Genomic DNA, 57,671 nt, shown 5'->3' on the forward strand with positions numbered 1-57,671 from the left:
AGCCCCCTTTTTGCTTACTGAGTCAACGCCAGGGCGTCAGTTACTCAGCGGCAGCTACCGGAGCTTCTTCAACGAACTGCTCGGTACCGCCAGCAACGTGGTTGCGACCACGGATTACAGCGTCAGCCATCGAACCCATGTACAGCTGGATAGCGCGGATTGCGTCATCGTTGCCTGGGATGATGTAGTCAACGCCTTCCGGGCTGCTGTTGGTATCGACTACGCCGATAACCGGGATGCCCAGCTTGTTGGCTTCGGTGATCGCGATGCGCTCGTGATCAACGTCGATAACGAACAGTGCGTCAGGCAGACCGCCCATGTCCTTGATACCACCCAGGGAACGATCGAGCTTTTCCAGGTCACGGGAGCGCATCAGCGCTTCTTTCTTGGTCAGCTTGGCGAAAGTACCGTCTTCGGCTTGCACTTCAAGGTCACGCAGACGCTTGATGGAAGCACGGATGGTTTTGAAGTTGGTCAGCATGCCGCCCAACCAGCGGTGATCGACGTACGGCGAACCGCAACGTGCTGCTTCTTCAGCAACGATCTTGCCAGCGGAACGCTTGGTGCCGACGAACAGGATCTTGTTTTTGCCCTGGGCCAGACGCTCTACGAAAGTCAGAGCTTCGTTGAACATTGGCAGGGTTTTTTCAAGGTTGATAATGTGAATCTTGTTACGCGCGCCGAAAATGTATTTACCCATTTTCGGGTTCCAGTAACGGGTCTGGTGACCGAAGTGCACACCGGCCTTCAGCATATCGCGCATGTTGACTTGGGACATGATAGTTCCTTAATAAGTCGGGTTTGGCCTCCACGTATCCCAATGACCAACCAGCGGCATCAAGGCCTCCGGCACCCAGGTCATCGTGTCGACACGTGTGTGGATTTAAGCTTTTCGGGGTATCCCCGGAAAGCGGCGCATTTTATACCACAGCAAGGGCGAAAACGAAACCCGCAATCACACCTGACCGCAGCGATCTGTGCGCAAGCCGTTGAATAGAGCGGATTTACCCCCACCCTATAGATAGAAGCGATCGTCAGGGGCTCATGGTTTACCGCCCGCGTCTGTTAGAATCGCGTTTTTTGTGGCTTGTGCGAATTCAGCAACCTTTTGTCGCACGCCCGTAAACCGTATTGATTTCAGCGCGTCGCGCTAGAGAGAGCCTGTATGACCGTTAGTTTGAAAACCGCCGAAGACATCGCCGGCATGCGCATCGCCGGCAAACTGGCCGCCGACGTGCTGGAAATGATTGCAGAGCACGTAAAGCCGGGCGTCACCACCGAAGAGCTGAACCAGATCTGCCACGACTATATCGTCAATGTGCAAAAGGCCATCCCTGCGCCGCTGAACTACAAAGGCTTCCCCAAGTCGATCTGCACCTCGGTCAACCATGTGGTGTGCCACGGCATTCCCGGTGACAAGCCGTTGAAGGACGGCGACACCCTGAACATAGACGTCACCGTGATCAAGGACCGCTACTTCGGCGACACCAGCCGCATGTTCCACGTCGGCAACGTGCCGGTCTGGGCCGAGCGCCTGTCCCAGGTGACCCAGGAATGCATGTACAAGGCCATCGAAATCGTCAAGCCAGGCTGCCGCCTGGGTGACATCGGTGAAGTGATCCAGAAGCACGCCGAAAAGAACGGCTTCTCGGTGGTGCGCGAATTCTGCGGCCACGGCATCGGCACCGTGTTCCACGAAGAACCACAGATCCTGCACTACGGCCGCGCCGGCACCGGCATGGAACTCAAGGCAGGCATGACCTTTACCATCGAGCCGATGATCAACCAAGGCAAGGCCGATACCAAGGTGCTGGGCGACGGCTGGACCGCTATCACCAAGGACCGCAAGCTCTCGGCCCAGTGGGAACACACGCTGCTGGTCACCGAAACCGGCTACGAGATCTTCACGTTGCGCGCAGACGACACCATTCCTCGCGTTTCGGCGTGAGGGTTGCTTCGGTTTTCCAGCTTCAACCGTGTGACTGACTCAATAGATAGATAGGAAAGCCGACCGATGCCCCAGGTGGATCCCGAACTCTTCGACCGTGGCCAGTTCCAGGCCGAGCTGGCATTGAAGGCGAGCCCCATCGCCGCCTTCAAGAAAGCCATCCGCCAGGCACGCGAGGTGCTCGACGCGCGTTTTCGCAGTGGTCGGGACATCAGACGACTGATCGAGGACCGCGCCTGGTTCGTCGATAACATCCTGCAGAAAGCCTGGGAACAGTTCAGCTGGAGTGCAGACGCCGATATCGCCCTGGTGGCGGTCGGCGGCTACGGTCGCGGCGAACTGCACCCCTACTCCGACATCGACCTGTTGATCCTGCTGGACAGCGCCGACCACGAAACCTTTCGCGATTCCATCGAGCGTTTTCTGACATTGCTGTGGGACATCGGCCTGGAAGTCGGCCAGAGCGTGCGCTCGGTGGATGAATGCGCCGAAGAGGCCCGTGCCGACTTGACGGTGGTCACCAACCTGATGGAAAGCCGCACCATCTGCGGCCCCGAGCGCCTGCGCCAGCGCATGCTCGAAGTCACCAGCACCGCACACATGTGGCCGAGCAAGGACTTTTTCCTGGCCAAGCGCGCCGAACAGAAGGCGCGGCACCACAAGTACAACGACACCGAATACAACCTGGAACCCAACGTCAAAGGGTCCCCGGGCGGGCTGCGGGATATCCAGACGATTTTGTGGGTGGCGCGCCGCCAATACGGCACGCTGAACCTGCGCGCCCTGGCTGGCGAAGGCTTCCTGGTGGAGAGCGAAAACACCCTGCTGGCCTCGTCCCAGGAGTTCCTGTGGAAGGTGCGCTACGCCCTGCACATGCTCGCCGGGCGCTCCGAGGACCGCCTGCTGTTCGATCACCAACGCTCCATCGCCACCCTGCTGGGCTTTGAGGGCGAAGACGCGAAGACCAGCATCGAAAGCTTCATGCAACAGTACTACCGGGTGGTCATGAGCATCGCTCAGCTCAGCGACTTGATCATCCAGCACTTCGAGGAGGTGATCCTGGCCCCCGAAGACGAAGCGCCGCCGCAGCCGATCAATGCGCGCTTCCAACTGCATGACGGTTATATCGAAGCACGCAACGACAACGTGTTCCGCCGCACCCCGTTCGCCATGCTGGAAATCTTTGTGCTGATGGCCCAGCAGCCGGACATCAAAGGCGTGCGCGCCGATACCATCCGCTTGCTGCGGGAAAACCGTCACCTGATCGACGACGAATTTCGCAACGACATCCGCAATACCAGCCTGTTTATCGAACTGTTCAAGTGCCGCATCGGCATCCACCGCAACCTGCGGCGCATGAACCGCTACGGCATTCTCGGGCGCTACCTGCCGGAGTTCGGCTTTATCGTCGGGCAAATGCAGCACGACCTGTTCCACATCTACACCGTCGATGCCCACACCCTGAACCTGATCAAGCACCTGCGTAAGTTGCAGTACACCCAGGTATCAGAGAAATTCCCGCTGGCCAGTAAGCTAATGGCCAAGCTGCCCAAGCCCGAGCTGATCTACTTGGCGGGCCTGTATCACGATATCGGCAAGGGTCGCCATGGCGATCACTCGGAAATCGGTGCAGTGGACGCCGAAGCCTTCTGCCAGCGCCACCAACTGCCCCTCTGGGACAGCCGCCTGATCGTCTGGCTGGTGCAAAACCATCTGGTGATGTCGACAACCGCCCAGCGCAAGGACTTGTCCGACCCGCAGGTGATCCACGACTTTGCCGGCAAAGTCGGCGATGAAACCCGTCTCGACTATCTTTATGTGCTGACCGTCTCCGACATCAACGCCACCAACCCCACGTTATGGAACTCCTGGCGCGCCAGCCTGTTGCGTCAGCTGTACACCGAGACCAAGCGCGCCCTGCGCCGCGGCTTGGAAAACCCGGTGGACCGCGAAGAGCAGATCCGTCGCACCCAAAGTGCGGCCCTGGATATTCTGGTACGCGGTGGTAACGACCCGGACGACGTCGAACAGCTCTGGTCGCAACTGGGCGACGATTATTTCCTGCGCCACACCGCCGGCGACGTGGCCTGGCACAGCGATGCGATCCTGCAGCAGCCGGCCGACGGTGGCCCGCTGGTATTGATCAAGGAAACCACCCAGCGCGAATTCGAAGGCGGCACGCAGATCTTCATCTACGCGCCGGACCAGCACGACTTCTTCGCCGTGACCGTGGCCGCCATGGACCAGCTCAACCTGAACATCCATGACGCCCGGGTCATCACCTCCAGCAGCCAGTTCACCCTCGACACCTACATCGTGCTCGACACCGACGGCGACTCTATTGGCGATAACCCGGCGCGGGTGAAAAAGATCCGCGAAGGCCTCACCGAAGCCCTGCGCAACCCGGACGATTACCCAACCATCATCCAACGCCGGGTACCACGCCAGCTAAAGCATTTTGCCTTTGCGCCCCAGGTGACCATTTCCAACGACGCGCAGCGACCGGTGACGGTGCTGGAACTCAGCGCGCCGGATCGCCCGGGCCTGCTGGCGCGCATCGGCGGGATTTTCCTGGAGTTCGACCTGTCGTTGCAGAATGCCAAGATTGCGACCCTCGGCGAACGGGTGGAAGACGTGTTCTTCATCACCGACGCTGATAACCAGCCGCTGTCCGACCCTGAGCTGTGTCGCCGCCTGCAGGATGCGATCGTGGAACAATTGAGCGTGACCCAGGAACCCGGCGTTGAGCTGACCCGACTGACTATTTGAATTCTTAACTTTGTGAACACGAGTCATGTGGGAGCTGGCTTGCCTGCGATGCAGACACCTCGGTCCGTCAGGTCGACCGCAGTGATGCCATCGCAGGCAAGCCAGCTCCCACAGGGGCCGCGCTCACCGTGATAGAGGCTTATATGAACAACGCCCTTAACCAGTTGCAGCCCTACCCCTTCGAGAAACTGCGCGCCCTGCTCGGCAGCGTGACGCCGAACCCGGACAAACGCCCGATTGCACTGTCCATCGGCGAACCCAAGCACAAGTCCCCGACCTTTGTCGCCGAGGCGCTGAGCAACAACCTCGACCAGATGGCGGTGTATCCCACCACGCTTGGCACCCCTGCCCTGCGTGAAGCCATCGGCGCCTGGTGCGAACGCCGCTTCAATGTGCCCAAGGGCTGGTTGGACCCGGCGCGTAACATCCTGCCGGTCAACGGCACCCGTGAAGCCCTGTTCGCCTTCACCCAGACCGTGGTCAACCGTGGCGACGATGCGCTGGTGGTCAGTCCCAACCCGTTTTACCAAATCTACGAAGGCGCCGCGTTCCTGGCCGGGGCCAAGCCGCATTACCTGCCGTGCCTGGATAGCAATGGCTTCAACCCGGACTTCGACGCCGTCTCCCCCGACATCTGGAAACGTTGCCAAATCCTGTTCCTGTGCTCCCCAGGCAACCCGACCGGCGCGCTGATTCCCGTCGACACACTGAAAAAACTCATCGCCCTGGCCGACGAATACGACTTCGTGATCGCCGCCGACGAATGCTACAGCGAACTCTACTTCGACGAACAAACCCCACCGCCCGGCCTGCTCAGCGCCTGCGTCGAACTGGGGCGCCGGGATTTCAAACGCTGTGTGGTGTTCCATAGCCTGTCCAAGCGCTCCAACCTGCCAGGCCTGCGCTCAGGTTTCGTGGCCGGCGACGCCGACATCCTCAAGGCCTTTTTGCTGTACCGCACCTACCATGGTTGCGCGATGCCGGTGCAGACCCAGCTAGCCAGTATCGCTGCCTGGCAGGACGAGGCCCATGTACTGGCCAACCGTGACCTGTACCGCGAGAAGTTCGATGCGGTGCTGGCGATCCTCAAACCGGTGCTGGATGTACAAAGCCCGGACGGTGGGTTCTACCTGTGGCCGAATGTGAATGGCGACGACGCCGCCTTCTGCCGCGATTTGTTCGTGGAAGAACACGTGACCGTGGTGCCGGGCTCGTACCTGTCACGGGAAGTGGATGGCTTCAATCCGGGTGCCGGCCGTGTGCGCCTGGCACTGGTTGCGCCGTTGGCCGAATGTGTGGAAGCGGCTGAGCGGATTCGCGCTTTTATTCAGCGTCGCGGCTAAAGGCTCGCGGGTCACTTCATGTGACCCAAATTTGCCTCGCTCATATCCAATTCCGCCAACACCTCCCTCAATACGTCATCACCAATCTGGTGGTGACGGCTCAAGCTGTACAACTCCAGCCGTTGCGCACGCAGAGCCTTGAGCCGCAGCTTGCGTTCAAGCAGGTCCATCTGGTGCGCCAGCGCCTGGGCTTCAGCCGAATCGTTGAAGACTTCCAACTGATGGCGATATTCCGACATCAGCCGGGCCTTGAGTTCGGTAGCCAATGCCGCCTGGGCGGCGTCCGGCGTTTCGGCGTCGGCAGGCTCTTCGGCCTCAAGGGCATGGATTGCAGCCACGGCGGTCTTTTTCCAGGCCTCGCGCACTTCGTTGTGGCGTTTTTCATCCGGGCTTTTTTCGACGCCGCGTAACAGCAGCGGCAGCGCGATGCACGCAGCGACCAGCGATAACAGGATCACACCGGCCGCGATGAAAATCAGCAAGTCACGCTCCGGAAAGTCCTGCCCTGGCGCCAGCAGCAGGGGCACCGACATGACACCTGCCAACGTCACCGCACCGCGGACACCGCCGACGGTCAGCAACCAGCAGGAGCGCGCCGTCGGCACCAGGGTCAGCGCGCTTTTGCCACGCAGCCTGCGCAGCAACCCCGACAGCCGCCAGATGCTCTGCACCCAGATAAACCGCAGCACCACCAGCACCAGAAAGATCGCCACCACGTCCAGGCAGCGGTACAACAGGGTCGGCCACAGGGTGGTTTCGTGGCTGACCACAGCCTTGATGATGTCCGGCAGTTGCAAGCCCAGCAGCAGGAAGATCAAGCCATTGAAGGCAAACTCCAGCAGCGACCAGACGCTGCGGTTGAGCAAACGCGTACTGGTCTGGCGCGGCAGCAGGTCGAGCCAGCTCTGCATCATGCCCGCCGCCACCGCCGACAAAATGCCCGAAGCGCCCAGGCGCTCAGCCAACACGTAGGCAGCAAAGGGCAACAACAGCATGAACACCACATGGGTCGCGGGGTCATCCCAGCCCCGTGCAATCATCCACGCGCGCAGACGGCCGACCAGCCAGCTCAACGCTACCCCGACCGCCAAGCCGCCCACGGCGACCAATACAAAGGTCAGGCTGGCATCCGCCAGGGAAAACACCCCGGTCAACGCCGCCGCCAGGGCAAACTTGAAGGTCACCAGGCCTGACGCGTCATTCATCAGCGCCTCGCCTTGAAGCATGTGCATCAGCGGTTTAGGCAAGCGATTCTGAGAAATGGCCGACACCGCCACGGCATCCGTCGGGGATAAAACCGCCGCAAGGGCAAAGGCCACCGGCAAGGGGATCGAGGGCAGCAACCAATGAATGAAGTAGCCGGCGCCGACCACGGTAAACAGCACCAGGCCCACCGCCAATGTCAGAATCGGGCCACGTAGGCGCCACAGTTCGCGCTTGGGCATGCGCCAGCCATCGGAAAACAACAGCGGCGGCAGGAACAGAAACAGGAACAGCTCCGGGTCCAACGCCACATGCAGCCCCAATGTGGGCCAGGCCAGCAAGGCGCCGGCGGCAATCTGTACCAAGGGCAACGGTAGCGGGATGATGCGTCCGACCAGACGCGAAAAGCTGACCAGCATCAGCAGGATAAGAACAGTGTAGGCGGTTTGCATAACGCGGATTTCCCGGACAATCGACTTGCAACGACACATCAGGCAACAACTGGCCGTTGAAGTGCCATATTACCCCGCTATGTTACTCGCCTATGCCGCGCACCGGCTTTTGCACAAAAGTCGCAGGATGCTGACGGGCGGCGCCGAAACCGGCTGGTCGTGGCATAATCCGTGATCTTTCATTTTTCATTGGTCCAAAGGGGGGCAATTCCTTGACCGCTTCAAGCAAAACCCTGCACCTTTTCGGCATCAAAGCCTGCGACACCATGAAAAAGGCGCGCACCTGGCTCGATGAGCACGCGCTGAGCTACGAGTTCCATGACTACAAAACGGCCGGTATCGACCGTGAACACTTGACCCAATGGTGCAACGAGCACGGTTGGCAGGTGGTTTTGAACCGTGCGGGCACCACCTTTCGCAAACTCGAAGACGAACGCAAAGCCGATCTCGATCAGTCGAAAGCCATTGAACTGATGCTCGCACAACCCTCGATGATCAAGCGCCCGGTGCTTGATCTCGGTGACAGAACCCTGATTGGCTTCAAGCCAGATAGTTATTCGGCGGCCCTCAAGTAGGCCAGCCTTCCATTTTTGTAGAGGTAACAGCATGTCCAATTCCCTGTTCAGCCTGGGCTTCGGCGTCGGCACTCAGAACCGCCAAGGTGCTTGGCTGGAAGTGTTTTACGCACAACCGTTGCTCAACCCGTCAGCCGAGATCGTTGCCGCCATTGCGCCGATCCTGGGTTACACCGAGGGCAACCAGGCGATCACGTTCACCATCAGCCAAGCGCTGCAACTGGCAGATGCACTCAAGAACGTCGACGCCACCCAAGCCGCGCTGCTGAATCGCCTGGCTGAAAGCCACACCCCACTGGTTGCCACACTGCTGGCCGAAGACGCCGCGCTGACCTCCACGCCAGAGGCCTACCTCAAGCTGCACTTGCTGTCCCATCGCCTGGTCAAGCCTCACGGCCTGAACCTGGCAGGCGTGTTCCCGCAGTTGCCGAACGTGGCCTGGACCAGCCAGGGCGCCATCGACATCGCCGAACTCGCCGAGCGCCAGCTCGAAGCGCGTCTGCGTGGCGAGCTGCTGGAAGTGTTCTCGGTGGACAAGTTCCCGAAAATGACCGACTACGTGGTACCGGCCGGCGTACGCATCGCTGACGCTGCGCGTATCCGCCTGGGCGCCTACGTGGGCGAAGGCACTACCGTGATGCACGAAGGCTTCGTCAACTTCAACGCCGGCACCGAAGGCCCGGGCATGATCGAAGGCCGTGTATCGGCAGGCGTGTTCGTCGGCAAGGGTTCGGACCTGGGCGGCGGCTGCTCTACCATGGGCACCCTGTCGGGCGGCGGCAATATCGTGATCAAGGTAGGCGAAGACTGCCTGATCGGCGCCAACGCCGGCACCGGTATCCCGTTGGGCGACCGCAACACCGTGGAGTCGGGCCTGTACATCACCGCCGGCACCAAGGTTGCGGTGCTTGACGAGCAGAACCAGTTGGTCAAGGTGGTCAAGGCGCGCGAGTTGGCCGGTCAACCGGATCTGCTGTTCCGTCGCAATTCCGAGACCGGTGCCGTGGAGTGCAAAACCCACAAATCGGCCATCGAACTGAACGAAGCGCTGCACGCTCACAACTAAGCAGCCACTCGATGCCACTAGCGGGCCGCACCTTCGGGTGCGGTTCGCTTATACGAGTCTTGATCACCATGCTTGTGCCCTCCCCCTGGCGCGCCGATTTCCCGGCCATCGCCACCCTGCAAAGGCAAGACCAGACCTATCTGGACAGCGCCGCCACCGCGCAAAAACCCCAGGCCCTGCTGGATGCCATCAGCCATTACTACGCCAATGGCGCAGCCAATGTGCACCGCGCCCAGCATTTGCCGGGAGCCCATGCGACCCAAGCCTTTGAGGACAGTCGCAGCAAGGTCGCGCAGTGGTTGAATGCAGGCGACAGCGGGCAGGTCGTGTTCACCCACGGCGCAACCTCTGCGCTGAACCTCTTGGCCTATGGCCTTGAGCACCTATTCAATGCGGGCGATGAGATAGCCATCAGCGCCCTGGAACACCACGCCAACCTGTTGCCCTGGCAACAATTGGCCAAACGGCGTGCGCTGACGCTGGTGGTATTGCCCCTGGACGATGACGGTGTGATCGACCTGCAAGCCGCCGCATCATTGATCGGCCCGCGCACGCGCCTGCTGGCGGTGAGCCAGTTGTCCAACGTGCTGGGCACCTGGCAGCCGCTGGAAGCGCTACTGACGCTGGCCCAGGCAAACGCTGCCCTGACTGTTGTGGATGGCGCCCAAGGCATCGTGCATGGTCGCCACGACGTACAGGCCCTGGGCTGCGATTTCTACGTATTTTCCAGCCACAAGCTCTACGGCCCGGACGGCGTCGGCGTGCTGTTCGGTCGCAACGCTGCCCTGCATCACCTGCGCCACTGGCAGTTTGGCGGCGAGATGGTGCAGCAGGCAGATTATCAAGGCGCCAGCTTCCGCCCAGCCCCACTGGGGTTCGAAGCCGGCACGCCGCCCATTGCCGGCGTGATCGGCCTGGGTGCCGCCCTGGATTACCTGAGCTCACTGGATCAGCACGCCGTGACTGCCCATGAAGCGGCACTGCACGACTACCTGCTGCGCGGGCTGAAAGCTCGCAATGGCGTACGCGTCCTGGGGTCACCTCACGTGGCGTTGGTCAGCTTCGTGGTGGACGGCGTACATAATGCTGACCTCGCCCATCTCCTGACCGAACAAGGTATTGCCGTGCGCGCCGGGCATCATTGTGCAATGCCGCTGCTCAAGGCCATGCACTTACCCGGCGCCATTCGAGTGTCCCTGGCGCTGTACAACGATTCCGATGACCTGGAGCGCTTCTTTGAAGCGTTGGACCAGGCGCTGGATATGTTGCGATGAGCTTGCCAGTGGACGCGATGGCTGCGCTGCAGGCATTCCAGGCTGTCGGCGGTTGGGAGCAGCGCGCGCGGATGCTGATGCAATGGGGCGAGCGACTGCCCGCGTTGGCGGATGATGAAAAGGTCGACGCCAACCTGGTGCAAGGCTGTGAAAGCCTGGTGTGGTTGGTGGGGCGTTTGCAGGACGGCCATTGGCAGTTTGCTGCCAGCAGCGAGGCGCGAATGATTCGCGGGTTGGTGGCGCTGTTGCTGGCGCGGGTCAATGGGTTGTCGGCTGATGAACTGCAAGCGGTGGATTTGCCGGGTTGGTTTGCACAACTGGGTCTGTCCCGGCAGCTGTCACCATCGCGCACCAACGGCTTGAATGCAGTCCTGCAACGTATGCGCGAACTAAGCCATACACACAACTGAATGTGGGAGGGGGCTTGCTCCCGCTGGCGGCGTATCAGCCACCAGATCTATCAATCTGACACTCCAACTTGATAGCAACCGACGGTAACCACGATGCGAAGCGAGCCGCTCTTGATCTTGATCTTGATCTTAGGCGCCCCGTTAAACCACGCTGGCCGTAATTCGACAGGGATTTGGGGGGTAAACCGGCAGGGATGCCGGTTTAGCCGCCCCGCGCCATGGATGGCGCGTGGCGGCGGCCCCCCAAATCCATGGCGGATTACGGGCACACCGAGCCTGAGCGAGGTGCCGAGTGGTGGGGCAAGAGCGTTTTGCTTACTTTTGCGCTGTTCAAAAGTGAGCCGCCGTAAGGGCGGAACCCATAGCAGCCGTTACCCAAATAACGGATATGTACTCGGTCTGATCCAACATCCTGGTCGGCCCTGAGGCCGCCATCGGGAGCAAGCCCCCTCCCACATCTTGAACGGTGTAAAGCTCTGAGACTCAGAGGGGCTTGACCCGCTCCGAAGGTCTGCGCACCCCAGCCACAATCTTGTCCACCGCCTTGGTCGCCGCCACCATCCCGAAGGTAGCCGTCACCATCATCACCGCGCCAAACCCGCCCGCGCAGTCCAACTTTACGCCGTCGCCAACAAAACTCTTCTGCAAACAGATGCTGCCGTCCGGCTTCGGATAGCGCAGTTGCTCGGTGGAAAACACGCACGGCACGCTGTAATGACGGGTGACGGTGCGCGAGAAACCGTAGTCGCGGCGCAGGGTGGAGCGCACCTTCGAGGCCAGCGGGTCATTGAAGGTGCGGTTCAGGTCGCACACCTGGATCAACGTCGGGTCAATCTGCCCGCCAGCGCCGCCGGTGGTGATGATCTGGATCTTGCGGCGCTTGCACCAGGCAATCAGCGCCGCCTTGGCGTTGACGGCGTCGATGCAGTCGATCACGCAGTCGATGTTCGGGGTGATGTACTCCGCCATGGTGTCGCGGGTGACGAAATCCGCCACGGCATGCACGGTGCAATCCGGGTTGATGCCGCGAAGGCGCTCGGCCATCACTTCGACCTTGGGCTTGCCCACGGTGCTGTCCAGGGCGTGCAACTGGCGGTTGCTGTTACTCACGCAGACATCGTCCAGGTCAAACAGCGAAATCTCGCCCACCCCGCAACGGGCGATCGCTTCCGCCGCCCAGGAGCCCACGCCGCCGACGCCGACAATCGCCACATGGGCCGCTTTCAAGCGTTCCAGCCCTTCGATGCCGTACAAGCGGGCGACGCCTGCAAACCGCGGATCTTCTGTACTCATGATCATTACCCCAAAAACCGGCGCGCATTATGGACTACAGCGCGACAAGTTCGAAGCTTCCAGCTACAAGTAAAGAACTTAGGTGGACTTTCGCAGACTAACGTCCGGCTTTTCTCTGTCTGCTATACGCTCAGGGAAAGGCCGGTGTAGGATGCGCGCCGTTCGGCGTAGGCCGACACCTCTTTTCGTTCCGCACCTTTTGGAACCCGACATAACCATGGCATCGCGTAAATTTGGACTCAACCTGGTGATCGTGCTGGCCATCGCCGCGCTGTTCACCGGTTTCTGGGCGCTGATCAACCGCCCGGTCACCGCTCCCAACTGGCCTGAACAGATCTCCGGGTTTTCCTACTCGCCGTTCCAGCAAGGCCAGTACCCGCAGAAGAATCAGTTTCCGACTGAAGAGCAGATGCGTCAGGACCTTGCGATCATGAGCAAGCTGACGGACAACATCCGTACCTACTCGGTCGATGGCTCCCTGGGCGAAATCCCCAAGCTGGCCGAAGAGTTCGGACTGCGCGTGACCCTGGGGATCTGGATCAGCCCGGACCTTGAACGCAACGAGCGTGAAATCCAGCGTGCCATCGAGATCGCCAATAACTCGCGCAGTGTCGTGCGCGTGGTGGTCGGCAACGAAGCCTTGTTCCGTGACGAAATCACCCCTGAAGCGCTGATTGTGTTGCTGGACCGCGTGCGCGCTGCCGTGAAAGTGCCGGTGACCACTTCCGAGCAATGGCACATCTGGGAAAAGAACCCGCAACTGGCCAAGCACGTCGACCTGATCGCCGCGCACATCCTGCCGTTCTGGGAGTACATCCCGATGGACAAGGCCGGCCAGTACGTACTCGACCGTGCCAAGGATCTGAAGAAAGCCTTCCCGAAAAAGCCGCTGCTGCTGTCGGAAGTTGGCTGGCCGAGTAACGGCCGTATGCGCGGTGGTAATGAATCGTCGCCGGCTGACCAGGCCATTTACCTGCGCACGCTGGTAAACAAGCTTAACCGCCAGGGTTACAACTACTTCGTGATCGAGGCCTTCGATCAGCCGTGGAAAGTCAGTGACGAAGGCTCGGCAGGTGCTTACTGGGGCGTGTTCAACGCCGCGCGCCAGCAGAAATTCAATTTTGAAGGCCCGGTCGTTGCTATCCCGCAATGGCGGGTGCTGGCCATCGGCTCGGTGGTGCTTGCACTGCTGTCCCTGACCCTGTTGATGATCGACGGCTCGGCGCTGCGCCAGCGGGGCCGGACCTTCCTGACCTTTATTGCGTTTCTGTGCGGGTCGGTGCTGGTATGGATCGGCTACGACTACAGCCAGCAATACAGCACCTGGTTCAGCCTGATAGTCGGCGTGTTGCTGGCCCTCGGTGCTCTTGGCGTATTTATCGTGTTGCTGACCGAAGCCCACGAACTGGCGGAAGCGGTATGGACCCACAAGCGCCGGCGTGAATTCCTGCCGGTAGAAGGCGATTCGGACTACCGTCCGAAAGTGTCGATCCACGTGCCGTGCTACAACGAGCCACCGGAGATGGTCAAACAGACCCTCGACGCCCTGGCTGCCCTCGACTATCCGGACTACGAAGTCCTGATCATCGACAACAACACCAAGGACCCGGCGGTATGGGAACCGGTGCGCGACTACTGCGAAACCCTGGGCCCGCGCTTCAAGTTTTTCCACGTCGCACCCCTGGCTGGTTTCAAGGGGGGCGCGTTGAATTATCTGATCCCGCACACCGCCAAGGATGCCGAAGTGATCGCGGTGATCGACTCGGACTACTGCGTGTCACCCAACTGGCTCAAGCACATGGTGCCGCACTTCGCCGATCCGAAAATCGCCGTGGTGCAGTCGCCCCAGGATTACCGCGACCAGAACGAAAGCACCTTCAAGAAGCTCTGCTACGCCGAATACAAAGGCTTCTTCCATATCGGCATGGTTACCCGCAACGACCGTGACGCGATCATCCAGCACGGCACCATGACCATGACCCGTCGCTCGGTGCTTGAGGAACTGGGCTGGGCCGACTGGTGCATCTGTGAAGACGCCGAACTGGGCCTGCGCGTGTTCGAGAAAGGCTTGTCGGCAGCGTACTACCACGACAGCTACGGCAAGGGCCTGATGCCGGATACCTTTATCGACTTCAAGAAACAGCGTTTCCGCTGGGCCTATGGCGCGATCCAGATTATCAAGCGTCACACCGCCAGCCTGATACGTGGCAAAGACACCGAATTGACTCGCGGCCAGCGCTACCACTTCCTCGCGGGCTGGTTGCCGTGGGTAGCGGATGGCATGAACATCTTCTTTACCGTCGGCGCACTGTTGTGGTCGGCGGCGATGATCATCGTGCCGACACGGGTCGACCCGCCGTTGCTGATCTTCGCAATCCCGCCGTTGGCGTTGTTCGTGTTCAAGGTCGGCAAGATCATCTTCCTCTACCGTCGTGCCGTAGGGGTGAACTTGAAAGATGCGTTCTGCGCGGCCCTGGCCGGGTTGGCGTTGTCCCATACCATCGCCAAGGCGGTGTTGTATGGCTTCTTCACCACCAGCATTCCGTTCTTTCGCACGCCGAAAAACGCGGATAACCATGGCTTCTGGGTAGCGATCTCTGAAGCCCGCGAAGAAATGTTCATCATGCTGCTGCTGTGGGGCGCTGCGCTGGGGATCTACCTGGTGCAGGGCCTGCCAAGCAATGACATTCGCTTCTGGGTCGTGATGTTGCTGGTGCAGTCGCTGCCCTACGTGGCTGCGCTGATCATGGCGTTTCTGTCGTCGCTGCCGAAACCGGCGCCGAAGGCTGAGCCTGCCACGGCGGTGTAAAAACTTGCGCAATGCACTAAACGGCGGCCTCTGGCCGCCGTTTTGCTATAAGATAACGGCCCTTTTGTGAGACTTGGCCTGGCCCAATTCTATGTGGGAGCTGGCTTGCCTGCGATGCAGACGCCGCGGTCTGACAGGCACACCGCAGTGATGCTATCGCAGGCAAGCCAGCTCCCACATTGGAATTGCGTTGCTCCAGGCTCGATATTTCCACATTCGTCCTGCGCCCATCACACGCTTTCCGGAGTTTCCCCATGACGGCCCATGCCGACCTTTCGCCGACCCTTCAACTTGCCATCGACCTGATCCGTCGCCCCTCGGTCACGCCGATCGATGCCGATTGCCAGAAGCTGATGATGCAGCGCCTGGGCGACGCCGGTTTTGCGCTTGAACCGATGCGTATCGAAGACGTAGACAATTTCTGGGCCACCCACGGCAAGCACGAAGGCCCGGTGCTGTGCTTCGCCGGCCATACCGACGTGGTGCCGACCGGCCCGGTGCAGGCCTGGCAGAACGACCCCTTCGACGCCTTGATCGATGAAAACGGCATGCTTTGCGGCCGTGGCGCGGCAGACATGAAAGGCAGCCTGGCGGCGATGCTGGTGGCGGCGGAACGCTTTGTCACCGACTACCCGGACCACAAGGGTTCGGTCGCCTTCCTGATCACCAGCGACGAAGAAGGCCCGGCGCATCACGGCACCAAGGCCGTAATCGAACGCCTGGCTGCACGCAAGGAACGCCTGGACTGGTGTATCGTCGGCGAACCGTCGAGCACCACCCTGGTGGGCGATGTGGTCAAGAACGGCCGTCGCGGCTCCCTCGGCGCCACCTTGACCGTACGCGGCGTACAGGGCCACGTGGCTTACCCGCACCTGGCGAAGAACCCGATCCACCTGGCTGCGGCGGCCCTGGCCGAGTTGGCTGCCGAGCATTGGGATGACGGCAACGCCTTCTTCCCGCCGACCAGCTTCCAGATTTCCAACCTCAATTCCGGTACCGGCGCCACCAACGTGATCCCCGGCGACCTGACGGCGGTGTTCAACTTCCGCTTCTCGACCGAGTCCACCGTCGAGGGCCTGCAACAGCGGGTCGCGGCCATCCTGGATAAACATGGCCTGGACTGGCATGTGGATTGGGCGCTGTCGGGCCTGCCGTTCCTCACCGAGCCGGGCGCGCTGCTGGATGCGGTATCTGCCAGTATCAAGGCGATCACCGGGCGTGAGACCAAGGCGTCCACCAGTGGTGGTACTTCCGATGGGCGCTTTATCGCCACGCTGGGCACCCAGGTGGTCGAGCTGGGCCCGGTCAACGCGACCATCCACCAGGTCAACGAACGCATCCTGGCCAGCGACCTCGATGTGCTGACCGAAATCTATTACCAGACCCTGATCAAGTTGCTCGCCTGATGCTTGCCTGCCCCATTTGCAACGCACCGCTCAGCGCGGTGGACAATGGCGTAGCGTGCCCGGTCGGGCACCGTTTCGACCGTGCGCGCCAGGGCTACCTGAACCTGTTGCCGGTGCAGCACAAGAACAGCCGCGACCCGGGCGACAACCTGGCCATGGTCGAGGCACGCCGCGACTTCCTCAACGCCGGGCACTATGCCCCGGTGGCCAAGCGCCTGGCCGCACTGGCCGCCGAGCGCGCACCACAGCGCTGGGTCGACATTGGGTGTGGCGAGGGTTACTACACCGCGCAAATTGCCGAGGCGCTGCCCGACGCCGATGGCTATGCCCTGGATATATCCAAGGAGGCGGTCAAGCGCGCGTGCAAGCGCAACCCGGCGCTGACCTGGTTGATCGCCAGCATGGCCCGAGTACCCTTGGCCGATGCCAGCTGCCAGTTCCTCGCGAGCGTGTTCAGCCCGTTGGACTGGCAAGAAGCCAAGCGCCTGCTCAGCCCCGGCAGCGGCTTGATGAAGGTCGGCCCGACCAGCGGCCACTTGATGGAACTGCGCGAGCGCCTGTACGACGAAGTGCGCGAATACACCGACGATAAACACTTGGCCCTGGTGCCGGAGGGCATGAGCCTGGCGCACAGTGAAACCCTTGAGTTCACCCTGAGCCTGGCCGAGCCTGCCGACCGCGCCAACCTGCTGGCCATGACGCCTCATGGCTGGCGAGCCAGTGCCGAGCGCCGCGCCGAAGTGATCGAGGCGGCCGAGCCGCTGCAGGTCACGGTGTCGATGCGCTACGATTATTTCGTGCTTCAATAGCTGACTTTACAAATACCCGCGAATGGATTTTCGAATCCCGCAACGAGGAACATCCATGCGCCAACCCGATATCGAGATTTACCTGAAAGACGCCGACGTCGATCACAAGGCCATCGCCGCCTGGCTGGGCGCCGCCCTGGGCCCTTGCTCCGACTGGGTCCAGAGAGGCCAGACCTACAAGTGCAAAGCCGGCAGCGTGCCAGTTACCTGGCTACCCAAGGCTGTAGGCAAATGGAACAGCCTGTACCTGGAAAGCGACCAGACCCCGTGGGACGACGACATCGCCTGCGCCCGCGCCGCGTTTGCCGCATTGAATGTTGAAGTGCGCTGCGCACCGGGGACGTGGGTTGAGGAAGAAGGCGAGGAAAGTGCCGATACCTGGATTCGCATCAGCGCAGATGGTGAAGAGCAGATAACCTGGAAAACAGCCTGACAGTGGATTGCTAACCCAATCAATGTGGGAGCTGGCTTGCCTGCGATGCAGACACCTTGGTCTATCAGTCAGACCACAGTGATGCTATCGCAGGCAAGCCAGCTCCCACAGTTGATTGGGTTATCAAAACAAAGTTGTCACAGGCCGACCACATCCTCGGCCTGCAAGCCCTTCTCGCCCGTGACCACGGCGTATTCCACCTGCTGGCCTTCGGCCAACGAGCGGTGGCCTTCACCGCGAATGGCGCGGTAGTGCACAAACACGTCCTTGCCGTCTTCACGCTGGATAAAGCCGTAGCCCTTTGCATCGTTGAACCACTTCACATTGCCGGTTTCGCGCGTTGCCATCTGTTCACTCCCACTGGTTTTTTATTGTTGAGTCGCACGTATTGAACTGCCGAGTATAAGACAGGCTCAAAAACCATCAACTCAAGTTTACATCGCTGCTTTTTTGCCGATTTTCGGTGAATACGGCACACTACCTGCCCGAGCATCTGCTCGGTTTTTTCCACTTGAAGCAGTTCGCCTATGACCCGCTCCCCGTTCCGCCGTCTGGTGTTTGGCACCTTGCGCCGACTGTTGTACCTCTGGGTTCGCTCGGAGACGATCAACCAGTCGTCCCTCACCCTTAACCTGGACCGCAGCCGGCCGGTTTTCTACGTCCTGCAATCACCCTCCCTCACCGAGTTGGCGGTGGTCGATGCCGAGTGCACCAAGGCCGGCCTGCCGCGCCCGGTGCTGCCGGTATCGGTAGGCCCATTGATGGAGCCCGCGGCGTTCTTCTATCTCACGCCGGACCCGGATTGGCTCGGCCGTCAGGACAAGCGCGGTGCACCGCCCACCCTGACTCGCCTGGTCAATACCCTGACCGAGCACGCCGAAGAGAATGCACAAATCATTCCCGTCAGCGTGTTCTGGGGCCAGTCTCCTGCAAGCGAGTCCAGCCCGTGGAAACTGCTGTTTGCCGACAGTTGGGCGGTGACCGGGCGTCTGCGCCGGTTGCTGAGCATCCTGATCCTGGGGCGCAAGACCCGCGTGCAATTCTCCGCGCCAATCAACCTGCGTGAATTGATCGAGCACAATAAAGGCCACGAACGCACCGTGCGCATGGCCCAGCGCATCCTGCGCGTGCACTTTCGTAACCTGAAGACGGCAGTGATCGGTCCCGACCTGTCCCACCGCCGTAACCTGGTGAAGGGGCTGGTGAATATGCCGCTGGTGCGCCAGGCCATTGTTGATGAAGCCGAACGAGAAAAAATCTCTGCGGAAAAAGCCAAGGCCCTGGCGCTGCGCTACGGCAACGAGATTGCCTCGGACTACACCTACACCGCGATCCGTTTTCTGGAAGTGGTGCTGAGCTGGTTCTGGAACAAGATCTACGACGGTATCAAGGTCAATAACATCGAAGGCGTGCAGAAGGTTGCCCAAGGCTACGAGGTGATCTATGTGCCTTGCCACCGCAGCCACATCGACTACCTGCTGCTGTCGTACCTGCTGTTCAAGAACGGCCTGACCCCGCCGCACATCGCGGCCGGTATCAACCTCAACATGCCAGTGATCGGCAGCCTGCTGCGCCGTGGCGGTGCGTTTTTCATGCGCCGCACCTTCAAGGGCAACCCGCTGTACACCTCGGTGTTCAACGAATACCTGCACACCCTGTTCACCAAGGGGTTCCCGGTGGAGTACTTCGTCGAAGGCGGCCGCTCGCGCACGGGGCGCATGCTGCAACCGAAAACCGGGATGCTGGCGATTACCCTGCGCAGCTTCCTGCGCTCCTCGCGTATGCCGATCGTGTTCGTGCCGGTGTATATCGGCTATGAACGCGTGCTCGAAGGCCGCACCTACCTCGGCGAATTGCGTGGCGCGAGCAAGAAGAAAGAGTCGATCTTCGATATTTTCAAAGTGGTCGGCGCCCTCAAGCAGCGTTTCGGCCAGGTCGCGGTCAACTTCGGTGAGCCGATCAAGCTGGCGGAATTTCTCGACGCCGAGCAACCGGACTGGCGCGCCCAGGAACTGGGCCCGAACTACAAGCCGGCGTGGCTCAACGAAACCACCAATCGCCTTGGCGAGCAGGTGGCGCGGCACTTGAACGAAGCCGCGGCGATCAACCCGGTGAACCTGGTGGCCCTGGCCCTGCTGTCGACCACACGCCTGGCCCTGGATGAACAAGCCATGGCGCGCCAGCTCGACCTGTACCTGGCGCTGCTGCGTCGCGTGCCCTACTCGCCCCACACGACCTTGCCGGAGGGCGATGGCCTGGCGCTGATCAAGCACGTCAAGGACATGAAGCTGCTGTCGGAACAAAGCGACGCCTTGGGCAAGATTGTCTACCTGGACGAGCAGAACGCCGTCCTGATGACCTACTACCGCAACAACGTGCTGCATATCTTCGCCCTGCCGGCGTTGCTGGCGAGCTTCTTCCAGAGCAGCTCGCGGATGAGCCGCGAACAGATCCTGCGCTACACCCGCGCGCTCTACCCGTATCTGCAATCGGAGCTGTTTATCCGCTGGTCGCTGGAAGAGTTGGACACCGTGGTCGACCAGTGGCTGGACGCGTTTGTCGAACAAGGCCTGCTGCGCTTCGAAAACGCCGTGTACCTGCGCCCGGCGCCGAGTTCGCGACAATTTGTGCTGTTGACGCTGTTGTCCAAGAGCATCGCCCAGACCCTGCAACGGTTCTACATGGCGATATCGCTGTTGCTCAACAGCGGCCAGAACAGCATCAGCGCCGAAGAACTGGAAGACCTGTGCACGATCATGGCCCAGCGCCTATCAATCCTGCACGGTCTCAACGCCCCGGAGTTCTTCGACAAGAGTCTTTTCCGACATTTTATTCAGACGTTGCTGGAGCAAGATGTGCTGCGTCGCGATGAAGCCGGCAAGCTGGGCTATCACGACCTGCTCGGCGAACTGGCCGAAGGCGCCGCCAAACGCGTGCTGCCGGCCGATATTCGCCTGTCGATCCGCCAGGTGGCCTTGCACCGCGTAGACGGCGCAGCCGAAGCGCTGGCGCAAGCAGAAGCAGTCACACCTGAACAAAGCCGTTAGATTGACTGAGGCGCCGTGCGGATTCCGGCGCCGTTGAAAAGGAGCTGCACCATGAAAAAGATCATTCTCCTGGGCCTGACCGCCCTGCTCGGAGCCTGCCACTCAATGACCCCAACCCCGAAAGCCAGCCTCGACGGCGAAGTGTTCTATCTGCAACGTATTGCCCTGCCGCCTGCTGCCACCTTGAGCGTCAGCCTGCAAGATGTGTCCCTCATGGACGCCCCGGCCGTGACCCTCGCCGAACAGAAAGGCCCGGTCAAAGGCCAGGTGCCTCTGCCGTTTCACTTGAGCTATGACCCGGCCCAGGTCAAGCCAGGCCATACTTACTCGGTCAGCGCTCGCATCGAACTGGAGGGCAAGCTACTGTTCATCACTACAGAGCGGCACGCCGTGCAACTCAATGGCCAGGATCCACAGCCGCTGCGCCTGCGGGTTGATGCGGTCGCACACTGATCAATTCACGTCATAAGGAAGCGCCCATGCTCCGCAAATCTCTTCGCCTCACCGCCCTGTGTGCCGGCTTGCTGTTCGGTGCCAACGCCATGGCCCTCGACCTTGGCAGCCTGTCCCAGGGCGACGCCAGCGGCGGCCTGAAGGATGCCTTGACCCAAGGTGCGCAGATTGCCGTCAAACAACTGGGCAAACCCGGTGGTTTCAGCAACAACCCGGAAGTAAAAATCGGCCTGCCAGGCAAGCTCGGCAAAGTCGCCGACAAACTGAAAATGTTCGGCATGGGTGACCAGGTCACGCAGCTGGAAACCAGCATGAACGCAGCGGCTGAAACCGCCGTGACCCAGGCCCAGCCGATTCTGGTCAACGCCGTGAAAAACATGAGCGTGACCGACGCCAAGGGCATTCTCAGCGGTGGTCAGGACTCTGCCACCCAATACCTGAACAAAAGCAGCCGAGAGGAAATCCGCGCCAAGTTCCTGCCCATCGTCAAGGCCGCTACCGACAAGGTCGGCGTGGCTCAGCAGTACAACGCCCTGGCCGGCAAGGCCGCGGCCTTCGGCGCCGTGGATGCCAAGAGCGCCAACGTCGAAAACTACGTGACCGAGCAAGCGCTGGATGGTTTGTTCAAGATGATTGCGCAGCAGGAAGAGACGATTCGCAAGAATCCGGCGGCGGCTGCCACCAGTTTGGCAAAGAAGGTGTTTGGAGCGCTGTAACCCCGCACTACGACCCTACTGCGCCAAGGCCGCTGGTAACGGGCCTTGGCGCAGTTGTTTCAGGCCAAGCCTGTCACGGGTTTAACGAAACAGCGGATACAAAGGTCTGCTGGGTGATTGATACCCGTGGACCGGTTGTTGATGCAGGTATGGCGGGTTGTGATACCTGGTGGGTTGGGCATAGCTAAAATGCGGGCGGTGGTAATGACCTGAACTTCCATGATGAGGTCTATAGGACTGGGTGATAGCGAAATCATTGCGTGGCGCATGATTACCCAGCAAGGCCCCGAGAAAAGCCTCTTTGAAAGCCGCAATTACATTAAAGAACGACATGTAAAACTCCATGAACTCAATGAAAAGGCCTGGCCGCCACATGGCAGTGCCAAGTCCTCTGCCTGTCCGTCAGGCATTGCCTGAGTGGAGTTACAAGGGCAAGCGTTCCATCTGAGCGACTGCGTGTTTGCATCGGTATGTAAATACTGCCCGGTGGGTATCAGGGGATGGCCAGGCACCGGCCTGGCAGAGAAACCCAAAAAAAACACATGTACGGGAAACAGCAAACACCTCGCTACGCTGCCTCCTTCCTGACTCTGAACCACGCCGCGTACAACGCCGGCAAAAACAACAGCGTCAACGCCGTCGCCACAATCAACCCGCCCATGATCGCCACAGCCATGGGCCCGAAAAACACGCTGCGCGACAGTGGGATCATCGCCAGCACCGCCGCCAGGGCCGTCAGCACAATCGGACGAAAGCGTCGCACGGTCGCTTCGATAATCGCCTGCCACGGCGCCAGCCCGGCCTTGATGTCCTGCTCGATCTGGTCCACCAGAATGACCGAGTTACGCATGATCATTCCCGACAACGCGATCGTGCCGAGCATGGCGACGAAGCCAAAGGGTTGGCGGAATACCAGCAGGAACAAGGTCACACCGATCAGGCCCAGGGGGGCAGTCAGAAAAACCATCGCCGTGCGTGAGAAACTGCGCAATTGCAACATCAGCAAAGTCAGCACCACCACGATGAACAGCGGCACGCCGGCCTTCACCGAGTTTTGCCCGCGAGCAGAGTCTTCGACGGTGCCACCCACTTCCAACAGGTAACCGTCCGGCAGTTCGGCACGCACACCTGTGAGCGTCGGCAGGATCTGCTGCACCAAGGTCGCCGGTTGTTCCTTGCCGTAGATATCGGCACGCACGGTCACGGTGGGCAGGCGGTTGCGGTGCCAGATGATGCCTTCTTCGAAACCGTATTCGAGGGTGGCGATCTGCGACAGCGCCACGCTTTTACCATTGTCGGTGGGTACGGCAAGGCTCGGCAGCAGCGATAACTCGGTGCGTTCGTGGACGGTACCGCGCAGGAGGATCTCGATCAATTCGTTGTCCTCCCGGTATTGGCTGACGCTGGAACCGGTCAGGGAACTCTGCAGGAATTTCGACAGGTTGGCAGTACTCACGCCAAGGGCGCGCGCCCGGTCCTGGTCGATATTCAGATACACGATTTTGCTCGGTTCTTCCCAGTCCAGATGCACGTTAACCACGTGGGTGTTTTCGCGCACCTTGGCCGCCACTTTGCGGGCCAGGGCGCGGACCTCTTCGATGTGTTCGCCGGTCACGCGAAACTGCACCGGGTAGCCCACGGGCGGGCCATTCTCCAGGCGAGTGACCCGCGAGCGCAGCTCGGGGAACTGCTCGTTGAGCGTTTCAATCAGCCAGGTGCGCAGGCTTTCACGCTCCTCGATGGTGTTGGCCAACACCACGAACTGCGCGAAGCTGGCGGCCGGCAGTTGCTGGTCCAGCGGCAGGTAGAACCGCGGCGAGCCGGTGCCCACGTAGGCCACATAGTTGTCGATGCCCGCGTGCGCCTTGAGCAATACCTCCAGACGCTTGACCTGCTCGGCGGTGTTGCTCAGGGAGGCGCCTTCGGCCAGTTTCAGGTCGACCATCAGTTCCAGGCGCCCGGAAGCCGGGAAGAACTGCTGCGGTACAAAGCGGAACAACGCGACCGAGCCGATAAACAAAAGCAGGGTCAACACGATGACCGTCTTGCGCCGACGTATACACCACTCCACCAAACGTCTTACACGCTGGTAGAAAGGCGTGCCGTAGGGATCCGGGTCGTCGGTGCCGTGCTTGGCCGCGTGAATTTTCGCCAGGTCCGGCAGCAGCTTTTCCCCGAGATACGGTACAAACACCACGGCAGCCACCCAGGAGGCCAATAAGGCAATGGTCACCACCTGGAAGATCGAGCGGGTGTATTCACCGGTGCTCGACTGCGCAGTGGCAATCGGCAAAAAGCCCGCCGCCGTGATCAAGGTACCGGTGAGCATGGGGAATGCTGTGCTGGTCCAGGCGAAGCTCGCAGCCTTGAGCCGGTCGTAGCCCTGCTCCATTTTGATCGCCATCATTTCCACAGCGATGATCGCGTCATCCACCAGCAAACCCAGGGCCAGCACCAGAGCGCCAAGGGAAATCTTGTGCAGGCCGATGCCCAGGTAATACATGCTGGCAAATGTCATCGCCAGTACCAGCGGGATCGCCAGGGCGACCACCATGCCGGTGCGCACACCGAGGGAGAAAAAACTCACCAGCAATACAATGGCCAATGCCTCGGCGAGCACCTGGACGAATTCGCCGACGCTGGTCTTCACCGCTGCCGGTTGGTCCGACACCTTGCGCAGCTCCATGCCCGCAGGAAGGTTCTTTTGCAGGCGTGCGAATTCACTCTCAAGAGCTTTGCCCAGTACCAGAATATCCCCACCGTCGCGCATGGCCACGGCCAGGCCGATGGCGTCCGCGCCCATATAACGCATGCGCGGTGCCGGTGGGTCGTTGAAGCCCCGATGGACATCGGCAACATCGCCGATACGAAAGGTGCGATCGCCCACTCGAATCGGGAAGTCGCGAATCTGCTCCACGGTTTTGAAATTGCCCGACACGCGCAACTGCACACGCTCGCTCGGGGTTTCAAAAAAGCCGGCGGTCGATACGGCATTTTGTTCCTGCAACGCCTGCTGTACTGCGGCCAACGGCAAACCCAAGGTGGCAAGCTTGAGGTTGGACAGTTCGATCCAGATCTTCTCGTCCTGCAGGCCAAGCAACTCGACCTTGCCCACATCAGGCACCCGTTGCAGCTGAATCTGGATGCGGTCGGCGTAGTCCTTGAGCACGGCGTAGTCAAAACCATCGCCGGTCAGGGCGTAGATATTGCCGAAGGTGGTGCCGAACTCGTCGTTGAAAAATGGCCCCTGGATATCCGGTGGCAAGGTTTGGCGGATGTCGCTGATTTTCTTGCGTACCTGGTACCACAACTCAGGAATTTGCGCCGAACGCATCGAGTCGCGGGCGATGAAAGTGACCTGGGATTCGCCGGGGCGCGAGAAAGACACAATGCGCTCGTACTCACCGGTCTCCATCAATTTTTTCTCGATGCGTTCGGTGACTTGGCGCGACACCTCCTGGGCCGTGGCGCCGGGCCAGTTGGTCTTGATCACCATGGCCTTGAAGGTAAAGGGCGGGTCCTCGCTTTGCCCCAGCTTGGTGTAGGACAGGGTGCCGACCACGGCCAGCAGAATCATCAAAAACAGTACGATCTGGCGATTACGCAGCGCCCATTCGGAAAGATTGAAACCCATCGGGATTACTCCTTGGCCGCCAGATTCACGACACGGTTGGAGCGATCCACAGGGCGCACTTGCTGGCCCTCATGCAGCACATGCACGCCTGCGGCAACCACCCAGTCGGTGGGAGCCAAGCCTTCGAGCACCGGCACGTTTTTTTCACCGAACGCGCCAATGCGCACCGGCGTACGCTCAAGGGTGTTGTCCGGCTTTACCCGCCAGACGAAGGACGCGCCGTTCTCTGCGCTGAGAGCAGACAGCGGTACCGAGAGAGCAATGACGCCATCGGCTTGTATGAATACGCGCGCGCTCTGGCCCAGTTCGGCCGGCACTTTACCGCCGGTGAAGGCTACACGGGCGGCGAAGGTGCGGGATTTCGGGTCGGCTGCGGGTGACAGTTCACGGATGCGTCCGGCGAAGCGCTGTTCGGGCTGGCTCCACAACTCTACCGACACCGGCTGGCCGACCTTGAAGCGGCCGAAGCCTTGCTCGGGAAGGCTGATCAGCACTTCGCGCTCACCATCGGTGGCCAGGGTGAACACGGTCTGGCCCGCCGAGACCACTTGGCCGACTTCGACAGCACGCTTGGCGACCACGCCGTCCTGGGGCGCGCGCAGCACGGCATAACCGGCCTGGTTGCTCGACACGTCGAACTCGGCCTTGATCTGCTTCAGGCGCGCTTCACCTGCTCGGTAGAGGTTTTCGGCGTTGTCGTACTGCGAGCGGCTGACCATCTGACGGTCCATCAGGGTCTTGTAGCGATCGCGCTCAGCGCGCACCAGGTTCAGATTGGCCTCAGCGCCGGCCACTTGGGCACGGCTGGCTTCCAGTTGCAGGCGCACATCCTGGGGGTCGAGTTCAGCCAGTGACTGGTTAGCCTTGACCCGCTCGCCCTCCTCCACCAGCCGCTTGCTGACTTTGCCGCCGATGCGAAAGGCCAGGTCCGGCTCATAACGGGCACGTACTTCACCGGGGTAGCTGTCCATTGCCTGTGCCGAGGGCTGCGGTTGCACCACCATGGCGGGGCGGACGGTGGCCTGGGTCGCTTCTTCATGGCCGCAGGCGGCCAATAAAAAGACCAGGCTGACAGGCAAAGCAAGGGGCAGGAACGCGCTGCGCATGCTGAAGGACCTTTCGCAAATGAAGCTTGGAATAATTATACTGGCCGGTATGTTATTAATACCAAACTCGCCAGTCCAGTATTAAAGGTGAAAATGTCCGACAATCCTGTGAACACCGCCAGCCCCGGGCGTCCCAAGGACATGGCAAAACGCCAGGCAATCCTCGAAGCCGCGAAATCCCTGTTCCTGGGCAATGGCTACGCGAACACCAGCATGGATGCCGTCGCGCTTGCGGCAGGCGTCTCGAAACTCACCGTCTACAGCCACTTCACCGATAAAGAGACGTTGTTCACCGCGGCGGTGGTGGCCAAATGTGAAGAGCAATTGCCGGTGATGTATTTCGAGCTCCCCGCAGGCATGCCCGTAGAGACGGTATTGCTGAACATCGCACGGGGCTTTCATCGGCTGATCAACAGCGAGGAGTCGGTGAACCTGCATCGCCTGATGATGACCACCGGCAATCAGGACGTGAAGCTCTCGCGGATCTTCTTCGAAGCCGGCCCCATGCGCATGTTGCAAGGCATGGAACGCCTGCTCGGCAAGATCGACCAGAGCGGTGCCTTACACATCGACACCCCCTTCAAAGCGGCCGAGCACTTCTTTTGCCTGCTCAAGGGCACGGCGAACTTTCGCCTGTTGTACGGTTGCGGCGGGCAACTGAGCGCAGAGGAGGCAGAAGAGCATGTGCAGGACGTGGTGAAGTTGTTTATGCGGGCCTATCGCAGCCCGGTCTCGACAACAGCGTAGGGTGCAACAACCGACACTAACCACGATGCGAAGCGAGCCGCTCTTGATCTTGATCTGCTTTTGATCTTGATTGTACGGACCGGACACATGGTTGACGGGTGTGCGGGGACATGGTGGACACTTTTCGGCGAGCCAACTTCGCCGGAAAGCCATCATGCCTTGGAACACGAGAGATACCATGAGCCTGAAAGAAGAGTTCGTTGCCTTAGCACGGCAGCCCGGCAGTAATAAAAGAGAACTGTGTCGACGCTTCGGCATCAGCCCGCAAACGGCCTATAAATGGCTCAAACGATACGAGATGCAAGGGCAGTCGGGGCTGCAAGAAAAGTCCCGAAAACCAGCTACCAGTCCCAAACTGACCAATGCGGCCCTGGAGGCGGAGGTCGTAGCGCTCAGGCAGGAACATCCGGCCTGGGGCGGACGCACAATCAGCAGCATCTTGAAAAAGCAAATTGCTCCCAGCACAGTAACTAACGTGCTGCACCGACACGACCTGATTCAGCCCGTTCAGAAGGAACAGGAAGCAAAGCTGAGATTTGAACACGATGCGCCTAACGACCTTTGGCAGATGGACTTCAAAGGGCATTTCGCAACTCAAGAAGGTCGATGCCATCCCCTGACCTTGTTGGATGATCACTCGCGATTCAATTTAGCTATTCAGGCGTGTGATAACGAACGCGGGGGCACAGTGAAGGAGAAGATGATTGAGGTATTCCAACGCTTCGGATTGCCCGCTCGTATCAATGTTGATAACGGTCCTCCATGGGGATCGCCGCGCAACCCCGGTGAAATCACAGAGTTAAGTATCTGGTTGATTAGCTTGGGAATCCGGATCAGTTTCAGTCGCCCCTATCACCCTCAAACCAACGGAAAGATCGAGCGCTTTCATCGATCACTCAAGGCGGAGGTGCTTAATGGACGGCAATTTTCCACGATCAAGGAGGCTCAAACCGCATTTGATCAGTGGCGTGAGGTTTATAACCTGCAGCGTCCTCATCAAGCACTGGACTACAAGGTGCCCATGGACCGGTATCGGTCCAGCCCTTGGGCTTACCCGCAGCAGTTATCACCCTTCGAGTACGGGCCGGATGATGTGTCGATCAAGGCGTATCACAGCCGATTTCGTTTTCAGAAACGCTATTTCAGCATCGCCAAGGGCCTGAATGGTCATCACATCGGAATACGACCTAACCCTGAAAAAGACGGTCTCTTTGATGTTTACTTCTGCCATCACTTTCTAAGAACGATCGACCTGAGCAAACCTGACTATGGCCCATAATGTGTCAACCATGTCCCCGCACATGTGTCCACCATGTGTCCGGTCTATACAATCTTGATCTTAAGCGCCCCGTTAAACCACGCTGGCCGGAATTCGACAGGGATTTGGGGGGTAAACCGGCAGGGATGCCGGTTTAGCCGCCCCGCGCCATGGATGGCGCGTGGCGGCGCCCCCCCAAATCACTGGCGGATTACGGGCACACCGAGCCTAAGCGAGGTGCCGAGTGGTGGGGCAAGAGCCTTTTGGTTACTTTGGGGCTCTTTTCCAAAGTGACCCGCTGTAAAAGCGGAACCAATAGCGGCCGTCACCTGAATAACGGATATGTACTCGGTCTAATCCAACATCCTGGTCGGCCCTGAGGCCGCCATCGGGATGCAAGCCCCCTCCCACATTTGGATCTCGCAGCATCACGAATATGAGTGCTGTTGCTTGCAGCTTATGGCTTGAGCGCTTTCTTGGGATAAATGTCGTAGCGGCTGGACTTGCCATCCAACGCATGACTCGGCTTGGGCCCGTCAATGCACGGCGCCTTGCGCGGGCGCTTGACCACCACACGGTGGCTGGCCAAAGCCAGGGCGGCAGCGAGCAAGGCCGGTGCATCCGGATCATCGCCCACCAACGGTCGAAACAGGCGCATTTCCTTCTTCACCAGGGCGGTTTTCTCACGGTGTGGAAACATCGGGTCCAGGTAGATCACCTGGGGCGGCTCGCCCTCCCAATTGAGCATCACATCGATGGAGTCGCCCTTGAGCAGCTTCATGCGCGCCACAATCGGTGCCACTTCAAAATCCTGCGCAGCGCGTGCCAGGCCGTCTTCGAGCAAGGCACCGATCAACGGCTGGCGTTCGATCAGGCTCATCTCGCACCCCAGGCTGGCCAATACGAACGCGTCCTTGCCCAACCCGGCCGTGGCGTCCAGCACCTTGGGCCGTACGCCTTGGGCGATGCCCACGGCCTTGGCGATCATTTGCCCGCTGCCACCGCCATATAAACGCCGGTGCGCCGCGCCGCCTTCGACAAAGTCGACCCGCACCGGCCCCGGCGCATCAGGCCCAAGCTGCTGCAATTGCAGGCCCTGCTCGCCCACTTGCAGGGAAAAATCCGCATCCGCCACCTGTAAAGGCAAGCCCAGCAGCGAAGCCCACTGCTCGGCGCAGGCCTGGAAACTTTCGGCCAACGCCTCGACCTGGATGCGGCTGGCCGCTGGTTGTTCGTTCATCAATCGCTACGCTCAAAAATATTAAGGATCGGCAAACAGCGGCCGATAAAAACAGCAGTCAGGTATTTTGCCAGAGCTGAGCGTCGACCGAGAAAAATGTCAGACATTCTTCCCCTAACCATCGGCGTACTGCCGACCCACAACCACTACGGCCTGCGCAATACTCAAGCGCTGGCCGGGGTGAGTCATGTGTGGCAGGACTTCTTCGCCCGGGCGCTGGCCGAACAGCTCGGTGAAACGCCGCGGGCACTGGCCGCCAAGGCGCCTGCACCTGCCGACCCTTCGGTCGAACCCGGCGAAGGCGCCGACATGCTCTCGCAGATCCTCACCCAGCGTGAGTGTGACGTGAAAGACACCGAGATCGCCCCGCCTGAGCCGCTGTTCCTGCCGATTGCCGAATTCGAAACCGAGTTGCTGCCACCGGCGCCGATACCCTTCCCGGAAGAAGAACTCGTCGCCCAGCAGCGCCAGCAGGATTTCGACAGCGGTTGGGTCCGCCCGATTGTGCTGAACGCCGGCCAACCACTACCAGAGCCCGGCCCGGCTCCCGAGCCACGCACACTGCACTTGCCGATTGCCGAGTTCGAACTGGACCTGTTGCCACCGGCTGCCGAGCCATACCCCGAAGAAGAACTGATGGCGCAACAGAAGGCGCTGGATTTCGACTACTACTGGGCGCGCCCACTGGTGACCCACAACCTGCGCCTGGCCGCTTAAGCCTCAGCGACACACCCACCATCGCCCCATATCCAGATGAAAATGGTTGCGGTGAGCCGCGTTGTAGTCCGGGCTCAGCACCACGTTGAAATCATCACAGGCGTTATCGCGCACCCTGCGCAGGAAACGCGCACTGTCGCCCTCCCCCGGCCAGTCCTTCAACACGCTGATGCTGCGCCCGTCCGCCAGACGAAAACCGGCGATATCCAAGGCATTGGCCGAGGCATGTTGGCTCAGACGCCCGTCGGCACGGTTGTAAACATTACGGCAGGCAAAGCTGCCCAAATGCTCGACCCGACTCACCGCCTGACCGAACACTGCCTGGGCCGCCGGTTGCAGGCTGTGACGCTCGAACAACGCGAACGCCACAGCCAGGGGGCAACTGGCCAGAAAACTGCTGCTCAGAGCCACCTCAGAGCCCTGCACACGCAGGACATTGCGCAACGGGCACGCCGCATCGGCAGCGGTATCCGCCTGACGGCTGACCCGCAGGCCGGCGGTTTTCAAGACCTGGTCACACAGCGCCGGATCATCCTGCAAACGGCTGAGCTTGTAGCGCGTGAGCAGGTTGGGACTGGCGCGCACATCCAGGGGTGCCCAGGGGTTCCACTCAGCCGGCATCGGCACCCAGCCACGCCAGACGCCCAGCGCAAAAGCGCCCGCCAGCAGCAACAGCAGGCCCAGCCCTTTTATCGAACCCACGGCTCAATCCTTGAAAAATCGGATGTCTAGGGGGCGTTCTCAATTAGTTTCCCCGACGGGGAAACTAATTGAGAACGCCCCCTAGAGTAACCCCAGTTGCTGCGCAACGGGCTCTCGATGCAGGGTGGGCAGCGGCGGCAGGCCGGGCAGGCGCGCCATCAGCTGGGCATGAAAGCGCAACGCCAGTTGTGCCGCGAGGCGGTTGTCCGAGGTGTGCAGGAATATGTACGGCGTGCGTCCCTCTTCGATCCAAGTGGCGATCTTTTCCACCCACGGGATCAGGAACGGGTCATTGGCCTCCAGCTCCGGATGCCCGATGAAGCGCACCTGGGGAAACTGGGTCAGCGCCGCCGGGCGCGGTGGCACCCTGGGCTTTTTGGATTGCGCGTGCAGCACTGCCGCCGAGGTTGACGTACAACTGAACAGGGCGCGAGGGTCGAGGCAGATGCGCTCGACGCCACGATCGCGCAACAGGCGGTTGAGCATACGCTCGGCGTCTCCCTTGGCGAAGAACTGCTCGTGCCGGACTTCCACGGCCAATGGCCGATCAATACCATCGAGGAAACCGGCCAGTTCAGCCAGGCGCTGCGGGGTAAACCCTTTTGAGAGCTGCAGCCACAGCGGTGAAACGCGCTCACCCAAAGGGCTCATCAAACTGACAAAACTTTCTGCCGCAGGCAATTGCTCGCGCAAGTCACCCGCATGGCTGATATCCCCTGGGAATTTGGCGGTGAAGCGAAAGTCAGCCGGCATGATCTCGGCCCAGCGCTGCACGGTAGCGGCCGAAGGTCGAGCATAAAACGTGGTATTGCCTTCAACCGCATTGAAGACTTGAGAATAGAGCCCGAGGTAATCGCTGGAACGCGCCTCCACCGGGTACAGGTACTCGCGCCAGGCGTTTTCACTCCAGGACGGGCAACCAATGTAATAAGGCAAACCCATCAGATATGAATGTCGAGACCCAGCACTTCCATATCCCATTCGACAAAGCCGGCGGTGGTCAGGTAACTGGCCAGGGCAGTGGCAACGCTTTTGCTCATGGAGCGGGGGAAGACCATGTCTTGCTGACGGGCGGGAACGCCGCTGGTACGGGCGCCTCCAGCACTTTCGGCGCGGGAGGGCGACTCAGAGTGGACTTCGATGAAGTCCGGCGAATCCTCGACCGAATCATCTACCGTCACGTTCGCCTTGCGTGGCTTACGCTTGAGAGGGTAGGACTGTGAGGAGAAGCCGTCTATACGCATACATGCAGACTCGGTATCAATGATGGCAATTTAGCGGCGCTTTCCATAGTGCGCAAATGCTCTGGTGATAACTAGAACACATAATTTGTAAAAGGTTTAAAAACCGCGGCAAATTCTGACGATTGGCGAAATTTGCAGTCGAATGCGCCCATTTTTGACGTCAAATAATCCCGCGCTCGGCCTTTGTCTGCGCCACTTTATCGCGAAGGTAAACCGGTGCCGCTTGATCCGCCGGGATCGCCTCGCCGCGTTCGAACGCAAAACGTGCCAACGCCAGCAGATCTTCGGCATGGGGCAACATCGCAGCGTCCTGCCCTGCCAAATGCACGTCGATGCGTTCGCCATAACCCCAGCCGGTGCCGGCACCGAACCACTCACCGCTGGCATCAGCCGGCAACCCTGCCGCTTCTGGCGGCTGCACCGCCTCCACGCCCACCAGACGCATCTCACCGGCAGTTTCGCGGTAGCAACCCCAATAGACTTCATCCATGCGCGCATCAATTGCCGCCGCCACTTGCGTGGCGCCATGTTCACGCAATGCGCGCTGGGCCAGCACGGCGAGGTTGGACACCGGCAATACCGGACGCTCCAATGCAAAGGCCAGGCCCTGCACCACGCCGATGGCAATACGCACACCGGTAAAGGCACCGGGGCCGCGGCCAAAGGCGATGGCATCCACGGCAGCCAGGGTGGTACCGGCGTCTTCGAGCAACTGCTTGATCATCGGCAGCAACTTCTGCGCGTGCAGGCGCGGGATCACCTCGTAGTGGCTCGTTACCTTGCCATCGTGCAGCAAGGCAACGGAGCAAGCTTCAGTCGCGGTGTCCAGGGCCAGCAGGGTGCTCATCGGTGTGGGTGTCCAAATGGGGAAAAAGTGCGCCAGTATAAACAACAACGGCCCGCAAGCGGGCCGTTGTACGCAAAGCTGATGGCGGGATCAGCTCAGTGCTTGCATCACCTTGGCGGTAATGGCTTCTACCGAGCCCACGCCTGGGATATGGCTGTACTTCGGCTTGCCTTGGGCAGCGGAGAGCTTCTGGTAGAAGTCCACCAGCGGCTTGGTCTGGGAATGATAGACCGACAGGCGATGACGCACGGTTTCTTCGGTGTCGTCTTTACGCTGCACCAGGTCTTCACCGGTGACATCGTCCTTGCCTGCAACTTTCGGCGGGTTGTAGACGATGTGGTAAACGCGGCCCGAACCCTCGTGAACGCGACGACCGGCAATACGCTGGACGATTTCTTCGTCCTCTACGGCGATTTCAACCACCGCATCCAACTCAACACCCGCCTTCACCAAGGCTTCAGCCTGGGGAATGGTGCGAGGGAAACCGTCGAACAGGAAGCCGTTCTTGCAATCTTCCTGGCTGATACGTTCCTTGACCAGGTTGATGATCAGATCATCGGAGACCAGGCCGCCGCTGTCCATCACGCTCTTGGCGATCAGGCCCAGCTCGGTGCCGGCTTTGACAGCAGCACGCAGCATGTCGCCGGTGGAGATTTGTGGAATGCCGAATTTTTCAGTGATGAACTTTGCCTGAGTACCTTTACCGGCCCCGGGAGCTCCCAGCAGAATGACGCGCATCGATGTGCTCCTCAATTTTTTATAGAGATGACGCTCGGATTCGCCGCGTGGGGCCAATCTCGTAAAAATATGGGTCCAGGCCGATCAAACGGCCAAAGGCTGATCAAGATACACAGCGGGCCCTCACCATACAAGCCGCCAAAAGTAGGAGAAACCCGCACCCGGCATACGTCAGCGACAGGGTGTGCCTGAGCGCAACCCGCCTCCTCAAACAACGACCGCCCTTTTCAGGGCGGTCGTCGTGGTTGATCCGCAAGCCGTTGAGAACACGCAAGAAACCTCAACCGGTGTTGCGCAAACCGGCGGCAATACCGGCCACGGACACCAGCAGCGCCTGTTCCAGAGGGCTGTCTTGCGCCGCCTCTTGCCGACGGGACCGCGCCAGCAACTCGGCCTGCAACAGGTGCAACGGGTCGAGGTAGGTGTTGCGCAGTCGGATGAACTCCAAGGTGTCAGGGCTATGGGCCAGCAACTGCGACTGGCCGGTCAAGCCAAGCACCACATCACAGGCCTGCGACAATAGGTCGCGTAAATGCGCACCCAATGCCAGCAGGTCTGGCTGCACCAGGCGCTCATCATAAAGACGGGCGATATCGGCATCGGCCTTGGCCAGCACCATTTCCAGCATGTCGATGCGCGTGCGGAAAAACGGCCACTGTTCACGCATCTGCGCCAGCAACTCACCTTCCCCCCGCTCCAGCGCCTTGCTCAATGCCGCCTCCCAGCCGAGCCAGGCAGGCAGCATCAGGCGCGTCTGGGTCCAGCCGAAGATCCACGGGATCGCGCGCAAGCTTTCAATCCCACCTGCGCGACGCTTGGCCGGGCGGCTGCCCAGGGGCAAACGGCCCAACTCCTGCTCCGGCGTGGACTGGCGAAAATACTCGACGAACTGCGGATTTTCTCTCACCACGGCGCGGTAAGCGCTGACACCGTCTGCCGCCAATTCGTCCATCAAGTGACGCCAGGCAGGCTCCGGTGGTGGCGGCGGCAGCAGTGTCGCTTCCAGCACGGCGGCCAGATAGAGGTTGAGGTTCTGCTCGGCGATATCCGGCAGGCCGAATTTGAAGCGGATCATCTCGCCTTGTTCCGTGGTGCGGAAACGCCCTGCCACCGAGCCCGGTGGCTGCGACAGGATCGCCGCGTGGGCCGGGCCGCCGCCACGACCAACGGTGCCACCACGACCATGGAACAACAGCAGTTCCACCTGCTGTTCGCGGCAGATATCCACCAGACGCTCCTGCGCTCGGTATTGCGCCCAGGCGGCGGCGGTAGTGCCTGCGTCCTTGGCCGAGTCGGAGTAGCCGATCATCACTTCCTGAGGCCCCTGCAACCGCGCGCGATAACCCGGCAGTTGCAACAGCCGCTCCATCACCGGCCCGGCGTTATCCAGGTCAGCCAGCGTTTCGAACAACGGCACCACACGCATCGGTCGTTGTACGCCCGACTCTTTCAACAGCAACTGCACCGCCAGCACATCCGAGGCGGCACCCGCCATGGAGATAACATACGAGCCCAATGAGGCAGCCGGTGCGGCGGCGATTTCCTTGCAGGTATTGAGCACCTCGGCGGTGTCTGCCGACGCTTTGAAATACCCCGGCAGCAACGGCCGACGACTGGCCAGTTCCTGGGTCAGGAAGCGGATGCGTGCGTCTTCGTCCCAATCCTCATAACGCCCAAGGCCCAGGTAGTCAGTGATTTCAGTCATGGCCGCCGAGTGACGGCTGGAGTCCTGACGCACATCCAGGCGCACCAAGAACAGCCCGAAGGTCACCGCACGGCGCAAGCAGTCGAGCAGCGGCCCATCGGCGATCACGCCCATACCGCATTCATGCAGGGACTGGTAGCACAACTCCAGCGGGTCCAGCAGGTCGCGGTTGTTCTGCAACACTTCGGCAGGCGCCGGGGTGCTGGCCGTCAACGAAGCGTGGGCCCACTGGCGCGTGGCACGCAGGCGTTCGCGCAGTTGCTTGAGCAAGGCGCGATAGGGTTCGACGCTGTCGCCGACCTTGGCTTGCAACGCCGGGCTGGCCTGTTGCATCGACAGCTCGGAGGCCAGCTGATCGATGTCGCGCAAGTACAAATCCGCGGCCATCCAGCGCGCCAACAACAGCACCTCGCGGGTAACCGGCGCGGTGACATTGGGGTTGCCGTCACGGTCGCCGCCCATCCACGAGGCAAAGCGAATCGGCGCAGCCTCCAGGGGCAGGCGCAAGCCGGTAGCAGCGTGCAGGGCCTGGTCAGCCTTGCGCAGGTAATTGGGAATGGCGTGCCACAGCGAATGTTCGATCACCGCAAAGCCCCACTTGGCTTCGTCCACCGGGGTGGGCCGGATGCGGCGGATTTCTTCGGTGTGCCAGGCTTCGGCGATCAGCCGTTGCAAGCGTTCGCGGATCTGCTCGCGTTCGGCGCTGGTAAGGTCACGGTGGTCCTGGAGGGCCAGTTGCGCGGCGATGGCATCGTATTTCTGGATCAGGGTACGGCGAGCCACTTCGGTGGGGTGGGCGGTGAGCACCAGCTCGATTTCCAACCGTGCCAACTGCCGGGCCAGGGATTCATGGCTGTGGCCTTCGCTTTTCAGGCGCGCCAGCAACTCCGGCAACACCCGGGACTCAAAAGGCGCCGGTTGCGATTCATCGCGCCGATGAATCAGTTGATATTGTTCGGCAATGTTGGCCAGGTTGAGGAACTGGTTGAAGGCCCGGGCAACAGGCAGCAACTCGTCCTCTTGCAACTGATTCAAGCTGGCGCTCAGTTCGTCGCCGGCCGCCTTGTCCGAGACGGCACCACGACGGTCAGCCTTGGCGCCTTTGCGGATTTGCTCGATCTTGTCGAGAAAGTCATCGCCGTACTGCTCTCGAATGGTGTTGCCCAACAGTTCACCCAGCAGGTGAACATCCTCACGCAAGCGTGCATCGATATCACTCATCAGCCAATCTCCAGCCAGAAATCCGGGACGCGCAGGTGTTCCAGAGTGCCGCCGGCGTCGGTTTCTGACAAGGCCGAACGCAAACGACTTTAAACCTTGTGGCTTGAAGCTAGTCTCAAGCATGAGCCGTCGCGTTATTCACGCAGGTGGCTGGTCGCTCATCACCGCCTGCCAGCGCAGGCTTATTGAGGTAGCCATGAAAATTCGAGAACTGGCCCAGCATTGGGAAGAAACCGCCAAGGGTCGCCTGACCAAGACTGAGTACGCGATTCATCTGGATGTGGAATCTGCCGCAAGGCTGGCCGCCATTGCCGAGATGTACCCCAAGCGCCACGTCGAAGAACTGCTCGGCGAGCTGATCGGCGCCGCCCTTGAAGAGTTGGAAGAAAGCTTTCCCTATATCAAGGGCGACCAGGTGATTGCCATCGATGAAGAGGGGGATCCGCTGTATGAAGACGTGGGCCTCACACCCAGGTTTCTGACATTGTCGCGCCGCTATTTGCATGATTTGTCCGCCAGCGCTGACGAACAGAAGCACTGAAAAACATTTTATTGACGTCAATCAAACCCAGGTATTCCGGGCTTTTTACAGGCTCGGAGTACCGCTGCGCGCTGCGAAAGTTCCATCTTTTGAACACTGACCACTCAGTCAGATATTTTTTCAGGCAATTCGCCATATCCGCTGAACTTTTGAAAAAAGCCTCGGGTCACAGCCAGTAGCCATCACTTGTGGAACGGTCGTTTGAACTGGCCTCATGAGCTTTACCGCCGGGCCCGCAACCGATACGCCACGATGGATTTTGATGTTTTTCAGGAGTTATCCAATGGAGTTGAAGACGATGAACACCAGCACCGCCAAATCCTCGTTTAACCACCTGCGCGGGCTCAAATTGGCCGCGCTGGCAATCGGCACCAGCTTCGTTCTGGCAGGCTGCGCCGGCAACCCTCCAACCGAGCAGTACGCTGTGACCCAATCGGCCGTTAACAGCGCCGTGAGCGCTGGCGGTACCGAGTTTGCAGCCGTGGAAATGAAGTCGGCTCAGGACAAGCTCAAAGAAGCTGAAATCGCGATGCACGACAAGAACTACGAGAAAGCTCGTCAGCTGGCTGAACAAGCCGAGTGGGACGCCCGCGTCGCCGAGCGTAAAGCCCAGGCTGCCAAGGCTCAACAGGCTGTGAAGGATTCTCAGAAGGCTGTTGAAGAACTGCGTAAGGAAGGCATGCGCCCAGCTGCAATCATGCAGAAGTAAGCCACTGCCCCTTGATTGCATCGCACCTGATATCGAATTGAAAGGACGACACGACTATGCGTAAACAATTGATGATCCCTGCCCTGCTGGCGATGAGCGTTGCCTTGGCGGCCTGCTCCACCCCGCCGAACGCGAACCTGGAAAATGCACGGACTAACTTCTCGGCCCTGCAAACCAACCCGCAAGCCACCAAACTGGCAGCCTTGGAAACCAAAGACGCCAGCGAATGGCTGGACAAGGCTGACAAGGCATACCGCGATAACGAAGACGAGAAGAAAGTCGACCAACTCGCTTACCTGACCAACCAGCGTGTTGAAGTTGCCAAGGACACCATCGTCCTGCGCGAATCCGAAGCCAAGCTGAAAAATGCCGGCGACGAACGTGCCCGCGCCCTGCTGGACGCCCGTGACGCGCAAATCAAGCAACTGCAAAACAGCTTGAACGCCAAGCAAACCGATCGCGGCACCCTGGTGACTTTCGGTGACGTACTGTTCGCCACCAACAAGTCCGACCTGAAATCCAGCGGCCTGGTGAACATCACCAAGCTGGCGCAGTTCCTGCGCGATAACCCGGATCGTAAAGTGATCGTTGAAGGCTACACCGACAGCACGGGTTCCGACTCGTACAACCAGAGCCTGTCGGAGCGTCGTGCAGCTTCCGTGCAACGTGCACTGGCTCAACAAGGCGTGGATATCTCGCGCATCGTGACCCAGGGCTACGGCAAGGAATATCCAGTTGCCGACAACGGCAGCGTTTCGGGCCGTGCCATGAACCGTCGCGTTGAAGTGACCATCTCCAACGACAACCAGCCAGTCAAGCCACGGTCTTCCGTTGCTAACTGATTGATTGTTGCCGGATAAAAAACCCACCTCGCGGTGGGTTTTTTTTGGCTAAGAAAATGTGATCGGACGATCGGTGTCTTCATCCGGCGGCGTTATCATCTTCGCGCTTGCGGGGCCGTCTGACGGGTTGCCAGTCAATTTGTTACGCGCTTGCTCTTGCGCATCATGCCGCTCCAACGCCTGATGCGCCCTGGCCATGGCCAGCATGTTGCGTATCACATTAATATCGATCACTACTTCCCCGCCCCCTTCTGTGTAAGTTACATCGCCCTCTGTGGCTTTTTTACACAAAACGGTTCCCGGTAATTTCGCCAAGCGCAACTTTCAGCGAAATCAATCGGCTTATCCGGATTCGCCGCCAGGTAGTAGAAACGTGCTCATCACAGGCGGTGAGACCCAGGCTCACTGCTGCAATTGCGGGGTTTGCTCCCCCATACAACGCACGGCCTGCTTTTTGTTGTTCACCAGCACGCCGCTCAAGCCCTTCTGTTCGGTATCAAACATCACCAATACACCGTCGACACACTGCGCCACTTGTGCGGCCGGCGTGAGGGAGATCTTGTAATCCTCACCGGGCACGGTTTTGAGCATGGTGAAGTCGCTGAGCAGCAACGCATCTTCCGGCTTGGCGAAGTGCAGGTAGCCGTAATACCACAAGCACCCAACGGTACCGATGATAGTGCCGATGCCGGTGAGGATCAGCGGGATCATGTTGCGTTCTTCACTCATTGTGGGCTCTCTGATGAATCAACTTTAGGAATTGGATAATTCGCAATCTCGCCCAGCCGGCGCAGGCCGTTGAAGTGCTGCGGGTCGTCCAGGTAACGCAGCATGACGGTTTGCCAGGTCTTGTCGGCAAACGTCTGTACATGGCCGCCACGGGTCAGTTGCAACACCCTTGGCGCAGGGGCCACTTGATACAGGCGGATGCCATTGGCTACCGGCACGATGGGATCATCCAGGCTGTGGAACAACAGTTTTGGCACACCGGTCAGTTGGGGCATGGCATTGATTGCACTGTCGGCGTCGGGCACCAGCCACGACAGGGGCACCTGCAACGGCCAGGTTAACCAGGACGTGCTCAGGGCGAATTGTCCTACGTCACGATAACTGGCGGGTACGCCATCCAGTATCAGCGCCTTGATCTGGGGTTGACGCGCCGGATGGGCCGCCAGGTAATGCACCGCCAGCGCGCCGCCCAGGCTTTGGCCGAGCACAATCAACGGTTGCCCCTGGGTTTCAGGAGCTTTGTCGAGCCAGCTAAATGCTGCGTCGATATCCTGATAGATCGCCGGCAAGGACGGTTTGCCTTGCGAAAGCCCATAGCCGCGATAATCGAGCAACAGCACTTGATAGCCTTGCTCCGGCAACCACCAACTGCCGCCCAGGTGCCAGGCGAGATTACCGCCGTTGCCGTGCAGGTGCAGCACCGTTCCCTTCAGAGGTACGCCGGGTTTAGCCGGCAACCACCAGGCGTGGAGCTTGAGGCCGTCAGCAGTGGTGATAGTGACGTCGCGGTATTGCAGGCGGGCTTTTTCCGGCGTGAAGGGCAGGCCGGGCTCGGGATAGAACAGCAAGGAGCTGCAGCCGTTCAATGTGAGTAGCAGGCATAAGATGCCGAGGATTCTCATCCGTTGAAACCTCGTAGGTGAGTTGAAACCTGAAGTCTTGTGAAGATCCAATGGTGGGAGGGGGCAAGCCCCTCCCACACGCTGACCCGGTTGCTTCAATGAAATACCTAAAGGATATTGGAGTAATCCGCCTCGATCCGATCCAGGCTCAAGTGGTTGAGGAAGTTGGAAAAACACATCCACGCCGCCAGCGCGTTCATATCGCGAAACTGCTCCGGCAGGTACTTGGGCGGCACCACCAACCCCTCGTCGACCAGTTGGCGCAGGGTACGCATGTCTTCCAGGGTGGTCTTGCCACAGAACAGCAGCGGCACTTGTTCCAGCTTGCCTTTGCGCACGGCGAGCTGGATGTAGTTGTAGACCATGATAAAGCCCTTGAGGTAGGACAAATCCTTGGTAAACGGCAGACCGGTCGGCACTGAACCACGGAACACCCGGCTGGCGTTGCCATAGCTTTCGGCCATTTCAAAGCCTTGCTCACGGAAGAACTCGAACACCTGCAGGAAGTCGGCGCCCTCCTCCACCATATGGATGGCGCGGGTACGGTTGGTCAATTTACGCAGGCGGCTGGGATAGGAGGCAAACGTGATGATTTCCATCAGGATCGCCAGGCCCTCCTGGGTCACGGTGGACGACGGCGGGCCCTTGGACAGGAACGTGCAGATTGGCTGGTTCTGGCCATTGAGCGTGGTGCCCACATGCACCAGCCCTTCATGCACTTCCAGGGCGCGCACGTCGCGGTCGTTGAACATCGCGTCGGCGCGGATCTTGATATAGTCGGCGCCCGCCGCCGCATCCGCGACGATACCGTCGGACTCGAACACGCGGATAGTCTCTTCTGCCTCGCCAAACACCTTGTTCAGACGCGTTTGCAGCAGGCTCACCGCATCCTTGGCGGTGAGGGTCTTGGCTTCGTCCTTCAGATCGCCCCGGCCATCGATATTGTTCAGGTAGTCCGACAGCATCAGCCCCAGGTCTGCCAGGGTCGGGTCGCCAGCGTGGAACGCATCGGAGGCAGCGCCGTACAGTTCCTGGGATATCAGGCCAAAGTCCTCGGTGCCGCGCGCTTCAAGCATACGCACCACCATGCGGTATTCGCGGCACATGCGCCGCATGATCTGCCCCACCGGGCTGAACTGCCCCAGGCGGCGGGTGATGTCGCGCTCGATGTTCTGGAACTCCAGCTTCACCGCACTGGAATCGAAAGACAGGGGCCGGTTCAGGTAGTAATCGCGGTCCACGGCAGGCATGGCCTTGCCCTTGGCCTTGAGGAATCCCTGGCGGATGTTCTCGTCCCACTTCACTGCGTCGAGAACCCGGATCGGTGTCTGCGCCAGCACAATGCGATCGGACAAGCTGCGTATCGTCTGCTGGTAATCGTCCACCCGGTGTCTTCCTCTTTAAACGTTGAGCGTTGTCAGGCTTTGCTCGAATGCTGTCAGACCGAGGCCAATACCAGATGCATGTAACGCTTGAGGATTTCAAGCATCTCTTCACCGGTCAGAGGCTCTGCGCCGCCCAACAGGCCCTGATATTCCATCCGACTGATGATAGCCGTCAACACCTTGGCATCCTGCTGCGGCTCACGGGAGCCCAACACTTGAAAAAACTGCCCGGTGCCCTGCAACAGAATCTGTTGATGGGAGCGCACCAGTTCAGCCAGTCGCGGGTTCAGCAGGGCCTCCTGTCGAAACGCCTGCTCGGCCATCAGGTATTCGCGGCGGTTGGTCAGTTGGCGCAGCACGTAATCGGCGGTCAGCCGGGCAATGTCATCGGCCAGTTGCGCGCGCGACTGCGGGCTGCCATCGCCATAGGCAACCATCTCGCGCAACAAGCCCTCGTTACGCATCCACAGTTTGCCCATGAAGGCCGCGCTGCGTTCGACGTATTGGGCGAAGGTGTCGGTGAGCAGGTCATCGATATCCTTGAAATAGTAGGTGGTGGCCGACAACGGCACACCCGCCTCCGCCGCTACGGCTCGATGGCGTACGGCACGCACCCCTTCGCGCACCACGATGCGCATGGCCGCATCGAGAATGTCCTGGCGGCGTTGTTCGCTGCCCCGGCGGCTGGCCTTGCGGCCCTGGTACTGAACGCTTTCAGCCACGGCAGCAGCAATGCCGGCGGCACCTTCTTGAGCCATTACGCGGTTCACCACACTTCTTCCTTTAAAAGTGACGCTGGAATACGCCACATAAAAAAGCCGCCTTGTAAAAGGCGGCTTCGGATTTCGCAACGGTTACGCTTGTGGCCGCATGTGCGGGAACAGGATCACATCGCGGATCGATGGCGAGTTGGTCAACAACATCACCAGCCGGTCGATGCCGATGCCTTCACCAGCAGTCGGCGGCATGCCGTACTCCAGGGCACGTACGAAGTCGGCGTCGTAGTGCATGGCTTCGTCATCGCCGGCGTCCTTGTCGGCCACCTGAGCCATGAAGCGCTCGGCCTGATCTTCCGCGTCGTTAAGCTCGGAGTAGGCGTTGGCGATTTCGCGGCCGCCGATGAACAGTTCGAAACGGTCAGTGACGTTCGGGTTGTCGTCGTTGCGACGCGCCAGCGGCGACACTTCGAACGGGTACTGGGTAATGAAGTGTGGCTGCTCCAGCTTGTGCTCGACCAGCTCTTCGAAAATCATCACCTGCAATTTGCCCAGGCCTTCAAAGCCCAACACCTTGGCACCGGCTTTCTTGGCGATGGCGCGAGCCTTGTCGATGTCGTTCAGATCGTCAGCGGTCAGCTCAGGGTTGTACTTGAGGATCGAGTCGAACACCGAAAGACGCACGAACGGCTCGCCGAAGTGGAACACCTTGTCGCCGTACGGCACGTCGGTAGTCCCCAGAACAAGCTGCGCCAGTTCACGGAACAGTTCTTCGGTCAGGTCCATGTTGTCTTCGTAGTCGGCGTAGGCCTGGTAGAACTCCAACATGGTGAATTCAGGGTTGTGACGGGTCGAGACGCCTTCGTTACGGAAGTTGCGGTTGATCTCGAACACCTTCTCAAACCCGCCGACCACCAGGCGCTTGAGGTACAGCTCCGGCGCGATACGCAGGAACATTTCCATGTCCAGCGCGTTGTGGTGGGTTTCAAATGGCTTGGCTGCGGCACCACCGGGGATGGTTTGCAGCATCGGCGTTTCCACTTCCAGGAAGTCACGCTGCATCAGGAAGCTGCGGATGTGGGCAATGACTTGCGAACGCACACGGAAGGTCTGGCGCACGTCTTCGTTGACGATCAGGTCAACGTAACGCTGGCGATAGCGCTGCTCGGTGTCGGTCAGGCCGTGGTGCTTGTCCGGCAGCGGGCGCAGGGACTTGGTCAACAGGCGCACGCTGGTCATTTCGACGTACAGGTCGCCCTTGCCGGAACGGGCCAGGGTGCCTTCTGCGGCGATGATGTCACCCATGTCCCAGGTTTTCACCGAGGCCAGGGTTTCTTCCGAGAGGGTTTTACGGTTGACGTAGACCTGGATACGCCCGGTCATGTCCTGAATCACCATGAACGAGCCACGGTTGAGCATGATGCGACCTGCCACCTTGACCGGGATCGCCGCTTCTGCCAGCTCTTCCTTGGTCTTGTCCGCGTACTGTTTCTGCAAGGCATCGCAGTAGTTGTCGCGGCGGAAGTCGTTGGGGAAGGCGTTACCCTTGGCGCGCTCGGCAGCAAGCTTTTCCTTGCGCAGGGCGATCAGGGAGTTTTCTTCCTGTTGCAGGGCTTGCGGGTCGAGTTGTTGGTCGCTCATGTCTTTTGAAATTCCATCACAGGTACGTTTTCCCCAGCCTTCGGCTGGGGATCGCGAGCAAGCTCGCTCCTACAGGGGTGTTACAGGCCGGATTTCAGGCTGGCTTCCAGGTATTCGTCGATATCACCGTCGAGTACCTTGTCGCAGTCGCTGCGTTCGATGTTGGTGCGCAGATCCTTGATCCGCGACGCATCGAGTACATACGAACGGATCTGGTGACCCCAGCCGATATCCGACTTGGTGTCTTCCAGCGCCTGGGAAGCGGCGTTGCGCTTCTGCATTTCCTGCTCGTACAACTTGGCCCGCAGCATTTTCATGGCGGTATCCTTGTTGGCGTGCTGGGAACGTTCGTTCTGGCAACTGACCACGGTGTTGGTCGGTACGTGGGTAATACGTACGGCCGAGTCAGTGGTGTTTACGTGCTGACCACCGGCACCGGAGGAACGGTAGGTGTCGATGCGCAGGTCGGCCGGGTTGATCTCGATTTCCACCTTGTCGTCGATCTCTGGCGAGACGAAAACGGCGGAGAACGAAGTGTGACGACGGTTGCCGGAGTCGAAGGGGCTCTTGCGCACCAGGCGGTGCACACCGATTTCGGTACGCAGCCAGCCAAAGGCGTATTCACCCTTGATATGCACGGTCGCGCCCTTGATACCGGCGACTTCACCGGCGGACAGTTCCATGATGGTCGCGTCGAAACCGCGCTTGTCGGCCCAGCGCAGGTACATGCGCAGCAGGATGTTGGCCCAGTCCTGGGCCTCGGTGCCGCCGGAACCGGCCTGGATGTCCAGGTAGGCGTTGTTCGGGTCCATTTCATGGCTGAACATGCGGCGGAATTCAAGCTTGGCGAGGTTTTCCTCGAGACGGGCCAGCTCGGCGACGACATCGCCCACTGCGCCTTCGTCGTTTTCTTCGACAGCCATGTCCAGCAGGTCACGACAATCGGCCAGACCGGTGTTCAGCTCGTCGAGGGTGTCGACGATCTGCGCCAGCGCAGCGCGCTCGCGCCCCAGTTCCTGGGCGTATTCAGGTTTGTTCCAGACACTCGGATCTTCAAGCTCGCGGTTGACCTCGGTCAGACGCTCATGCTTTTGATCGTAGTCAAAGATACCCCCGAATAGTTTCGGAGCGCTCGGACAGGTCCTTGATGGTGTTAAGGATCGGGTTGATTTCCATGGCGGGCAGCACTCGTTGGCGAACTTTTGAAAGCCGGCGAGTATAACGGCAAACGGCTGGGAACGGCAGCCCGCTTGGCCGATTCTGCCAAGGCGGCGCTTCCTCTCCTCATGCTAGCTTCGCTAACAGATGCGCGACCACCAAAGCGTTTCCTGCGGGAGGGCGATACCCCGCGTTAGAAAAACCACACCTACTACTCGCTCAAAAATGACCGTTCATCTGTTTATACAAATGATCTGAACATCAAAATCAGAGCCCGCCTAAAAGAGCACAATCCAACCCACCCGAACAAAAACAAACAATTAGGTTTCTAGCCAAATCGCCCCAAGACTCAAGTCACAAATATACAAGAATATAAATACATCAGTTTCAGACCCGTCTTACAAATACTCCTACAGACATAAAATCAAATCAAAACGCCATCAGTTTTTTATTCCTTCCCGCTCAAATAAGTTCGATCAAAGCGACTGAGCTTTGTCTTCAGGACGTACAAACTTTCAAACTCGATCACTCTCACAAAAAACGGAGAGACCCTATGGCACAGCAAGGGTGGCAACCAGGACAACCTTTAGAACTCAAGCCCACGATAATTACCGCCGGGAGACGAAACACTTATTGGGGTGGCGAAGGCGGAGGCTACGCAGGAAGTGGAGATGGCTGGGGCCTTCAAGAAGGGCCTCGTCGAGGTGAAGGAGACCGTAGCCGCTTCAAGCAGTTTGACTTCCCTAGCACCACCGCTGATTTCATTGGAGAGCAACAGTACAACCAATCCTTGATTGACGCAGAGTACAGCGCACGGTTCGCAACGCTAACGACTGAAACTGAACGCGAACTGGCAGAGAAACAGCAAGCCGCGAAAGCTTCACAGCCACTCACAGAGACAGCCTCAGCCATTCTCGATCAAAAAATCGCACTTGAAATCATCGACGCGAAAAAAACCAAATACGCCAATACTGCGCCACTCATCTATGGGCTCTATGATCAAAGCCCTTTTTATCTGATGGAAAACTTAACCTATACAAAACTACGTGAAACGCTTGCATCCTCTGACCCGATAAAAAATTTGGGCGATACTTACACACTTTACGACAACGTTTGGAGAGCCGCGCAAGAACTCAAGGCTCTCTCGCTCTCCATACACATTCTGGCTAAAAAACTTTCAGGGTTGGCAAAGGCCCGGCAAACGTTGGAGGCCAATTTAGCCGAACATGATCCTGGCTGGGCAAATTTACACAATGAGTATCTGAAGGCCATTGCCGATGAGTTGGAAATTCAGGTGCAGTTGCTGCCGGAATATTTGCAGGTGGAACTCACCTCTCTTGCAGGTTCTGTCGTTGGATTGACACCCGACCAGACCCTCATGCTTTACAAAAACACGCTGGACAAAATGATCGAAGAAACGATGGCTGCGATCAAACCTATTGACCCACCGTTAGCCATAAACCGGAACGGGTTGATGATTTACTATCCCGCAGCCAACCCACGGGTTACACCGCCACTGAGCAAACCCGAGCTTGAGGGACTGAAACAGCTTATTTATCTGCAGCAGAATACCGCGCTTGGGGTGAGATGGCTCAGCCACCATGATTTTGTGCTGAATTCAGAGTCCGCGCGGTTTCTTGCCAACGCCTCCAATGCAATCAGCGACCTCGCGGGACGTGCGCAGCAGGTAGCCACGGCCCAGGCGCGTATTGAAGCGGTACGAGCAACCAATACCTATCGACTGTCGGGCACTGCTTCTGCGACTCAAGCGATAGTCATGACCTCAGTCGGGACTATCGCAACAGCAGAAGGGATTACCATCACGCTGCAAGCTGCTATTCGGTCAGCAGTGGCCGCATTGACGGAGTTGGTCGCAAGTACCGCGAGTGGCTTAATGGTCGGTGTTTCAGCGTTGGTCTATTCCCCCAAACTCGCAAATGGAGAACTTCCAGAGCGTTATGCGCTTGGTACACCGATCTCAACCTTGGTACCAGACCTCAACGAGTCGACGATAACCTCGGCAGTCAACGGCACAATCGACCTGCCGGTTCGAATGAGTTCGAAGACGGCTACCGATGGGCGGTCAGAAGTATTCGTGGTCACTGCCGACGGTACAAGCGTGCCTTCCAAGGTCAAGGTGGTTGCTGCGACCTATGATCCTGGGCAGAAGGTATACACCGTCACGACAAGTGACATTCCACCAAGAACGTTGATCTGGACACCTATCGTTGCCCCTGGGGATAGCTCAACAACGCTGCCCGTTGATCAATCTGAACCGCCTGTCTATACGGGAGCTACCGTAACTCCCGTTGAAGGAAGGATTGACAGTTTTCCAGCCGCTGCTGAGGCAGGATTTGACGACTTCATCACTGTCTTCCCGGTCAACTCTGGCTTACCTCCCATCTATGTGTTTTTCAGGGATCGACGGGAAGACCCAGGAGTTGTGACAGGCAACGGGCAATCTATAACCGGTTCCTGGCTAGGAGCGGCCTCACAAGGGGAAGGCTCCCCTATACCTTCGCAAATTGCCGACAAGCTTAAAGGTCAGGAGTTTAAAAACTTCAGAGCATTTCGCGAAGCCTTCTGGAAAACGGTTGCCAACGACTCGGAACTGGCAAGTCAGTTCAAACGTCAAAATTTGTCGATAATGCTGGATGGGAAAGCTCCCTTTTCAAGCAAATCAGAGTGGGTGGGGGAATCTGTTAAATTCGAAATTCACCACAAAATTTTCATTTCTCAAGGCGGCGAGATTTTTGACATTGACAACATCTATATAGTCACTCCAAAACGCCATAAAGAAATTCATAGAAAAGGCATCTAAAAAGATGAAAACATTAATCACCGAATACACAGAGACCGAATTTCTGAACTTTGTAATCTCTCTTTGTGACAGCAGCGTTCGCACCGAAGAAGAAGACATTGAAATGGTTTTCGAGTTTGAACGCCTGACGGAGCACCCGGACGGAGCGGATCTAATCTACTACCCAAGAGATGACAGAGAAGACAGCCCAGAAGGAATTGTAAAAGAAGTCAAAGAGTGGCGTGCGAATAATGGCAAGCCTGGTTTCAGAATAGAATAACGCCGCCCTATCCCCTGCCATCGGTTCTACAACGATGGCAGACTTCTTATTTCACTCAACGAGTCGACAATAACCTCGGCAGTCAACAGCACAATCGACCTGCCGGTTCGAATGAGTTCGAAGACGGCTGCCGATGGGCGGTCAGAATCATAATGCTGAAATTTACGCATACTAACCCCTAAACGCCACATGGAGCCTCATAAGAAAGGAGCCGAATGATGAAACTCAAACAAAGTTTTTCCGAGTATACAAAAGATGAATTTTTATTATTCATGAAAGAAATACTCAAGGAAAATACCGCTCCAACCGATGAGCGACTAGATAAACTTTTACAACACTTCGAATTAATTACTGAACACCCAGAAGGAACAGACCTTATTTATTACACCGCATCGGATACAGAAAGTACAATTGAAGCTATAACTGAAAGAGTTGAAAACTGGCGAGCCACCAATAACAAGCATGGATTTAAGGTTGAGCCATAATAAATACGGCCATTCAACTGGGTAATTAAGATGAAAACCTCAATTTCCGAGTACACAGAAAGCGAATTTTTAAGTTTTGTAACTTCTCTTTGTGATGCGAGTGCTCGCACTGAGGAAGAAGATGACGAAATGCTATTAGCATTCAAGCGACTTACGGAGCATCCTGACGGATCAGATCTCGTCTACTATCCAAGAGCTGACAGAGAAGACAGCCCGGAGGGCATTGTAAAAGAAGTTAAAGAGTGGCGTGCGGCTAATGGCAGGCCTGGATTTAAAATAGAATAATCTCTCTGCAATCCCCCTTCCATCGACGCTACATAGATGGCGGGTTTCTTCGTTCAACCACGTTCATGTGCACTTAATCTGGACGAATACCGCGCTCACAATGTGGGAGGGAAGCCCCTCCCACATTTTAATGGGGTACAGCCTCAACTCACTCGATACCAACCTGATTACGCCCATTATGCTTGGCCGTATACAGCCCCTTGTCCGCCGCCATGATCAGTTGCCGGCAGTCCGTGCCCTGCACCGGCGTCAAGGTCGACAGGCCAATGCTGATGGTCAGGCTCGCCCCTTCTGCCGGGGCAATGTGCGGGATTTTCAGGGCCGCCACCGCCATGCGCAATTTTTCTGCAACCAACCGTGCGCCGCCCGGCGAGGTATTGGGCAGTACCAGCGCGAACTCTTCGCCGCCGTATCGCGCCGGCAAGTCCGAAGGGCGGCTGCTGGCGTCGCGGATAGCGGCGGCGACTTTGCGCAAGGCTTCATCGCCTTCGACGTGGCCGAAGCTGTCGTTGTAGGTCTTGAAGAAGTCCACGTCGATCATCAGCAGCGACAGTTGGGTCTGGTCGCGCATGGCACGGCGCCACTCCAGTTCCAGGTATTCGTCGAAGTGGCGGCGGTTGGACAGCCCGGTCAGGCCGTCGGAGTTCATCAGGCGTTGCAGCACCAGGTTGGTATCCAGCAACTGTTGCTGGCTGACCCGCAGCGCACGGTAGGCCGCGTCACGCTGCAACAGCGTCATGTAGGACCGCGAGTGGTAGCGGATACGCGCCACCAGTTCGATGTTGTCGGGCAGCTTGACCAGGTAATCGTTGGCGCCGGCCGCGAAGGCCGCACTCTTGATCAGCGGGTCTTCCTTGGTGGACAGCACGATGATCGGGATATTCGCGGTCGCCGGGTGATTGCGGTATTCACGCACCAAGGTCAGACCGTCGAGGCCGGGCATCACCAGGTCCTGCAGGATCACCGTCGGCTTGATGCGGATCGCCTGGGCAATCGCCTGGTGCGGGTCGGCGCAAAAGTGGAAGTCGATGTTTTCTTCATGGGACAGGCCGCGCCGCACGGCTTCGCCGATCATGGCCTGATCGTCGACCAGCAGCACCATGGCGGCGTTCTCATCGGTCTTGAAGTCGTCGAGCTGTAAATCATTCATGTGCAGTCACCTGAATTACTACCTGCAAGCCAGCACGGCGGGAGATTTTCGATCATTTTGCAAAGACCTCCAGCAATCGGGGCGCAATTCTATCCAGTGGGCGAATTTCAACAGCAGCATCAATCGCCGCCGCCGCTTTGGGCATGCCGTACACCGCCGAGCTCTGCTGATCCTGGGCGATGGTCAAATATCCTTGTTCGCGCATCAGCTTGAGGCCCTGGGCCCCGTCGCGCCCCATGCCGGTCAGTAGTACGCCGACGGCGTCACCGGTCCAGTAACTGGCGACGCTTTCGAAAAACACGTCGATGGAGGGCCGGTAAATCTCGTTCACCGGCTCTGCGGTATAGGCTAGCGTGCCATTTTTCAACAAGCGAATATGATGGTTGGTGCCGGCCAGCAAGACCACGCCGGCCTGGGGCGGCTCGCCCTCACAGGCCAGGCGCACGGGCAGGCCGGAGGCGCTGCTCAGCCACTCGGCCATGCCGGCGGCGAAGACCTGGTCCACATGCTGCACCAGCACGATGGCGGCGGGAAAATCCCGCGGCAAGCCCTTGAGCAGAACCTCCAGCGCCGCCGGCCCACCCGCTGAAGAACCAATGGCCACCAGCCGTTGACGCTTGCCTGTGCCCCGTTGCGGTGGGGTTTCGGCACGCACACGCGTGCCGCGCTGGCCAATCAACCAACCGATATTGAGGATCTTGCGCAATAGCGGTGCCGCCGCATCCTTGGGGTTGCCTACGCCCAGCGCCGGGGTATCCACCACATCCAGCGCTCCGTGGCCCATGGCTTCGAATACGCGGCTGACGTTGGCCTGGCGGTCGACAGTAACGATCACGATAGGGCAAGGCGTGTCAGCCATGATCTGCCGGGTAGCCTCCACCCCATCCATCACCGGCATGATCAGGTCCATCAGGATCAGGTCAGGGGTCAGCTCGGCACAGCGGCGCACCGCTTCCAGGCCATTGCTGGCCACCCACACCACCTCGTGGGCGGGCTCAAAGCTCAAGGCGCGGCGCAAGGCCTCTATCGCCAGGGGCATGTCATTGACGATCGCAATCCTCATGCCCGGGCGCCTCCAATCAGTTCAACCACGGCGTCGAGCAAGGCGTCGTCATGGAAACTGGCTTTGGCTAAATAATAGTCGGCGCCCGCGTCGAGTCCACGACGTCGGTCTTCTTCACGATCCTTGTAGGAAACCACCATCACCGGCAACGATTGCAGGCGACTGTCACGGCGCAAAAGTGTGACCAATTCAATACCGTCCATGCGAGGCATATCAATATCAGTGATAAGCAGGTCGAAGTCCTCGGAGCGCAATGCGTTCCAGCCATCCATGCCATCGACCGCAACAGCGACTTCATAACCACGATTGAGTAATAATTTGCGTTGCAGCTCGCGTACGGTCAGCGAGTCGTCTACCACCAGCACGCGCTTGCGCGGTGCTTCGGTGGCCTGCTGGCTGCGCCGGGCGATACGTTCCAGGCGGCCGGTGTTGAGCAATTTATCCACCGAACGCAGCATGTCTTCGACATCGACGATCAGTACCACCGAGCCGTCATCGAGCAACGCCCCTGCAGAAATATCCTGGACCTTCCCCAGGCGATCATCCAGCGGCAACACCACCAGGGTGCGTTCACCGATAAAGCGCTCCACGGCAATCCCGTACACGGCATCGCGCTCGCGGATCACCACGACTTTCAGGGTCTGCGAAGGACTCTGCCCCGGGGGGCGCTGCAGCAACTGGCTGGCGGCAACCAGGCCCACATGCCGGCCCTCGTGCCAGAAATGCTGGCGGCCTTCCAGTTGCACAATGTCGTCGGGAGCCAGGTCACACATGCGTTCAATGTGGGCCAGGGGGAAGGCATAGGCTTCTTCGCCCACGTCCACCACCAGGCTGCGCACCACCGACAAGGTCAACGGCACTTCCAGATGGAAGCGACTGCCCTGCCCCGCCGTCTGCTCCAGTACCACCGCGCCACGCAGTTGGCGAACCATATGCTGCACTGCATCCAGGCCAACGCCACGACCGGACACCTCGGTGACCTTGTCGCGCAAGCTGAACCCCGGCAGGAACAGGAACGTCAGCAGTTCCTCTTCGCTCAGGCGCAGGGCAGTTTCCACCGGCGACAGATTACGTTCGACAATGGTGCCGCGCAGGCGCTCCAGATCGACACCGTTGCCGTCGTCGCTCAATTCCAGTACCAGCAACCCGGCTTGATGGGACGCACGCAGGCGGATCAGGCCTTCCGCCGGTTTGCCCGCCAGCAGCCGCTGCTCGGGCGTTTCGATGCCGTGGTCGACCGCATTGCGCAGTAAATGAGTGAGCGGTGCTTCAAGTTTTTCCAGGACGTCTCGATCGACCTGGGTCTTTTCGCCTTCGATTTCCAGGCGCACTTGCTTGCCCAGGCTGCGACCGAGGTCACGCACCATGCGCACCTGCCCCGCCAGCACGTCGGCAAACGGTCGCATGCGGCAGGCCAGCGCGGTGTCGTAAAGCACCTGGGCGCGCTGGCCGGCCTGCCAGGCGTACTCGTCAAGTTCCGCGTTTTTATCCGCCAGCAGTGCCTGAGCTTCGCTCAACAAGCGGCGGGTATCGGCCAGGGCTTCCTGAGTCTCAAGATTCAAATCCAGGTGCTTGAGGTGACCGTCCAGGGTATCGAGGGCGCGCAGGCTGTTGCTTTGAATGCGCTTGAGGCGTTGCATACTGGCCAGGTGAGGCTTGAGCCGCTGGGTTTCCACCAAGGACTTGCTCGACAGGTCCAACAGGCTGTTCAAGCGCTCGGCGGTAACCCGCAGTACACGCTCGCCACCCTCGGTGATGCGCTTGTTCTGACGCGGTGGCTCACTGCTGACGGGCGGTGCAACCTCTGGCTCTTGCGGCAATGCTTCAACGATAGGCGCCGGAGCAGGCTCGGGCTCGGCTTTTGGCGCCGGCGTAGCGGGTGGCTGCGCCGGGTCAAGCAGACGCTCCATCAACGCCACGTACGCCTGGATATCCAACGGCCCCACGCTGTTGCCTGGCGTGGCGATACGCATCAGCAGGTCAGTGCCTTGCAACAACGCATCGATATGTTCCGGTTGCAGGTACAGACGACCTTCCTGGGCGCTGACCAGGCAATCCTCCATGACGTGGGCCACGCCGACCCCGGCATCCACCCCAACAATCCGCGCCGCGCCCTTGAGCGAATGTGCGGCGCGCATACAGGCTTCAAGTTGATCCGCCTGGGTCGGGTTGCGCTCCAGGGCCAGCAGGCCGGCGCTCAATACCTGGGTTTGCGCATCGGCCTCCAGGCTGAACAGCTCCAACAGCGAGGCATCACGCATCTGGTCGGGGGTCATGCGAGGCTCCGGGTCACGGCGGACAACAATTGCGCTTCGTCCAGCCAGCGCAGGCTGCGGCCTTTGAACTGCAACACACCTTGGGTATAGCGTGCGCTGGCCTGGGTACCGGAGGCCGAGGCCGCGTTCAAGGTGCGCTCATCGATGGCATGAATGCCATCCACTTCATCCACCGGCACGACGATCGGACCGTCCTGGGCGGCAATGATCAACATGCGCGGCATGATCCGCCCGCCACTGGGCCCGCTGCTGGTGCTGTCCAGGCCCAGCAGTTCCACCAGCGACAGGCACGCCACCAGCGCACCCCGCACGTTGGCCACCCCCAGCAGCGCACGGGAACGCTGGTGCGGCAAGGAGTGGATCGGTTGCAATGGCGCCACTTCCACCAGGCAGCGGGTGGCGATACCGAGCCATTCTTCACCGAGGCGGAACATCAACAGCGAACGGGTGACCACCTCGCTACCCGCTTCGGCAGCGGCCTGCGAGCGCTGATCATCCTGCTGCAGGGCATAGCGGTCGAGCAGGCGCGTGGCGGCGGCGGAATACACCGAGCAGTTGCGGCAGTGAATATGCTCGTCCAGCAGTGGGCAGGACCTGTCGCCATGAATGCCGATACGGTTCCAGCAGTCATCGATGGCTTGGGTATCGGTCAGCGTCAGGTCCAGGCCTGCGGTGTCGAGCGCGTCAGGGCTGTTCATCGTTCGGACTCACTGTGTGCTCGCTCGCTACGGGCGGCGCGGGCTTGTAGCCGGCGCGCTCCCGCACTGTCGCCCTGGGATTCGAGCAACGCAGCCAGATGCATCAAGGCCTGCGAATGCTGCGGTTCCAGGTACAAGGCTTTTCGGTAATACCCCTGGGCTTCCAAGGCGCTGCCGGCCACATCGCTGAGCAACCCCAACCAATAGAACACCTGGGCAACCGGCGGGTGGCTGCTTAAATAACGCTCACAGGCGGCCCGGGCCTCGGCACTTTTGCCTTCATTGGCCAGGGTCGCGATCTGGCCGAGCAAATCCCCTGCGTCGGTGTGGGGCACCTTGACCGGCGGCACCTGAGTGCTGACCGTGCTGAACGGACGCGGCTTGAGTGGTATCGGTGCTGCACTGCGCTGCGGTGCTGGCGCGGGCATCGGCACGAATACCGGCGGCGGGGTCTGCTCTACGTGTCGACTGAAGGCAAAGGATTGCGGCACGCCAATCGAACGCATGCCATGGCGCCCCAGCAGGCTGCCCTCGGCCGGGCCGATAAACAGCACACCGTCCACATGAGTCAGTTCCTTGAGCACATCAAATACTTGCTTCTGGGTCGGCTGGTCGAAGTAGATCAACAGGTTGCGGCAGAACACAAAATCGTAGGTCGGCTCGTTGGCCAGCAGTGTCGGGTCGAGCAAGTTGCCCACTTGCAGACGCACTTGCTCGCGCACCCGGTCGGCGATGCGGTAACCGCCGGTTTCTTCTGTGAAGTGGCGGTCGCGAAATTCGAGATCGGCTCCGCGAAACGAGTTCTTGCCGTACACACCGCGCCGGGCACGTTCCACCGACAGCGGGCTGACGTCCATCCCCTGAACCTTGAACTGATGGGGCGCCAGGCCCGCATCCAACAAGGCCATGGCAATCGAATAGGGCTCTTCGCCAGTCGAACACGGCAGGCTGAGGATGCGCAGCGCGCGCATCTGCTTGATCTCGACCAGCCGCAGTTGGGCCAGGCGGGCCAAGGTCGCAAAGGACTCGGGGTAGCGGAAAAACCAGGTCTCGGGAACGATCACCGCTTCGATCAGTGCCTGCTGCTCGTCGTGGGAATGTTGCAGGAGCTGCCAGTAGGCCTCCGTCGACTGCGCCTGGGAGGATTGGCAGCGCTGGCGCACCGCACGCTCGATGATCGCCTCGCCCACCGAGGCAACGTCCAGGCCGATGCGTTCTTTCAAGAACGCCGAAAAACGCGGGTCACTGCTCATAGGCTTAACTCGGCGCAAAACAGCAAGGCGCGTACTTCAGCGCTCAGCAGCTCGGCAATGCCAATCCACTGCATCAAGCCCTGTGCATCCTCGCGTACCGGCCCCAGGTAGGGCGCCTGCTGGTTGTCCACGCCATAAGGCTGGAACTCGGCGGGGTCGCAACGCAGGGTGTCGGTGGCCTGCTCCAGGATCAGCCCCAGCCCACGCGCTTCACTCCAGGGTTGCGGCTGGTAGTTGACCAGCACCAGCCGCGTGCTGGTGCGAGCCTGGGCCGGGGTGCCGAACGTCAGGGCACTGACATCGATTACCGGCACCAGCGCGCCGCGATGCGCAAAGATACCCGCCACCCACAGTGGCGCATGGGCGATGGGTTTGAGCGGCAGGCGCGGCAGCACCTCCGCCACTTCGGTGGCCTTTAGGGCAAAGCGTTCGTTGCCGATGCGAAACACCAGGAACAACGCCGTTTTCGCTGCCGGGACGGCGACGCGTTTAGCCGCGAGATCGCTCATCAGACTTTGAAACGCGACACGCCGCTGCGCAGACCCACCGCGACCTGGCTCAGCTCATCAATGGCAAAGCTGGCCTGACGCAGGGATTCGACGGTCTGGCTGCTGGCATCGCCCAATTGCACCAGCGCGTGGTTGATCTGTTCGGCGCCGGTGGCCTGGGCCTGCATGCCTTCGTTGACCATCAACACCCGCGGCGCCAGGGCCTGTACCTGGTGGATGATCTGCGACAGTTGCTCGCCCACTTGCTGAACTTCGAACATACCCCGGCGGACTTCCTCGGAGAACTTGTCCATGCCCATCACGCCCGCCGACACCGCTGACTGGATCTCACGCACCATTTGCTCGATGTCGTAGGTTGCCACGGCAGTCTGGTCGGCCAGGCGGCGCACTTCGGTGGCCACCACGGCAAAGCCGCGTCCGTATTCACCGGCTTTTTCCGCTTCGATGGCGGCATTGAGAGACAACAGGTTGGTCTGGTCAGCCACCTTGACGATGGTCACCACCACCTGGTTGATGTTGCCGGCCTTCTCATTGAGGATCGCCAGCTTGGCGTTGACCAGGTCGGCGGCGCCCATCACCGAGTGCATGGTCTCTTCCATGCGTGCCAGGCCCTGCTGGCCGGAACCGGCGGCCACCGAGGCCTGGTCGGCGGCGGTGGACACTTCGGTCATGGTACGCACCAGATCCTTGGACGTGGCCGCAATCTCGCGGGAGGTGGCGCCGATTTCCGTGGTGGTGGCTGCGGTTTCCGTGGCGGTGGCCTGTTGCTGCTTGGAGGTCGCGGCGATCTCGGTGACCGAGGTGGTGACCTGCACCGACGAACGCTGCGCCTGGGACACCAGGGCAGTCAGCTCGGTCATCATGTCGTTGAAGCCGGTTTCGACCGCGTTGAATTCGTCCTTGCGCTCCAGGTTCAGGCGCTTGCTCAGGTCGCCGGTGCGCATGACCTCGAGGATCTGCACGATACGCTGCATCGGCGCCATGATCGCGCGCATCAGCAACAGGCCGCACAGCGCCGCGGCGAGAATCGCCAGCAGCAGCGAGACGCCCATGCTGACCTTTGCCGCTGCTACGGCATCATCGA

At 59.7% G+C, this 57,671-nt stretch carries 51 protein-coding genes (1 of these 51 cut by a window edge); 24 read left to right on the forward strand and 27 right to left on the reverse strand.

Annotated features, from left to right (window positions below; genetic code table 11):
• Positions 1 to 40: 40 nt before the first annotated feature.
• Entirely contained in the window at positions 41 to 778 is a 738-nt protein-coding gene (gene rpsB, locus QMK52_RS00795; protein ID WP_003189158.1) for a 30S ribosomal protein S2, read from the reverse strand.
• A gap of 387 nt (positions 779 to 1,165) precedes the next feature.
• Between rpsB and map the strand changes: the two genes are divergently transcribed.
• The 3 genes from map to dapC all read left to right on the forward strand — a co-directional run bounded on the left by map (position 1,166) and on the right by dapC (position 6,060).
• Complete coding sequence (gene map / locus QMK52_RS00800; RefSeq protein WP_005785707.1) at positions 1,166 to 1,948, forward strand: type I methionyl aminopeptidase; 783 nt, start codon at positions 1,166 to 1,168, stop codon at positions 1,946 to 1,948.
• A 66-nt stretch (positions 1,949 to 2,014) separates the two neighbouring features.
• On the forward strand, positions 2,015 to 4,717 hold the full coding sequence (locus QMK52_RS00805; RefSeq protein WP_005785705.1) for a [protein-PII] uridylyltransferase: 2,703 nt from the start codon (positions 2,015 to 2,017) through the stop codon (positions 4,715 to 4,717).
• A gap of 143 nt (positions 4,718 to 4,860) precedes the next feature.
• Positions 4,861 to 6,060: a succinyldiaminopimelate transaminase gene (gene dapC, locus QMK52_RS00810; protein ID WP_005785704.1), complete on the forward strand. Its 1,200-nt coding sequence runs from the start codon at positions 4,861 to 4,863 to the stop codon at positions 6,058 to 6,060.
• A gap of 11 nt (positions 6,061 to 6,071) precedes the next feature.
• Here the strand turns inward: dapC and QMK52_RS00815 are convergent, their stop codons facing one another.
• Positions 6,072 to 7,715, reverse strand: a complete 1,644-nt coding sequence (locus QMK52_RS00815) for a Na+/H+ antiporter (protein WP_194440220.1) — start codon at positions 7,713 to 7,715, stop codon at positions 6,072 to 6,074.
• A 266-nt stretch (positions 7,716 to 7,981) separates the two neighbouring features.
• On the opposite strand from QMK52_RS00815, the gene QMK52_RS00820 reads away from it, so the two are divergent.
• The 4 genes from QMK52_RS00820 (at position 7,982) to QMK52_RS00835 (ending at position 11,040) form a co-directional block, all read left to right on the forward strand.
• A complete protein-coding gene (locus QMK52_RS00820; RefSeq protein ID WP_241092152.1) occupies positions 7,982 to 8,290 on the forward strand; it encodes an arsenate reductase in 309 nt (102 codons plus the stop codon).
• A gap of 31 nt (positions 8,291 to 8,321) precedes the next feature.
• Complete coding sequence (gene dapD / locus QMK52_RS00825; RefSeq protein ID WP_005785563.1) at positions 8,322 to 9,356, forward strand: 2,3,4,5-tetrahydropyridine-2,6-dicarboxylate N-succinyltransferase; 1,035 nt, start codon at positions 8,322 to 8,324, stop codon at positions 9,354 to 9,356.
• Between the two features lie 68 nt (positions 9,357 to 9,424).
• Entirely contained in the window at positions 9,425 to 10,630 is a 1,206-nt protein-coding gene (locus QMK52_RS00830; RefSeq protein ID WP_005785561.1) for an aminotransferase class V-fold PLP-dependent enzyme, read from the forward strand.
• Positions 10,627 to 11,040: a SufE family protein gene (locus QMK52_RS00835; protein ID WP_005785559.1), complete on the forward strand. Its 414-nt coding sequence runs from the start codon at positions 10,627 to 10,629 to the stop codon at positions 11,038 to 11,040. Before QMK52_RS00830 ends, QMK52_RS00835 begins: the two co-directional genes overlap by 4 nt.
• A 483-nt stretch (positions 11,041 to 11,523) precedes the next feature.
• Here QMK52_RS00835 and tcdA read toward each other — a convergent pair whose 3' ends face one another.
• Complete coding sequence (gene tcdA, locus QMK52_RS00840; protein WP_371920232.1) at positions 11,524 to 12,333, reverse strand: tRNA cyclic N6-threonylcarbamoyladenosine(37) synthase TcdA; 810 nt, start codon at positions 12,331 to 12,333, stop codon at positions 11,524 to 11,526.
• A gap of 217 nt (positions 12,334 to 12,550) precedes the next feature.
• Between tcdA and QMK52_RS00845 the strand changes: the two genes are divergently transcribed.
• From QMK52_RS00845 to QMK52_RS00860, 4 genes are all read left to right on the forward strand, one after another.
• On the forward strand, positions 12,551 to 15,142 hold the full coding sequence (locus QMK52_RS00845; RefSeq protein ID WP_005785555.1) for a glycosyltransferase: 2,592 nt from the start codon (positions 12,551 to 12,553) through the stop codon (positions 15,140 to 15,142).
• 254 nt (positions 15,143 to 15,396) lie between these two features.
• A complete protein-coding gene (gene dapE, locus QMK52_RS00850; RefSeq protein ID WP_005785553.1) occupies positions 15,397 to 16,548 on the forward strand; it encodes a succinyl-diaminopimelate desuccinylase in 1,152 nt (383 codons plus the stop codon).
• Positions 16,548 to 17,357, forward strand: coding sequence for a putative RNA methyltransferase (locus QMK52_RS00855; protein WP_005785551.1), 810 nt, complete (start codon positions 16,548 to 16,550; stop codon positions 17,355 to 17,357). The genes dapE and QMK52_RS00855 overlap by 1 nt, the downstream gene beginning before the upstream one ends.
• Before the next feature lie 55 nt (positions 17,358 to 17,412).
• Positions 17,413 to 17,790 carry a hypothetical protein gene (locus QMK52_RS00860; RefSeq protein WP_005785549.1) on the forward strand — a complete coding sequence of 126 codons (378 nt, stop codon included), beginning with the start codon at positions 17,413 to 17,415 and terminating at the stop codon, positions 17,788 to 17,790.
• 137 nt (positions 17,791 to 17,927) lie between these two features.
• On the opposite strand, the gene QMK52_RS00865 is transcribed toward QMK52_RS00860, so the two are convergent.
• Positions 17,928 to 18,137 (reverse strand): cold-shock protein, encoded by a 210-nt coding sequence (locus tag QMK52_RS00865; RefSeq protein WP_003219353.1) that lies wholly within the window; start codon positions 18,135 to 18,137, stop codon positions 17,928 to 17,930.
• Between the two features lie 180 nt (positions 18,138 to 18,317).
• On the opposite strand from QMK52_RS00865, the gene plsB reads away from it, so the two are divergent.
• From plsB to QMK52_RS00880, 3 genes are read left to right on the forward strand one after another with little or no spacing between them, the layout of a single operon-like run.
• Positions 18,318 to 20,837, forward strand: a complete 2,520-nt coding sequence (plsB, locus tag QMK52_RS00870) for a glycerol-3-phosphate 1-O-acyltransferase PlsB (RefSeq protein ID WP_005785543.1) — start codon at positions 18,318 to 18,320, stop codon at positions 20,835 to 20,837.
• Between the two features lie 51 nt (positions 20,838 to 20,888).
• A complete protein-coding gene (locus QMK52_RS00875) occupies positions 20,889 to 21,290 on the forward strand; it encodes a YbaY family lipoprotein (RefSeq protein ID WP_005785541.1) in 402 nt (133 codons plus the stop codon).
• A gap of 26 nt (positions 21,291 to 21,316) precedes the next feature.
• Positions 21,317 to 22,006: a DUF4197 domain-containing protein gene (locus QMK52_RS00880; protein ID WP_005785540.1), complete on the forward strand. Its 690-nt coding sequence runs from the start codon at positions 21,317 to 21,319 to the stop codon at positions 22,004 to 22,006.
• A 568-nt stretch (positions 22,007 to 22,574) separates the two neighbouring features.
• Here the strand turns inward: QMK52_RS00880 and QMK52_RS00885 are convergent.
• On the reverse strand, positions 22,575 to 25,640 hold the full coding sequence (locus QMK52_RS00885; RefSeq protein WP_320403725.1) for an efflux RND transporter permease subunit: 3,066 nt from the start codon (positions 25,638 to 25,640) through the stop codon (positions 22,575 to 22,577).
• A gap of 5 nt (positions 25,641 to 25,645) precedes the next feature.
• Positions 25,646 to 26,746 carry an efflux RND transporter periplasmic adaptor subunit gene (locus tag QMK52_RS00890; protein ID WP_005785535.1) on the reverse strand — a complete coding sequence of 367 codons (1,101 nt, stop codon included), beginning with the start codon at positions 26,744 to 26,746 and terminating at the stop codon, positions 25,646 to 25,648.
• 93 nt (positions 26,747 to 26,839) lie between these two features.
• On the opposite strand from QMK52_RS00890, the gene QMK52_RS00895 reads away from it, so the two are divergent.
• Together QMK52_RS00895 and QMK52_RS00900 are read left to right on the forward strand one after the other, a co-directional pair.
• The gene (locus QMK52_RS00895) at positions 26,840 to 27,493 is read left to right on the forward strand and encodes a TetR/AcrR family transcriptional regulator (RefSeq protein WP_005785534.1); all 654 of its coding nucleotides are present in this window, start codon (positions 26,840 to 26,842) and stop codon (positions 27,491 to 27,493) included.
• A 154-nt stretch (positions 27,494 to 27,647) separates the two neighbouring features.
• A complete protein-coding gene (locus tag QMK52_RS00900; RefSeq protein WP_216091764.1) occupies positions 27,648 to 28,772 on the forward strand; it encodes an IS481 family transposase in 1,125 nt (374 codons plus the stop codon).
• Between the two features lie 436 nt (positions 28,773 to 29,208).
• Here the strand turns inward: QMK52_RS00900 and QMK52_RS00905 are convergent, their stop codons facing one another.
• Positions 29,209 to 29,991, reverse strand: a complete 783-nt coding sequence (locus tag QMK52_RS00905) for a class I SAM-dependent methyltransferase (protein WP_005785532.1) — start codon at positions 29,989 to 29,991, stop codon at positions 29,209 to 29,211.
• A gap of 96 nt (positions 29,992 to 30,087) precedes the next feature.
• Here QMK52_RS00905 and QMK52_RS00910 point away from each other — a divergent pair, with 96 nt between their 5' ends.
• Positions 30,088 to 30,708 carry an energy transducer TonB gene (locus tag QMK52_RS00910; protein WP_194440217.1) on the forward strand — a complete coding sequence of 207 codons (621 nt, stop codon included), beginning with the start codon at positions 30,088 to 30,090 and terminating at the stop codon, positions 30,706 to 30,708.
• Positions 30,709 to 30,711: 3 nt separating this feature from the next.
• Here the strand turns inward: QMK52_RS00910 and QMK52_RS00915 are convergent, their stop codons facing one another.
• The 6 genes from QMK52_RS00915 to ppc all read right to left on the reverse strand — a co-directional run bounded on the left by QMK52_RS00915 (position 30,712) and on the right by ppc (position 37,165).
• Positions 30,712 to 31,410: an extensin family protein gene (locus tag QMK52_RS00915; protein WP_005785530.1), complete on the reverse strand. Its 699-nt coding sequence runs from the start codon at positions 31,408 to 31,410 to the stop codon at positions 30,712 to 30,714.
• An 81-nt stretch (positions 31,411 to 31,491) separates the two neighbouring features.
• On the reverse strand, positions 31,492 to 32,352 hold the full coding sequence (locus QMK52_RS00920; protein WP_194440216.1) for a DUF72 domain-containing protein: 861 nt from the start codon (positions 32,350 to 32,352) through the stop codon (positions 31,492 to 31,494).
• Positions 32,352 to 32,654, reverse strand: a complete 303-nt coding sequence (locus QMK52_RS00925; protein ID WP_032803303.1) for a hypothetical protein — start codon at positions 32,652 to 32,654, stop codon at positions 32,352 to 32,354. The genes QMK52_RS00920 and QMK52_RS00925 overlap by 1 nt, the downstream gene beginning before the upstream one ends.
• Before the next feature lie 160 nt (positions 32,655 to 32,814).
• On the reverse strand, positions 32,815 to 33,501 hold the full coding sequence (gene tsaB, locus QMK52_RS00930) for a tRNA (adenosine(37)-N6)-threonylcarbamoyltransferase complex dimerization subunit type 1 TsaB (RefSeq protein ID WP_005785525.1): 687 nt from the start codon (positions 33,499 to 33,501) through the stop codon (positions 32,815 to 32,817).
• Positions 33,502 to 33,591: 90 nt separating this feature from the next.
• Positions 33,592 to 34,239 (reverse strand): adenylate kinase, encoded by a 648-nt coding sequence (gene adk / locus QMK52_RS00935; protein WP_005785523.1) that lies wholly within the window; start codon positions 34,237 to 34,239, stop codon positions 33,592 to 33,594.
• A 280-nt stretch (positions 34,240 to 34,519) separates the two neighbouring features.
• The gene (gene ppc, locus QMK52_RS00940; RefSeq protein ID WP_194440215.1) at positions 34,520 to 37,165 is read right to left on the reverse strand and encodes a phosphoenolpyruvate carboxylase; all 2,646 of its coding nucleotides are present in this window, start codon (positions 37,163 to 37,165) and stop codon (positions 34,520 to 34,522) included.
• A gap of 196 nt (positions 37,166 to 37,361) precedes the next feature.
• Here ppc and QMK52_RS00945 point away from each other — a divergent pair, with 196 nt between their 5' ends.
• From QMK52_RS00945 to QMK52_RS00955, 3 genes are all read left to right on the forward strand, one after another.
• Positions 37,362 to 37,706, forward strand: coding sequence for a pilin assembly protein (locus QMK52_RS00945; RefSeq protein ID WP_320403726.1), 345 nt, complete (start codon positions 37,362 to 37,364; stop codon positions 37,704 to 37,706).
• 283 nt (positions 37,707 to 37,989) lie between these two features.
• The gene (locus tag QMK52_RS00950) at positions 37,990 to 38,415 is read left to right on the forward strand and encodes a DUF4398 domain-containing protein (RefSeq protein WP_005785519.1); all 426 of its coding nucleotides are present in this window, start codon (positions 37,990 to 37,992) and stop codon (positions 38,413 to 38,415) included.
• Between the two features lie 56 nt (positions 38,416 to 38,471).
• Positions 38,472 to 39,257 carry an OmpA family protein gene (locus QMK52_RS00955; RefSeq protein WP_005785517.1) on the forward strand — a complete coding sequence of 262 codons (786 nt, stop codon included), beginning with the start codon at positions 38,472 to 38,474 and terminating at the stop codon, positions 39,255 to 39,257.
• A 48-nt stretch (positions 39,258 to 39,305) separates the two neighbouring features.
• Here QMK52_RS00955 and QMK52_RS00960 read toward each other — a convergent pair whose 3' ends face one another.
• From QMK52_RS00960 to prfB, 7 genes are all read right to left on the reverse strand, one after another.
• Positions 39,306 to 39,572 carry a hypothetical protein gene (locus QMK52_RS00960; RefSeq protein WP_194440214.1) on the reverse strand — a complete coding sequence of 89 codons (267 nt, stop codon included), beginning with the start codon at positions 39,570 to 39,572 and terminating at the stop codon, positions 39,306 to 39,308.
• A gap of 87 nt (positions 39,573 to 39,659) precedes the next feature.
• Positions 39,660 to 39,986: a hypothetical protein gene (locus tag QMK52_RS00965; RefSeq protein WP_005785514.1), complete on the reverse strand. Its 327-nt coding sequence runs from the start codon at positions 39,984 to 39,986 to the stop codon at positions 39,660 to 39,662.
• Complete coding sequence (locus QMK52_RS00970) at positions 39,983 to 40,888, reverse strand: alpha/beta hydrolase (RefSeq protein WP_005785512.1); 906 nt, start codon at positions 40,886 to 40,888, stop codon at positions 39,983 to 39,985. Before QMK52_RS00970 ends, QMK52_RS00965 begins: the two co-directional genes overlap by 4 nt.
• Positions 40,889 to 40,995: 107 nt before the next feature.
• Entirely contained in the window at positions 40,996 to 42,273 is a 1,278-nt protein-coding gene (locus QMK52_RS00975) for a flavohemoglobin expression-modulating QEGLA motif protein (RefSeq protein ID WP_005785511.1), read from the reverse strand.
• Between the two features lie 53 nt (positions 42,274 to 42,326).
• Entirely contained in the window at positions 42,327 to 43,043 is a 717-nt protein-coding gene (locus tag QMK52_RS00980; protein WP_005785508.1) for a TetR/AcrR family transcriptional regulator, read from the reverse strand.
• A gap of 84 nt (positions 43,044 to 43,127) precedes the next feature.
• A complete protein-coding gene (gene lysS, locus QMK52_RS00985; RefSeq protein ID WP_005785507.1) occupies positions 43,128 to 44,630 on the reverse strand; it encodes a lysine--tRNA ligase in 1,503 nt (500 codons plus the stop codon).
• 80 nt (positions 44,631 to 44,710) lie between these two features.
• A protein-coding gene (gene prfB / locus QMK52_RS00990) for a peptide chain release factor 2 (protein ID WP_098465888.1) occupies positions 44,711 to 45,806 on the reverse strand; the annotation gives its coding sequence in 2 pieces (ribosomal slippage) (positions 44,711 to 45,733 and positions 45,735 to 45,806; 1,095 coding nt in all).
• A 535-nt stretch (positions 45,807 to 46,341) separates the two neighbouring features.
• On the opposite strand from prfB, the gene QMK52_RS00995 reads away from it, so the two are divergent.
• The 4 genes from QMK52_RS00995 to QMK52_RS01010 all read left to right on the forward strand — a co-directional run bounded on the left by QMK52_RS00995 (position 46,342) and on the right by QMK52_RS01010 (position 49,638).
• Positions 46,342 to 48,609, forward strand: coding sequence for an S-type pyocin domain-containing protein (locus tag QMK52_RS00995; protein ID WP_320403727.1), 2,268 nt, complete (start codon positions 46,342 to 46,344; stop codon positions 48,607 to 48,609).
• Between the two features lie 4 nt (positions 48,610 to 48,613).
• Positions 48,614 to 48,868: a bacteriocin immunity protein gene (locus tag QMK52_RS01000; RefSeq protein ID WP_032803300.1), complete on the forward strand. Its 255-nt coding sequence runs from the start codon at positions 48,614 to 48,616 to the stop codon at positions 48,866 to 48,868.
• Between the two features lie 218 nt (positions 48,869 to 49,086).
• Positions 49,087 to 49,353 (forward strand): bacteriocin immunity protein, encoded by a 267-nt coding sequence (locus QMK52_RS01005; RefSeq protein ID WP_032803299.1) that lies wholly within the window; start codon positions 49,087 to 49,089, stop codon positions 49,351 to 49,353.
• A 30-nt stretch (positions 49,354 to 49,383) separates the two neighbouring features.
• Entirely contained in the window at positions 49,384 to 49,638 is a 255-nt protein-coding gene (locus tag QMK52_RS01010) for a bacteriocin immunity protein (RefSeq protein ID WP_087945225.1), read from the forward strand.
• A 148-nt stretch (positions 49,639 to 49,786) separates the two neighbouring features.
• On the opposite strand, the gene QMK52_RS01015 is transcribed toward QMK52_RS01010, so the two are convergent.
• The 7 genes in view from QMK52_RS01015 to QMK52_RS01045 are tightly spaced (at most 52 nt apart) and all read right to left on the reverse strand, a layout consistent with a single transcriptional unit that may run on beyond the window.
• The gene (locus QMK52_RS01015) at positions 49,787 to 50,788 is read right to left on the reverse strand and encodes a response regulator (RefSeq protein WP_005785499.1); all 1,002 of its coding nucleotides are present in this window, start codon (positions 50,786 to 50,788) and stop codon (positions 49,787 to 49,789) included.
• Positions 50,789 to 50,840: 52 nt separating this feature from the next.
• A complete protein-coding gene (locus tag QMK52_RS01020; protein WP_005785497.1) occupies positions 50,841 to 51,851 on the reverse strand; it encodes a chemotaxis response regulator protein-glutamate methylesterase in 1,011 nt (336 codons plus the stop codon).
• The gene (locus tag QMK52_RS01025) at positions 51,848 to 54,127 is read right to left on the reverse strand and encodes a hybrid sensor histidine kinase/response regulator (protein ID WP_194440212.1); all 2,280 of its coding nucleotides are present in this window, start codon (positions 54,125 to 54,127) and stop codon (positions 51,848 to 51,850) included. The genes QMK52_RS01020 and QMK52_RS01025 overlap by 4 nt, the downstream gene beginning before the upstream one ends.
• On the reverse strand, positions 54,124 to 54,825 hold the full coding sequence (locus QMK52_RS01030) for a chemotaxis protein CheW (RefSeq protein WP_005785492.1): 702 nt from the start codon (positions 54,823 to 54,825) through the stop codon (positions 54,124 to 54,126). Before QMK52_RS01030 ends, QMK52_RS01025 begins: the two co-directional genes overlap by 4 nt.
• Positions 54,822 to 56,078, reverse strand: coding sequence for a CheR family methyltransferase (locus tag QMK52_RS01035; RefSeq protein WP_320403728.1), 1,257 nt, complete (start codon positions 56,076 to 56,078; stop codon positions 54,822 to 54,824). Before QMK52_RS01035 ends, QMK52_RS01030 begins: the two co-directional genes overlap by 4 nt.
• On the reverse strand, positions 56,075 to 56,587 hold the full coding sequence (locus tag QMK52_RS01040) for a chemotaxis protein CheW (protein ID WP_005785488.1): 513 nt from the start codon (positions 56,585 to 56,587) through the stop codon (positions 56,075 to 56,077). The genes QMK52_RS01035 and QMK52_RS01040 overlap by 4 nt, the downstream gene beginning before the upstream one ends.
• On the reverse strand, positions 56,587 to 57,671 hold the 3' portion of the coding sequence (locus QMK52_RS01045) for a methyl-accepting chemotaxis protein (protein WP_005785487.1). The gene runs 538 nt beyond the window's last position; the window shows 1,085 of its 1,623 coding nt (coding positions 539-1,623); the start codon falls outside the window, past its right edge; the stop codon is at positions 56,587 to 56,589. The genes QMK52_RS01040 and QMK52_RS01045 overlap by 1 nt, the downstream gene beginning before the upstream one ends.

The sequence above is a fragment of the Pseudomonas sp. P9_2 genome, assembly GCF_034008255.1.
Lineage (GTDB): Bacteria > Pseudomonadota > Gammaproteobacteria > Pseudomonadales > Pseudomonadaceae > Aquipseudomonas > Aquipseudomonas synxantha_A.

Coding starts and splice junctions, on each gene's coding strand:
- rpsB (WP_003189158.1), bottom strand. CDS start 778: ATGTCCCAAGTCAACATGCGCGATATGCTGAAGGCCGGTGTGCACTTC.
- map (WP_005785707.1), top strand. CDS start 1,166: ATGACCGTTAGTTTGAAAACCGCCGAAGACATCGCCGGCATGCGCATC.
- QMK52_RS00805 (WP_005785705.1), top strand. CDS start 2,015: ATGCCCCAGGTGGATCCCGAACTCTTCGACCGTGGCCAGTTCCAGGCC.
- dapC (WP_005785704.1), top strand. CDS start 4,861: ATGAACAACGCCCTTAACCAGTTGCAGCCCTACCCCTTCGAGAAACTG.
- QMK52_RS00815 (WP_194440220.1), bottom strand. CDS start 7,715: ATGCAAACCGCCTACACTGTTCTTATCCTGCTGATGCTGGTCAGCTTT.
- QMK52_RS00820 (WP_241092152.1), top strand. CDS start 7,982: ATGAAAAAGGCGCGCACCTGGCTCGATGAGCACGCGCTGAGCTACGAG.
- dapD (WP_005785563.1), top strand. CDS start 8,322: ATGTCCAATTCCCTGTTCAGCCTGGGCTTCGGCGTCGGCACTCAGAAC.
- QMK52_RS00830 (WP_005785561.1), top strand. CDS start 9,425: ATGCTTGTGCCCTCCCCCTGGCGCGCCGATTTCCCGGCCATCGCCACC.
- QMK52_RS00835 (WP_005785559.1), top strand. CDS start 10,627: ATGAGCTTGCCAGTGGACGCGATGGCTGCGCTGCAGGCATTCCAGGCT.
- tcdA (WP_371920232.1), bottom strand. CDS start 12,333: ATGAGTACAGAAGATCCGCGGTTTGCAGGCGTCGCCCGCTTGTACGGC.
- QMK52_RS00845 (WP_005785555.1), top strand. CDS start 12,551: ATGGCATCGCGTAAATTTGGACTCAACCTGGTGATCGTGCTGGCCATC.
- dapE (WP_005785553.1), top strand. CDS start 15,397: ATGACGGCCCATGCCGACCTTTCGCCGACCCTTCAACTTGCCATCGAC.
- QMK52_RS00855 (WP_005785551.1), top strand. CDS start 16,548: ATGCTTGCCTGCCCCATTTGCAACGCACCGCTCAGCGCGGTGGACAAT.
- QMK52_RS00860 (WP_005785549.1), top strand. CDS start 17,413: ATGCGCCAACCCGATATCGAGATTTACCTGAAAGACGCCGACGTCGAT.
- QMK52_RS00865 (WP_003219353.1), bottom strand. CDS start 18,137: ATGGCAACGCGCGAAACCGGCAATGTGAAGTGGTTCAACGATGCAAAG.
- plsB (WP_005785543.1), top strand. CDS start 18,318: ATGACCCGCTCCCCGTTCCGCCGTCTGGTGTTTGGCACCTTGCGCCGA.
- QMK52_RS00875 (WP_005785541.1), top strand. CDS start 20,889: ATGAAAAAGATCATTCTCCTGGGCCTGACCGCCCTGCTCGGAGCCTGC.
- QMK52_RS00880 (WP_005785540.1), top strand. CDS start 21,317: ATGCTCCGCAAATCTCTTCGCCTCACCGCCCTGTGTGCCGGCTTGCTG.
- QMK52_RS00885 (WP_320403725.1), bottom strand. CDS start 25,640: ATGGGTTTCAATCTTTCCGAATGGGCGCTGCGTAATCGCCAGATCGTA.
- QMK52_RS00890 (WP_005785535.1), bottom strand. CDS start 26,746: ATGCGCAGCGCGTTCCTGCCCCTTGCTTTGCCTGTCAGCCTGGTCTTT.
- QMK52_RS00895 (WP_005785534.1), top strand. CDS start 26,840: ATGTCCGACAATCCTGTGAACACCGCCAGCCCCGGGCGTCCCAAGGAC.
- QMK52_RS00900 (WP_216091764.1), top strand. CDS start 27,648: ATGCCTTGGAACACGAGAGATACCATGAGCCTGAAAGAAGAGTTCGTT.
- QMK52_RS00905 (WP_005785532.1), bottom strand. CDS start 29,991: ATGAACGAACAACCAGCGGCCAGCCGCATCCAGGTCGAGGCGTTGGCC.
- QMK52_RS00910 (WP_194440217.1), top strand. CDS start 30,088: ATGTCAGACATTCTTCCCCTAACCATCGGCGTACTGCCGACCCACAAC.
- QMK52_RS00920 (WP_194440216.1), bottom strand. CDS start 32,352: ATGGGTTTGCCTTATTACATTGGTTGCCCGTCCTGGAGTGAAAACGCC.
- QMK52_RS00925 (WP_032803303.1), bottom strand. CDS start 32,654: ATGCGTATAGACGGCTTCTCCTCACAGTCCTACCCTCTCAAGCGTAAG.
- tsaB (WP_005785525.1), bottom strand. CDS start 33,501: ATGAGCACCCTGCTGGCCCTGGACACCGCGACTGAAGCTTGCTCCGTT.
- adk (WP_005785523.1), bottom strand. CDS start 34,239: ATGCGCGTCATTCTGCTGGGAGCTCCCGGGGCCGGTAAAGGTACTCAG.
- ppc (WP_194440215.1), bottom strand. CDS start 37,165: ATGAGTGATATCGATGCACGCTTGCGTGAGGATGTTCACCTGCTGGGT.
- QMK52_RS00945 (WP_320403726.1), top strand. CDS start 37,362: ATGAAAATTCGAGAACTGGCCCAGCATTGGGAAGAAACCGCCAAGGGT.
- QMK52_RS00950 (WP_005785519.1), top strand. CDS start 37,990: ATGGAGTTGAAGACGATGAACACCAGCACCGCCAAATCCTCGTTTAAC.
- QMK52_RS00955 (WP_005785517.1), top strand. CDS start 38,472: ATGCGTAAACAATTGATGATCCCTGCCCTGCTGGCGATGAGCGTTGCC.
- QMK52_RS00965 (WP_005785514.1), bottom strand. CDS start 39,986: ATGAGTGAAGAACGCAACATGATCCCGCTGATCCTCACCGGCATCGGC.
- QMK52_RS00970 (WP_005785512.1), bottom strand. CDS start 40,888: ATGAGAATCCTCGGCATCTTATGCCTGCTACTCACATTGAACGGCTGC.
- lysS (WP_005785507.1), bottom strand. CDS start 44,630: ATGAGCGACCAACAACTCGACCCGCAAGCCCTGCAACAGGAAGAAAAC.
- QMK52_RS00995 (WP_320403727.1), top strand. CDS start 46,342: ATGGCACAGCAAGGGTGGCAACCAGGACAACCTTTAGAACTCAAGCCC.
- QMK52_RS01000 (WP_032803300.1), top strand. CDS start 48,614: ATGAAAACATTAATCACCGAATACACAGAGACCGAATTTCTGAACTTT.
- QMK52_RS01005 (WP_032803299.1), top strand. CDS start 49,087: ATGAAACTCAAACAAAGTTTTTCCGAGTATACAAAAGATGAATTTTTA.
- QMK52_RS01010 (WP_087945225.1), top strand. CDS start 49,384: ATGAAAACCTCAATTTCCGAGTACACAGAAAGCGAATTTTTAAGTTTT.
- QMK52_RS01015 (WP_005785499.1), bottom strand. CDS start 50,788: ATGAATGATTTACAGCTCGACGACTTCAAGACCGATGAGAACGCCGCC.
- QMK52_RS01020 (WP_005785497.1), bottom strand. CDS start 51,851: ATGAGGATTGCGATCGTCAATGACATGCCCCTGGCGATAGAGGCCTTG.
- QMK52_RS01025 (WP_194440212.1), bottom strand. CDS start 54,127: ATGACCCCCGACCAGATGCGTGATGCCTCGCTGTTGGAGCTGTTCAGC.
- QMK52_RS01030 (WP_005785492.1), bottom strand. CDS start 54,825: ATGAACAGCCCTGACGCGCTCGACACCGCAGGCCTGGACCTGACGCTG.
- QMK52_RS01035 (WP_320403728.1), bottom strand. CDS start 56,078: ATGAGCAGTGACCCGCGTTTTTCGGCGTTCTTGAAAGAACGCATCGGC.
- QMK52_RS01040 (WP_005785488.1), bottom strand. CDS start 56,587: ATGAGCGATCTCGCGGCTAAACGCGTCGCCGTCCCGGCAGCGAAAACG.